At 31.1% G+C, this 57,671-nt stretch carries 51 protein-coding genes (2 of these 51 running past the window's edge); 26 read left to right on the forward strand and 25 right to left on the reverse strand.

Annotated features, from left to right (window positions below; genetic code table 11):
• Positions 1 to 848, forward strand: the final stretch of a protein-coding gene (locus tag G6N05_RS09545) for a tetratricopeptide repeat protein (protein ID WP_166127664.1). The gene continues 1,000 nt to the left of window position 1, outside the view; 848 of the gene's 1,848 nt are visible here — the last part of the coding sequence; its start codon lies beyond the left edge, outside the window; the stop codon is at positions 846 to 848.
• On the opposite strand, the gene G6N05_RS09550 is transcribed toward G6N05_RS09545, so the two are convergent.
• Positions 840 to 1,076 (reverse strand): hypothetical protein, encoded by a 237-nt coding sequence (locus tag G6N05_RS09550; RefSeq protein ID WP_166127667.1) that lies wholly within the window; start codon positions 1,074 to 1,076, stop codon positions 840 to 842. The two genes, G6N05_RS09545 and G6N05_RS09550, sit on opposite strands and share 9 nt — an antisense overlap.
• Before the next feature lie 85 nt (positions 1,077 to 1,161).
• Here G6N05_RS09550 and G6N05_RS09555 point away from each other — a divergent pair, with 85 nt between their 5' ends.
• From G6N05_RS09555 to G6N05_RS09575, 5 genes are all read left to right on the forward strand, one after another.
• Positions 1,162 to 2,724 (forward strand): NAD(P)/FAD-dependent oxidoreductase, encoded by a 1,563-nt coding sequence (locus G6N05_RS09555; protein ID WP_166127670.1) that lies wholly within the window; start codon positions 1,162 to 1,164, stop codon positions 2,722 to 2,724.
• A gap of 55 nt (positions 2,725 to 2,779) precedes the next feature.
• Positions 2,780 to 3,304 (forward strand): GNAT family N-acetyltransferase, encoded by a 525-nt coding sequence (locus tag G6N05_RS09560; protein ID WP_166127673.1) that lies wholly within the window; start codon positions 2,780 to 2,782, stop codon positions 3,302 to 3,304.
• Positions 3,305 to 3,309: 5 nt separating this feature from the next.
• Complete coding sequence (gene mltG, locus G6N05_RS09565) at positions 3,310 to 4,350, forward strand: endolytic transglycosylase MltG (RefSeq protein WP_225875151.1); 1,041 nt, start codon at positions 3,310 to 3,312, stop codon at positions 4,348 to 4,350.
• A 95-nt stretch (positions 4,351 to 4,445) separates the two neighbouring features.
• Positions 4,446 to 5,510 (forward strand): C40 family peptidase, encoded by a 1,065-nt coding sequence (locus G6N05_RS09570; protein WP_166127678.1) that lies wholly within the window; start codon positions 4,446 to 4,448, stop codon positions 5,508 to 5,510.
• Positions 5,511 to 5,580: 70 nt separating this feature from the next.
• Positions 5,581 to 7,023: an APC family permease gene (locus G6N05_RS09575; protein WP_166127681.1), complete on the forward strand. Its 1,443-nt coding sequence runs from the start codon at positions 5,581 to 5,583 to the stop codon at positions 7,021 to 7,023.
• Between the two features lie 65 nt (positions 7,024 to 7,088).
• On the opposite strand, the gene G6N05_RS09580 is transcribed toward G6N05_RS09575, so the two are convergent.
• The 4 genes from G6N05_RS09580 to G6N05_RS09595 form a co-directional block, all read right to left on the reverse strand.
• Positions 7,089 to 7,616, reverse strand: a complete 528-nt coding sequence (locus G6N05_RS09580; RefSeq protein WP_166127686.1) for an SRPBCC family protein — start codon at positions 7,614 to 7,616, stop codon at positions 7,089 to 7,091.
• A gap of 105 nt (positions 7,617 to 7,721) precedes the next feature.
• Positions 7,722 to 9,170 (reverse strand): glyceraldehyde-3-phosphate dehydrogenase, encoded by a 1,449-nt coding sequence (locus tag G6N05_RS09585; RefSeq protein ID WP_166127690.1) that lies wholly within the window; start codon positions 9,168 to 9,170, stop codon positions 7,722 to 7,724.
• A 183-nt stretch (positions 9,171 to 9,353) separates the two neighbouring features.
• Positions 9,354 to 14,993 carry a choice-of-anchor D domain-containing protein gene (locus G6N05_RS09590; RefSeq protein ID WP_166127694.1) on the reverse strand — a complete coding sequence of 1,880 codons (5,640 nt, stop codon included), beginning with the start codon at positions 14,991 to 14,993 and terminating at the stop codon, positions 9,354 to 9,356.
• A 77-nt stretch (positions 14,994 to 15,070) separates the two neighbouring features.
• Positions 15,071 to 20,032 carry a reprolysin-like metallopeptidase gene (locus G6N05_RS09595; protein WP_166127698.1) on the reverse strand — a complete coding sequence of 1,654 codons (4,962 nt, stop codon included), beginning with the start codon at positions 20,030 to 20,032 and terminating at the stop codon, positions 15,071 to 15,073.
• A 573-nt stretch (positions 20,033 to 20,605) separates the two neighbouring features.
• Here G6N05_RS09595 and G6N05_RS09600 point away from each other — a divergent pair.
• A complete protein-coding gene (locus G6N05_RS09600; RefSeq protein ID WP_166127701.1) occupies positions 20,606 to 20,980 on the forward strand; it encodes an acyloxyacyl hydrolase in 375 nt (124 codons plus the stop codon).
• A gap of 61 nt (positions 20,981 to 21,041) precedes the next feature.
• On the opposite strand, the gene G6N05_RS09605 is transcribed toward G6N05_RS09600, so the two are convergent.
• Entirely contained in the window at positions 21,042 to 22,430 is a 1,389-nt protein-coding gene (locus tag G6N05_RS09605) for a S1C family serine protease (RefSeq protein WP_166127705.1), read from the reverse strand.
• Between the two features lie 244 nt (positions 22,431 to 22,674).
• Between G6N05_RS09605 and dapF the strand changes: the two genes are divergently transcribed.
• Together dapF and G6N05_RS09615 are read left to right on the forward strand one after the other, a co-directional pair.
• Complete coding sequence (gene dapF, locus G6N05_RS09610; RefSeq protein WP_166127717.1) at positions 22,675 to 23,454, forward strand: diaminopimelate epimerase; 780 nt, start codon at positions 22,675 to 22,677, stop codon at positions 23,452 to 23,454.
• A gap of 12 nt (positions 23,455 to 23,466) precedes the next feature.
• A complete protein-coding gene (locus tag G6N05_RS09615) occupies positions 23,467 to 23,775 on the forward strand; it encodes a hypothetical protein (protein ID WP_166127720.1) in 309 nt (102 codons plus the stop codon).
• 31 nt (positions 23,776 to 23,806) lie between these two features.
• Here G6N05_RS09615 and G6N05_RS09620 read toward each other — a convergent pair whose 3' ends face one another.
• The 7 genes from G6N05_RS09620 to G6N05_RS09650 all read right to left on the reverse strand — a co-directional run bounded on the left by G6N05_RS09620 (position 23,807) and on the right by G6N05_RS09650 (position 33,581).
• Positions 23,807 to 24,577: an alpha/beta fold hydrolase gene (locus tag G6N05_RS09620; RefSeq protein WP_166127723.1), complete on the reverse strand. Its 771-nt coding sequence runs from the start codon at positions 24,575 to 24,577 to the stop codon at positions 23,807 to 23,809.
• A gap of 136 nt (positions 24,578 to 24,713) precedes the next feature.
• Entirely contained in the window at positions 24,714 to 25,616 is a 903-nt protein-coding gene (locus G6N05_RS09625) for a leucine-rich repeat domain-containing protein (RefSeq protein WP_166127726.1), read from the reverse strand.
• A 58-nt stretch (positions 25,617 to 25,674) separates the two neighbouring features.
• On the reverse strand, positions 25,675 to 27,870 hold the full coding sequence (locus G6N05_RS09630) for an alkaline phosphatase PhoX (RefSeq protein WP_166127729.1): 2,196 nt from the start codon (positions 27,868 to 27,870) through the stop codon (positions 25,675 to 25,677).
• Between the two features lie 108 nt (positions 27,871 to 27,978).
• Positions 27,979 to 29,793, reverse strand: coding sequence for a cytochrome-c peroxidase (locus tag G6N05_RS09635; protein ID WP_166127734.1), 1,815 nt, complete (start codon positions 29,791 to 29,793; stop codon positions 27,979 to 27,981).
• Between the two features lie 88 nt (positions 29,794 to 29,881).
• On the reverse strand, positions 29,882 to 30,586 hold the full coding sequence (locus G6N05_RS09640; RefSeq protein ID WP_317167480.1) for an ABC transporter ATP-binding protein: 705 nt from the start codon (positions 30,584 to 30,586) through the stop codon (positions 29,882 to 29,884).
• Between the two features lie 254 nt (positions 30,587 to 30,840).
• Positions 30,841 to 31,632, reverse strand: coding sequence for an O-methyltransferase (locus tag G6N05_RS09645; protein WP_166127738.1), 792 nt, complete (start codon positions 31,630 to 31,632; stop codon positions 30,841 to 30,843).
• An 89-nt stretch (positions 31,633 to 31,721) separates the two neighbouring features.
• Positions 31,722 to 33,581 carry an ABC-F family ATP-binding cassette domain-containing protein gene (locus G6N05_RS09650; RefSeq protein WP_166127742.1) on the reverse strand — a complete coding sequence of 620 codons (1,860 nt, stop codon included), beginning with the start codon at positions 33,579 to 33,581 and terminating at the stop codon, positions 31,722 to 31,724.
• 101 nt (positions 33,582 to 33,682) lie between these two features.
• On the opposite strand from G6N05_RS09650, the gene G6N05_RS09655 reads away from it, so the two are divergent.
• The 7 genes from G6N05_RS09655 to G6N05_RS09685 all read left to right on the forward strand — a co-directional run bounded on the left by G6N05_RS09655 (position 33,683) and on the right by G6N05_RS09685 (position 39,754).
• Positions 33,683 to 33,886 carry a hypothetical protein gene (locus G6N05_RS09655; RefSeq protein WP_166127747.1) on the forward strand — a complete coding sequence of 68 codons (204 nt, stop codon included), beginning with the start codon at positions 33,683 to 33,685 and terminating at the stop codon, positions 33,884 to 33,886.
• Complete coding sequence (locus tag G6N05_RS09660) at positions 33,883 to 34,185, forward strand: type II toxin-antitoxin system RelE/ParE family toxin (RefSeq protein ID WP_166127750.1); 303 nt, start codon at positions 33,883 to 33,885, stop codon at positions 34,183 to 34,185. The genes G6N05_RS09655 and G6N05_RS09660 overlap by 4 nt, the downstream gene beginning before the upstream one ends.
• The gene (locus tag G6N05_RS09665; protein ID WP_166127753.1) at positions 34,185 to 35,315 is read left to right on the forward strand and encodes a glycosyltransferase family 2 protein; all 1,131 of its coding nucleotides are present in this window, start codon (positions 34,185 to 34,187) and stop codon (positions 35,313 to 35,315) included. Before G6N05_RS09660 ends, G6N05_RS09665 begins: the two co-directional genes overlap by 1 nt.
• Before the next feature lie 84 nt (positions 35,316 to 35,399).
• Positions 35,400 to 36,698, forward strand: a complete 1,299-nt coding sequence (locus G6N05_RS09670; protein WP_166127757.1) for a dihydrolipoamide acetyltransferase family protein — start codon at positions 35,400 to 35,402, stop codon at positions 36,696 to 36,698.
• A gap of 148 nt (positions 36,699 to 36,846) precedes the next feature.
• The gene (locus G6N05_RS09675) at positions 36,847 to 38,043 is read left to right on the forward strand and encodes a hypothetical protein (RefSeq protein WP_166127760.1); all 1,197 of its coding nucleotides are present in this window, start codon (positions 36,847 to 36,849) and stop codon (positions 38,041 to 38,043) included.
• A gap of 122 nt (positions 38,044 to 38,165) precedes the next feature.
• Entirely contained in the window at positions 38,166 to 39,104 is a 939-nt protein-coding gene (locus G6N05_RS09680; RefSeq protein WP_166127765.1) for a YARHG domain-containing protein, read from the forward strand.
• Positions 39,104 to 39,754 carry a DUF2306 domain-containing protein gene (locus tag G6N05_RS09685; protein WP_166127768.1) on the forward strand — a complete coding sequence of 217 codons (651 nt, stop codon included), beginning with the start codon at positions 39,104 to 39,106 and terminating at the stop codon, positions 39,752 to 39,754. Before G6N05_RS09680 ends, G6N05_RS09685 begins: the two co-directional genes overlap by 1 nt.
• Before the next feature lie 4 nt (positions 39,755 to 39,758).
• Here G6N05_RS09685 and G6N05_RS09690 read toward each other — a convergent pair whose 3' ends face one another.
• On the reverse strand, positions 39,759 to 41,861 hold the full coding sequence (locus tag G6N05_RS09690; protein WP_166127772.1) for an ATP-binding protein: 2,103 nt from the start codon (positions 41,859 to 41,861) through the stop codon (positions 39,759 to 39,761).
• 151 nt (positions 41,862 to 42,012) lie between these two features.
• Here G6N05_RS09690 and G6N05_RS09695 point away from each other — a divergent pair, with 151 nt between their 5' ends.
• From G6N05_RS09695 to G6N05_RS09735, 9 genes are all read left to right on the forward strand, one after another.
• Positions 42,013 to 42,783: a 3'-5' exonuclease gene (locus G6N05_RS09695; RefSeq protein WP_166127775.1), complete on the forward strand. Its 771-nt coding sequence runs from the start codon at positions 42,013 to 42,015 to the stop codon at positions 42,781 to 42,783.
• A 122-nt stretch (positions 42,784 to 42,905) separates the two neighbouring features.
• On the forward strand, positions 42,906 to 43,517 hold the full coding sequence (locus G6N05_RS09700) for a fumarylacetoacetate hydrolase family protein (RefSeq protein ID WP_166127778.1): 612 nt from the start codon (positions 42,906 to 42,908) through the stop codon (positions 43,515 to 43,517).
• Entirely contained in the window at positions 43,518 to 43,862 is a 345-nt protein-coding gene (locus tag G6N05_RS09705) for an Hpt domain-containing protein (protein WP_166127783.1), read from the forward strand. It abuts the gene before it with no gap.
• A 70-nt stretch (positions 43,863 to 43,932) separates the two neighbouring features.
• Positions 43,933 to 45,180, forward strand: coding sequence for a CinA family nicotinamide mononucleotide deamidase-related protein (locus G6N05_RS09710; RefSeq protein ID WP_166127786.1), 1,248 nt, complete (start codon positions 43,933 to 43,935; stop codon positions 45,178 to 45,180).
• A 79-nt stretch (positions 45,181 to 45,259) separates the two neighbouring features.
• Entirely contained in the window at positions 45,260 to 45,502 is a 243-nt protein-coding gene (gene rpmB / locus G6N05_RS09715; RefSeq protein WP_166127789.1) for a 50S ribosomal protein L28, read from the forward strand.
• A gap of 21 nt (positions 45,503 to 45,523) precedes the next feature.
• A complete protein-coding gene (gene rpmG, locus G6N05_RS09720) occupies positions 45,524 to 45,706 on the forward strand; it encodes a 50S ribosomal protein L33 (protein WP_091308983.1) in 183 nt (60 codons plus the stop codon).
• A 63-nt stretch (positions 45,707 to 45,769) separates the two neighbouring features.
• Positions 45,770 to 45,922: a DUF4295 domain-containing protein gene (locus tag G6N05_RS09725; RefSeq protein WP_091308981.1), complete on the forward strand. Its 153-nt coding sequence runs from the start codon at positions 45,770 to 45,772 to the stop codon at positions 45,920 to 45,922.
• A gap of 107 nt (positions 45,923 to 46,029) precedes the next feature.
• A complete protein-coding gene (gene ftsY / locus G6N05_RS09730; RefSeq protein ID WP_166127792.1) occupies positions 46,030 to 47,010 on the forward strand; it encodes a signal recognition particle-docking protein FtsY in 981 nt (326 codons plus the stop codon).
• A 31-nt stretch (positions 47,011 to 47,041) separates the two neighbouring features.
• Positions 47,042 to 47,236 carry a hypothetical protein gene (locus G6N05_RS09735; protein ID WP_166127795.1) on the forward strand — a complete coding sequence of 65 codons (195 nt, stop codon included), beginning with the start codon at positions 47,042 to 47,044 and terminating at the stop codon, positions 47,234 to 47,236.
• Positions 47,237 to 47,479: 243 nt separating this feature from the next.
• On the opposite strand, the gene rny is transcribed toward G6N05_RS09735, so the two are convergent.
• The 4 genes from rny to G6N05_RS09755 all read right to left on the reverse strand — a co-directional run bounded on the left by rny (position 47,480) and on the right by G6N05_RS09755 (position 50,981).
• Positions 47,480 to 49,042 carry a ribonuclease Y gene (gene rny / locus G6N05_RS09740; protein ID WP_166127799.1) on the reverse strand — a complete coding sequence of 521 codons (1,563 nt, stop codon included), beginning with the start codon at positions 49,040 to 49,042 and terminating at the stop codon, positions 47,480 to 47,482.
• Between the two features lie 207 nt (positions 49,043 to 49,249).
• Positions 49,250 to 49,543, reverse strand: a complete 294-nt coding sequence (locus tag G6N05_RS09745; RefSeq protein ID WP_166127803.1) for a cell division protein ZapA — start codon at positions 49,541 to 49,543, stop codon at positions 49,250 to 49,252.
• Positions 49,544 to 49,545: 2 nt separating this feature from the next.
• Positions 49,546 to 49,836 carry a hypothetical protein gene (locus tag G6N05_RS09750; RefSeq protein WP_166127807.1) on the reverse strand — a complete coding sequence of 97 codons (291 nt, stop codon included), beginning with the start codon at positions 49,834 to 49,836 and terminating at the stop codon, positions 49,546 to 49,548.
• Positions 49,837 to 49,940: 104 nt separating this feature from the next.
• Positions 49,941 to 50,981, reverse strand: a complete 1,041-nt coding sequence (locus G6N05_RS09755; protein ID WP_166127810.1) for a formimidoylglutamase — start codon at positions 50,979 to 50,981, stop codon at positions 49,941 to 49,943.
• Between the two features lie 116 nt (positions 50,982 to 51,097).
• Here G6N05_RS09755 and G6N05_RS09760 point away from each other — a divergent pair, with 116 nt between their 5' ends.
• Positions 51,098 to 51,994, forward strand: coding sequence for a hypothetical protein (locus G6N05_RS09760; protein ID WP_166127814.1), 897 nt, complete (start codon positions 51,098 to 51,100; stop codon positions 51,992 to 51,994).
• Between the two features lie 65 nt (positions 51,995 to 52,059).
• Here the strand turns inward: G6N05_RS09760 and G6N05_RS09765 are convergent, their stop codons facing one another.
• The 7 genes from G6N05_RS09765 to rsfS form a co-directional block, all read right to left on the reverse strand.
• Complete coding sequence (locus G6N05_RS09765) at positions 52,060 to 52,833, reverse strand: superoxide dismutase (RefSeq protein WP_166127817.1); 774 nt, start codon at positions 52,831 to 52,833, stop codon at positions 52,060 to 52,062.
• A 44-nt stretch (positions 52,834 to 52,877) separates the two neighbouring features.
• Positions 52,878 to 53,162: an acyl-CoA-binding protein gene (locus G6N05_RS09770; RefSeq protein WP_166127821.1), complete on the reverse strand. Its 285-nt coding sequence runs from the start codon at positions 53,160 to 53,162 to the stop codon at positions 52,878 to 52,880.
• Complete coding sequence (locus tag G6N05_RS09775; protein WP_166127824.1) at positions 53,163 to 53,822, reverse strand: phosphatidylserine decarboxylase family protein; 660 nt, start codon at positions 53,820 to 53,822, stop codon at positions 53,163 to 53,165.
• Positions 53,815 to 54,621 carry a phosphatidate cytidylyltransferase gene (locus G6N05_RS09780; RefSeq protein WP_166127828.1) on the reverse strand — a complete coding sequence of 269 codons (807 nt, stop codon included), beginning with the start codon at positions 54,619 to 54,621 and terminating at the stop codon, positions 53,815 to 53,817. Before G6N05_RS09780 ends, G6N05_RS09775 begins: the two co-directional genes overlap by 8 nt.
• A gap of 2 nt (positions 54,622 to 54,623) precedes the next feature.
• Positions 54,624 to 55,226: a lactate utilization protein B/C gene (locus G6N05_RS09785; protein ID WP_166127832.1), complete on the reverse strand. Its 603-nt coding sequence runs from the start codon at positions 55,224 to 55,226 to the stop codon at positions 54,624 to 54,626.
• Between the two features lie 98 nt (positions 55,227 to 55,324).
• Positions 55,325 to 57,310 carry an ATP-dependent zinc metalloprotease FtsH gene (gene ftsH, locus G6N05_RS09790; protein ID WP_166127836.1) on the reverse strand — a complete coding sequence of 662 codons (1,986 nt, stop codon included), beginning with the start codon at positions 57,308 to 57,310 and terminating at the stop codon, positions 55,325 to 55,327.
• Positions 57,311 to 57,317: 7 nt separating this feature from the next.
• Positions 57,318 to 57,671, reverse strand: the 3' portion of a protein-coding gene (rsfS, locus tag G6N05_RS09795) for a ribosome silencing factor (protein WP_166127840.1). It continues 15 nt past the right edge of the window; the window shows 354 of its 369 coding nt (coding positions 16-369); its start codon lies beyond the right edge, outside the window — the gene reads right to left on this strand; its stop codon occupies positions 57,318 to 57,320.

The raw sequence follows: 57,671 nt of genomic DNA on the forward strand, positions 1-57,671 counted from the left end.
CAAATAAAAACATACCGTCTTCGTCCATAATTGATTTTTATGGAATTTTAGAATTAGGGTACAAAAAAGAAAATAATTTTCAAAAAGCGTATGAATTTCAATTAAAAAGAATTCAATTTAAAGATGAGTTTAATAATGCTAATTTGCAGGAAAACATTAATTCTCAGAGAGTTGAATTTAAATATGATAATCTTAAAAATGAATTAGCAATACAAACTAAGGATTATGAAATTCTGAGAGGAAAGGAGAAAAATCAAAAAACAATTATAATTGCCGTTTTTCTAATTTCTGCATTAATCATTCTTCTTATGATATTGTATTTTAATAAAAAAAAGAAAGTCTTTCATTTGAAAGAATCGGTGGTTCTTTCCGAGAAAAAAATATTGGAAGTTATTAATCTAAAAAAGGAAAGAGAAATTGAGTTTAAGAATAAAGAGATTACGGATTTTGCTATTCATATTTCTGAAAAAAACGAAATTTTAGAGGATATAAAAAATAAGATTAAAGAGTTACAATTAAAAGATTCTAAAACTCAAAATAAGATTACTGAATTGGTTCTGTTCATTAATGATAACATTAATCAAAATGCCGAAAAGGTAAAGCTATATTCTGAAATTCAACAAACAACTGATTCGTTCTATCAAAAATTAACCTCTGTTTTCCCGAGTTTAACTGAAAAGGAAACGCGCTTGGCAAGTTTGGTTATGCTTCAATTGTCTTCCAAGCAAATTGCGCAACAGTTAAATATTGCACCTGCAAGCATTGATAATTATCGTTCTATTTTGAGAAAAAAAATGGACATCCCAAAAGAACAATCGCTGCAGGATTTTTTGAAAAATCTAAGTTGAGTAAACTTCTCCTCTATGTGGGCGCAATGCATCTCTAAAAGTAATCATATCGGCTTCTTCAACAACTAAATAAGCAATCGCATACATGTCGTTTAAAATTTCAAAACCCGTAATTTTTAAAGGATAATTCTCTTTTTCTAAAAATTCTTTCAAATGAATTTCATGATGTTCCGCCGTTTTTGCTGAAGCTTGTCCACGAAAATCCCAAATTAGTTTTATTTGTCTCATCGGGCAAAGTTACAAATGATTTAAGCTCTTTTCAAATCCATTATAAAATTTGTACTTTTGCATTACATTTTAAGATAAAAAATTAATGCCACGCGAACTACTCATTCAAGTTTCTCCAGAAATGGCGAATAACGAAGAAATGTTATACCAACACGTTTCTAAATTAGTACATACTTCTATATCTGATTTACAAAAAATTGTGGTGGTAAAACGCTCTATTGATGCCCGACAAAAAGCCATAAAATTCAATTTAAAACTAAATATTTACTTTAAAGATGAGGTGTTTACCGAATCTAAAATTGAATTACCCAATTATCCAAACGTTACTAATAAACAAGAAGTTATAGTTGTTGGTGCTGGTCCGGCCGGATTATTTGCTGCTTTGCAATTAATAGAATTAGGTTTAAAACCAATAGTTTTAGAGCGCGGAAAAGATGTTCGTGGTCGTCGTAGAGATTTAAAAGCGATAAATGTAGACGGAATTGTAAACGTCGATTCCAATTATTGTTTTGGAGAAGGCGGAGCAGGAACGTATTCTGATGGGAAATTATATACTCGTTCCAAAAAACGTGGCGATGTAGATAGAATTTTACAATTATTAGTGGCTTTCGGAGCAACTGAAGAAATTTTAGTAGAAGCACATCCACACATCGGAACCAATAAATTACCACAAATTATTCAAGATATTCGCGATAAAATTATCGAATGTGGCGGTCAAGTTTTGTTCGAAACACGTGTTACTGATATCTTAGTTAAAAATAATGAAGTGGACGGAATTGTAACTCAAAACGGAGAAACAATCCATTCTAAAAAAATCATTTTAGCAACCGGACATTCCGCTCGTGATATTTTCGAATTATTACATAAAAAAGAAATTTTCATCGAAGCGAAACCATTTGCATTAGGCGTTCGTGCAGAACATCCACAAGAATTGATTGATAAAATTCAGTATTCTTGCGATTTCCGTGGCGAATTTTTACCACCATCTCCATATTCAATCGTAAAACAAGTCAATGGACGTGGGATGTATTCGTTTTGTATGTGTCCAGGTGGCGTAATTGCACCTTGTGCCACAGCTGATGGAGAAGTAGTTACGAATGGTTGGAGTCCAAGTAAACGAGATCAAGCTACTGCCAATTCTGGAATTGTAGTCGAATTGCGTTTAGAAGATTTCAAACCTTTTGAAAAATTCGGACCTTTAGCTGGAATGGAATTTCAAAAACAAATTGAACAAAAAGCATGGCAATTGGCAGGAAAATCACAAAAAGTTCCAGCACAAAGAATGATAGATTTTACACAGACTAAAGTTTCAAAAGATATTCCAAAAACATCATATGTGCCAGGAACAACTTCGGTAGAATTAGGGGAAGTTTTCCCATCATTTTTAACACAAACGATGCGAGAAGGTTTTTCAGCTTTCGGAAAATCGATGCATGGTTATTTAACTAACGATGCCATTTTACATGCACCAGAAAGTAGAACGTCATCGCCAGTTCGTATTCCAAGAGATAATTTCACTTTGGAACATGTTCAAATTAAAGGTTTATATCCTTGCGGAGAAGGAGCTGGTTATGCAGGTGGAATTATTTCTGCAGCAATCGATGGTGAAAAATGCGCGTTGAAAATTAAAGAAGCATTAGGTAATTAAAAAATCTTTGCGATCCTTGCGAAAACCTTAGCGTCTTTGCGGTAAAAAAAACAGTATGACATTAAAAGGACAAAATATCCATTTGCGAGCACTCGAACCTGAAGATTTAGATTTTCTATACGAAATAGAAAACAACGAATCGATTTGGGAAGTAAGCAACACGCAAACGCCATATAGTAAATGGGTTTTGAAGCAATATTTAGAAAATGCGCATCAAGATATTTTTGAAGCCAAACAATTGCGATTGGTTATTGTTTTGTCTGCAACTAATGAAAAAGTAGGATTAATTGATTTGTTCGATTTTGATGCCAAAAATAGTCGTGCCGGAATTGGAATTATAATTTCGGAAAACTTTAGAAATCAAGGGATTGGGAAAGAAACATTAGAATTGCTTTCTAATTACGCTTTTACACATTTGAATTTACATCAATTATTTGCAAATATTACTTCAAATAATGAAGCTAGTTTACAGCTTTTTAGTAATTTTGGGTTTCAAAAAATCGGCATAAAAAAAGACTGGAATAAAATAAATGGTACTTTTGTAGATGAAGTACTTTTTCAACTAATACATAAAAAATAAAAATTTTGGGAGCAAAAAAAATATTCGGAAGAATTATCGTTATTGGTACAATATTAATCATGATTTGTGGTGGATATGTAATTAATAAAGCTTTTACAGGAAATACAAAATTTGAAGAAGAGGAAATGTTTGTATACATTCCAACTGATTCTAAATACGAAGATGTAAAGAAAATTTTAGCGCCATATGTAGAAAATCAAGATAAAATTGATTGGGTTGCTTCAAAAAGAGAATATGATACGAATGTAAAAGCAGGTAAATTTCTATTGAAAAAAGGAATGAGCAGTTTCAGCATTGTTCGTGCGTTACGATTAAATGTTCCTGTGAAATTAGCGTTTAACAATCAGGAAAAAGTACAAGATTTATTCGTGAGATTGGCTTCACAAATTGAACCTGATACGACAAAATTGAAAGACATCTTCACAAACGATACTTTTTTACAAGAAAATGGTTTGAATAAAGACAATGTAATGTCGTTTTTTATACCAAATAGCTACGAATTTTATTGGAACATTACTCCAGAAGAATTGTCTGAAAAATTAACAAAAGAATACAAAAGATTTTGGAATGACGGTAGATTGGCAAAAGCTAAAGCGTTGAATTTAACTCCAGCTCAAGTCTATACTTTAGCTTCAATCGTACATAAAGAAACCGCTAAAGCAGACGAAAGACCAAAAGTTGCTGGTGTCTATTTAAACCGATTAAATAAGAACATGCCATTACAAGCGGATCCAACGGTGATTTATGCATTAAAACAAAAGTCAAACAATTGGGATTTAGTGGTAAAACGTGTGATGCACAATGATTTAATGACAAGTTCTCCATATAATACTTATAGAAATACAGGTTTACCTCCAGGACCAATCTTTATGCCAGATGTATCAGCAATTGATGCGGTTTTAAGTCCAGAAAAACATGACTATTTATATTTCTGTGCCAGTGTAGAAAAATTTGGTTACCATGAATTTGCAACCGACTATAACGAACACTTAAAAGTGGCTGCAAAATACGCTGATTGGGTTGCCAAACAGAATTACAAAAGATAACTTCATAAAATATTTTAAATCAGGTGTAAGTGTTAAAAAGACTACTTACACCTGATTTTTTTATACTATTCTTCTATTTTTTACGTTACTATACAATGAAATTTTTTATAACTGCCATTTTTTCTCTTTTTATAAGTTTGGGTTTTTCGCAAGAAAATCTAACACATACTGTACGTAAAGGTGAATCGCTTTATAGTATTTCTAAAAAATATAAGGTTTCTGTTTCTCAATTGGAAGAACTAAATCCAACTGCAAAAAAAGGTTTAGATGTCAATGCTGTTTTGAAAATTTCTGAGAAGAAAGATGTAGAAGTACTAGAACACGAAGTGGTTGCGAAAGAAACTTTATTCGGATTATCGAAAAAATACAATATTAGTATCGAAAAATTGAAACAATTAAATCCAAGTATTGAATCGGAAGGTTTGAAAATTGGACAGGTTGTGCGACTTTCTAAATCAATAAATTATTCCATTCCAGAAAAAATTGTTGTTGAACAACCAAAACAAAAAAAGGACAAAATTGAAAAAGTTGAGAAAATAGATGCGCTTCAAGAAGTTTTTCATACCGTTTTACCTAAAGAAACCAAATACGGACTTTCTAAAAAATATAAAATCAGCATTGCTGAATTAGAACAATTAAATCCGCAAATTAAAAACGAATTAGCTGTTGGTACACGTTTGGTGATTCTTACATCTGAAAAAATAGATAAAGAAGTTGTTGTAGATCAAGTTGTTTTTCCAAAGGAGATTAATCTAGTATCTGAAAAAGGTTTGTTAAATGCGGAATCCGTAATTGCAACTGCTTCAAGTAATATTGGTGTAAAATATAGAAGTGGCGGAACAGATTCTGCTGGTTTTGATTGCTCTGGATTGATGTTTTCTTCTTTTAAAACTATTGATATTACGTTGCCAAGATCTTCAAGTGAACAAGCTTCAGTTGGTATTAAAATTGATAAAATTTCTGCTCAAAAAGGTGATTTAATCTTTTTTGCAACAGGTGGTTCGTCAAGAATAAATCACGTAGGTTTAATCACCGAAGTTTCTGAAAATGATATTAAATTTGTACATTCATCTACCAGTTCAGGTGTGATAATTTCTTCGGTTACAGAAGATTATTATGACAAACACTTCGTGCAAATTAACCGAGTAATCTCTCAATAATAGTTCAAATTCATATTCTTTATTGAAAATCGTTTTCTTTTTTTATCTTTAGCAAAACTATAATTTTACTATGGAGAACAAAACTGAGTTTAAAAAAGAATTAGGATTGTTAAATGCAACTAGTTTAGTTGCTGGTTCGATGATCGGTTCCGGAATATTTATTGTAACTGCCGCAATGGCCCGAGATGTTGGTTCTGCCGCTTGGATTTTAGTCATTTGGTTGGTTACAGGTTTGTTAACGATGTCGGCCGCTTTAAGTTATGGAGAATTAGCCGGAATGATGCCAAACGCTGGTGGACAATACGTTTACATTCAAAGAGCTTACGGAAAATTAATGTCTTTTTTATACGGTTGGACCGTTTTCTCTGTAATACAAACAGGAGTAATTGCCGCCGTTGCAGTAGCTTTTGCCAATTATACCGCCGTTTTTATTCCAGAATTAGATAAAACACTTCTCGAAATTGGTTCGTATACCATCAATTTAAAACAAGTTTTAGCTATTGTTAGTATTGTATTACTAACTTTCATCAATACAAAAGGGGTGAATAGTGGTAAAAAAATCCAATTATTATTTACCGTTGCAAAGTTATTCGCGTTGTTCGCTTTAATCATTTTAGGATTATATGTGGGTTTACAAACTGATATTTTAAGTCATAATTTTGAAAATATGTGGGAAGCTTCTAAAACGGTTTTAGAAGAAGATGGAAGTTTAACAGTAACTAAATTAAGCGGAATTGCGTTATTAGGTGCGATGGGAGCAACGATTATTAATTCGTTATTTTCTAGTGATGCATGGAATAATGTGACGTTTATTGCTACCGAAATTAAAGATCCAAAAAAGAACATACCAAGAAGTTTGTTTTTAGGAACTTTGATTGTAACTGTAATTTATATTCTGGCGAATTTGGCTTATTTGGCTTTGTTGCCAATTGGCGGAAGTCCAGAAGATGCTGGCGTTTTAGGTAAAGGAATTATGTTTGCTACAGATGATAGAGTAGGTGCAGCTGCAGCGAATATCATTTTAGGAAATGTGGGGGTTTTTGTAATGGCAGGTTTAATTATGGTTTCGACATTTGGTTGCAATAGCGGAATTATTTTAGCTGGAGGTCGATTGTTTTATGCGATGAGTCAAGATGGTTTGTTTTTTAAACAAGCTGGCGAATTAAACAAAAATAACGTTCCTGAAAAAGCTTTGTGGTTTCAATGTTTATGGGCTTCGGTATTGTGTTTGTCTGGTAAGTATGGCGATTTATTAACGTATGCCACTTTCGCTTCATTATTATTTTATATTTTAACAATTTACGGAATTTTCATCCTTCGTAAAAAAGAACCAAATGCAGAACGACCATACAAAGCTTTTGGTTACCCGTTTGTGCCAATTTTGTATATAGTAATAACTTCTTTAATTTGTATTACTTTATTGATTTATGATACAAGAAATACAGGTTTAGGTTTAGGGATTGTGTTATTAGGAATTCCGATTTATTATATCACACAAAGAAAATCAGAATAGATTTATAAAAATAAAAAAGCCAAACAAGTAGTAATTTGTTTGGCTTTTTTTATTTGAAAGAAGATTTATTTCTCTATAGCTTTTTTAAGGTTTTCACCATTTTTTTCGAATGCATCTCCAATGAACTTTTTGGCTAATATCGACATTAAGTTTTTTGGATAGGATTCCGTTCCGTAAAACTCTTCAGTATGTGTACATGAATTAGCATTTACTGCTTTAATAATTGATGCACCTTTACTATATCCTTCAAATGGTTTAATAAAATGTAAATCGATATCAATGCGTTCGCCGTCTAATTTTGTTATGGTTTGACTACCTTCTCCAACATCTTCATTACCTTTCCAAGTTTGTTTTGCGCCAACAGTTCCATCCACTCCAGTATAAGTTAATTTAATATTGGGATCAGATAAAACCCAAGAACTCCATTCTTCTTGATTTTTTAGTGTTTTTACAAAATCGTAAACTTCTTTTTGAGGTTTATTGATTGTAACAGTGTGAGTAACCGTGTAATTATTAGGAATAAATAAAGCTACAACTAATAGTAATCCTATTAATGCTAAAATAAAAATCAGTATTTTTTTTAAAATTCTCATAATTTATAGTTTTTAGTTAGTAAAGTAAAGTTACAATATTTTTGATAAAAAAAAACCGTCCCAATTTTCACTGAGACGGATTCTTAAATTTTATGTTGCTTTCTACTAGTAATACATATAACGTCTTACTTTAGCAATGTATTTCGCTAAACGAATTACTTGGTGACTGTAACCATATTCGTTATCATACCAAATGTATAAAACGATATTTTTACCATCTCCAGAAACGATTGTAGCATTACTATCATAAATTGAAGGTTGAGATGTTCCAACGATATCAGAAGAAACTAATTCGTTGTTCATTGAATATTTAATTTGCTCTACTAAGTTTCCTTCTAAAGCATATTTTTTCATGATTTCGTTTAATTCTTTAACAGATGTTTCTCTACCAACTTCTAAATTTAAAACCACTAATGAACCATTTGGAACAGGAACACGAATAGCGTTTGAAGTTAATTTACCTGCTAAACTTGGTAAAGCTTTTGCAACAGCGCTACCAGCACCCGTTTCAGTAATTACCATGTTTAAACCAGCCGCTCTACCACGACGGTATTTTTTATGCATATTATCCACCAAGTTTTGGTCGTTGGTATACGCGTGGATCGTTTCTAAATGCCCTTTTACAACTCCTAAAGTTTCTTCAACTACAGCTAAAATTGGCGTAATAGCGTTAGTTGTACAAGAAGCTGCTGAGAAAATATTTACTTCGTCTGGATTGTATTCATCATGATTTACACCATAAACAATATTTGGAACACCTTTTCCTGGAGCAGTTAATAAAACTTTATCTGCACCTTTAGAAGTTAAATGTCTTGCTAAAGCTTCTTCAGTTGTAAAAGCACCAGTGTTATCAATAACTAAAGCATCGTTAATTCCGTATGCTGTATAGTCAATTTCTTCAGGAGAATTTGCTGTAATAATATGAACCGTTGTTCCATTGATAATTAAAGCATTGTTTTCTGGATCTGCAGTAACTGAACCTTCAAAATCACCGTGAACTGAATCGTAACGTAATAAAGAAGCACGTTTTTCTAATAAAACTGCATCGTTTTTATCACGAGTTACAATCGCACGTAAACGTAATTGTTGTCCTTTTCCAATTTTGCTCATCATTTCACGAGCTAATAAACGACCAATACGTCCAAAACCGTAAAGTACTACATCTTTAGGAACAATTTCAGAAGTATCTTTTGCATTTTTTAATTTATCAATAACAAAAGCAGTGGCATCGTTATATTTATCGTCTTCTAAGTGAAATTCGTACGTTAATTTTCCAATATCTATACGAGAAGGTGGTAAATCTAAATTTTCAATCGCTCTAGCAATTTCAACCGAATCAAAAATATTAATTGGTTTTTCTACAAAAGCACCAGCATATTCGTGTAAGTTGATAATGTCAGAAACATTTCTATCTATCAATTGATTTCTAAATAATACTAATTCAATAGATTTGTCGAACCATAAATCGCTTATAATTCTAACGAATTCTACACATGCTTTTCTTCTGTCTGCTTGAAAAGCTAATTCTTTTTCGTAAATAGTGTTGTTGTTCATGAAAATATAGATTGTGTTACTAATTTCATGCAAAAGTATATATTTCAATCGTTTTCGTAAAGCTTTTTCACACTTTTTTATGATACTTTCGAATCGTCATATTTTTATTCAATAAAACTAAATGAGCCCGATACAATATCGAGCTCATTAGTGAAAAAAATGTTTATTTTTCCAATTAATTCATTATTCTACAATAATTTTTTTAGAATATTTACCTTTTTTAGTTGTTACATTAACGATGTAAACTCCTTTTGCAAAAGATTTTGTTGGTAAAGTTACTCTGCTTGAACTTGAATCAAAATCGTTAGAAGTCCAAGTTTTGATATTTTGACCTAAAACATTATAAACTCTTATTTCATTAATATCTTCATCAAGAAGTTGTTGTAAAATTACCAATTCGTTATTGAAATGATAAAAAGTATTAGTGTTTAAGTCGAATGAATCATTATCTAGGGTGTTGTTTTTGAATCGAATAGTAAATCGATTGGTAATTTCACCTGTAGAGATTGGTAATATTATCTCACCATTTTTTAAGCTATGATAAATTTCAGTTTGATTATCATGTAAATAAATTTCTTGATTTTGATCAAAATTAACTAATTCATCAATTACAAATTTACCATTTCCATTGCTAGAAGATTTAATGTTAATAGGAAATATGCCATTATCATTAAAAGTACCTTCAGCCTGAATAACTAAATTTTTATTCAATAATGGGAAATAAGCATCATTAGTTTGCAAATCTATAGCTGCACCATCGTATCCATTATCTAATCCAGAAGTTGCTTCATTGTTTGGTGTAAAACCTAATAATAGTTGTCTTTGCATATTACCCTCAATAGCAGTGAAGCTTAATCTAATTAATTTATATGGACTAATTTCAAAATTATCTTCTTGATTCGTTTCCTGAGTTGAGTTTTGAGAATTAGAACTAGTTGCATTTCTAAACATAATATTAGAATCTGCATTTTCTTCTTTAACAAACAACCTTTGATTATTATTAAAAGTAATTGTACCACCTGTTGCATTTCCTTTCACAAAGAATGCTTGTCCAACTGGAATAAATCTACCTGGTATTCTAGTACTTGAACCCGCTCCACTTATTAAAGCTGGTGCAACCGGAGAAACCCCTCCTAAAGCGGTTCTTGTAGCATAACCACCTTGGTAAGCTGCTAAATAGTGAGTGTTATTCGTAGCATAATGTTCCCAAAAATATAAAGTACCATCAATTCTTGATAAATTATCATTAATAAACGCTGTAGCATCTAAAGCAGAAGCATAAGGATTACCAATTAAATTTATAGCTCCTGCACCAATATTTAATCCAGTTGATGAAATTAACCCATTATTAGGCTTTCCTACAAAAACATAATTTTGTGTACTGATTGCAGGAGGTGCTACTACACCGCTTCCTTTCATTGAATACCCTTGACCTGTTTCTAATATTGAGTTTTCCGTAATTTGTTGCCAGTTAGCATAAGCAGGAGAAAGATTAGTGAATTTGTGCAACCATCTTCTTGCAATACTAAAAGGAGAAGTGCTTCCATTAAATCCGCCTACCCAATTAATGTTTGCTGGCGTTGTAGCAGTTGTACCATTTTTCATGGCATTATTTAGAGTATATCCTGTGTTATTTGAAACAACGCTCGCTTCTGTACTAACTGGAGATGACCAATAATTATAATTGAATAAATTTCCAGTTCCTTGTTGGTCTCTTTCTAAAGTTCCAGTACTTACAACATCTAAATCACAATTTAATGTTTGGATTAATTGAGAACGACCCACCAAATCAATTTTACCATTTAATAACAAATAATGAGAAATTTGCATTTTAGTATCGTTTTGAACAAATAAATTACGTGTAGTATCCACAAGTAATCCTAACATAGTTTTATTTCCAGTTGAAGTCACATCATTGTTTATTCTAACAATATTCCAATCAATTGGAGTTGACCCATCAATAACAGAGTTTGAGTTTGGAATGTAGTTTGATGTGTTATTTGTCCAAGTTGTAGCTGTAGTCCAGTTTCCGGTTGTTCTTGAATCATATGGTAACGGTGCTGTTTGTCTGTCAATTGTTGTTACATTTTTCAAAGCACCAGTTATATTATTGTTCGACTTATCTTTAACATTCGTGTAAGTGTAAGTTGACATTGGATAATACAACATTAAATTACTCCAAGGTAAACTAACAACCTCATTTAGTGTTATGTTTTGTGGAATAATTGCACCTTTAGTAGAACCATCTGTATGTTTATCCATTTCTTGATTCATTAAAAATCGCAATTGATTTACAGATAATGTTGAATTCCATATTCTAACTTCATCAATTGATCCATTAAAATGTTTAGTAATTGATGCAGAATTTGATGCCGCAACTAAAAATTCAAAAGCATTGTTTTGTGGCGCTAATACATTTGCTGAATTATTTAAAACTCCATCAATATACATTCTTGCAATAGTTCCATCATAAGTAACTGCTAAATTATGCCACCTTGAAGCAGGAATTACAATTGTAGATGTTATAGATTGAGTTGCCGCTCCATTCGTCCATGTCATTTGTGCATTTCCACTCGCATTTATAAAAAATTCATAACCTGTAGTTGCGTTTTTCTTACTTAAAATTGTTCCGTTTGTTGCATCTCTTTTTATCCAAGCTGATGCTGAAAAACTTCCATTTAAATTTACATTATTTCCTGAATTTACATAATCACTAGTTCCGTTAAAATCGATTGCACGAACAAAAGTTCTTTCTGGAGCAAATCCAAAAGTGATGTATTTTGTTCCGTTGAAATCAAAAGAAGTCTCTAAGTTAGAACCATTAGCAGTCATTACTCGGTATTCTGCAGTTGGTGTAAATACAGGAGTATCAGAAATAAACATATAAAAATCTCCTGGAGGCGATAAGGTTGCTGTTAACATTGTTGCAGGTAGTGATACTTTTACAGTTCCAACATCACCACCTGTTTCAATTACTCGCCATGTTCTTTGAACAGATGTAAAATCAACATTTGAGGTTAAAGCAGGAGTAATTCCAGAACTTATATTAACTATTAATGGAGCAGCAGCAGCTAAGCTTGCATTGTTATTTCCCCACATCAAGAATCTTTTGTCACTTCCAAACGAATTTGAGTTTTGATTATTTGTGGCAAAAATAGTATTCAATCCTAATGTAATATCTTCTTCTTTATTTACTGTTTTTGATTGTTTTTGATTTAGTTGAGCCACATCGTCTCTTCCAATTCCAGCGACATCAAAATTAAATCCAGCTGAAGCGTTATAAATTGTAGTTCCATTTGAGTCTACATAATCTAAACTTGTTCCGTTATTTCCTAATGTAATTCCGTATTTAATAGCTAAATAAGATTCAATTTTTCTTCTATTTCCATCTGTATTTCTTGCGTCATAAGTAATAACTTCTAAAATGTCTCCACCATAACTTGAATCAAAAAACTCACTTCTTCCTAACCAATATCTCGAATTTAGTATGTTTTTGTAAGTTCCAGTAGCAACATTTGACGCAGTAAGTTGTGTACCATTATTATAGATATGCATTAAACTGTTTGCTGTATTATCTCTTTTTCTTGGATTAAAAATTTGAGGACCAACATAGGATTTAGTACCATTAATTTCTGCTTCACCATATTCTGTATTTGCGGCTTGGTTGTATGCAACAATTTCGTTTAAATATCTAGCAGATGAATTTCCCATTGAAAATCCAGTAACATCCTGGCTACCTTGATTTGTATTCACATCATCACCACAAAAAATATCTTGTGCACTTGTTGATCTATTAATAGCAACCTTTGGTTTAACAACGATAAACATATCGTGATTGTTGAAACCTTGTCCTCCATACATTGCGCTTCCACCATTGAAATTTATTACAGGGTTAAAATTCACATTATTTGTTGCATTATTATAAAAAACAGGGCTTTTAGACGTTTTTGTATTAGCATTTCTTGTATTACCAAATACGTTATCTTGCCAAGTTGTTAAAGATGCTCCATCTGTATAGCTACCAATATTTTTGTCTGCTTTTAGCCAAAGTCTTAAATTAGTTGTAACTCCTCCTGGAGCATTAGATATGGTAGGCATTACAGCTACTTGAGCTCGTACTGTAAAAGTATAAACATTTTTGCCTGCTGTAACATTGCTATCATTATTTACAGTAACTGTTGCACTAAATGTTCCTGTAGCAGTTGGTGTAAAAGTTGCAACAAACGAGGCAACTGACCCTGAATTTATATTTTCATTTAAATTTGTTGTTGTAAAGCCTGTTCCTCCAGTTATCGCTACAGAAGTTACGCTTAAAGTATTGCTTCCTAAAGAATATACTTGAAAAGGAATTGAGATTGGTAATCCAACATAAGTTGTACCAAAATCCGTCAAATCAATAATTGAAGGTGTTGTATCTGCATCTGAAATTGATGTGTCATTTCCTTGAATATCAATTTCTCTTCCTGATATAATACAGTTTCCTTGAATTGCAAAATCATAAATGCTTTCGTCTGTGTCGTTATTATTGATAGTTACAATTGCTAAATAACTTCCAACTGTTGAAGGACTAAATGTTATTGTAAATGTAACTGATCCACCTGCTGGTATTGGAGAAGTTGGGAAACCAGTAACGGTAAAAGTTCCACTACCAGACAACTGAACAAAAGGAGCACCAGTTAAATTTAATGGTGTTGTTCCAGTATTTTGAATAGTAAAAGTACTTGTGGAATTTCCTCCTAGTATTGCGTCAGGAAACAAAGTTCCGTTTGTGCCAGTAGCAGAGGAAGCATCATCAAAGATGTTATTTCCAAAACCTGTAATGTTAATTTCTGGTTCACCGCCTGTTCCGCTAATAGCAAAATCAAATGGGTTTTCATTAGTATCGTTATTTACAAAAGAGATAGTTGCATTTCCTACACCTAGTGCTCCTGGTGAAAAACTTACTGTAAAAGTAGTTGATCCTCCACTTGCTATTGATGCGGCTGGAGGGGTTATTAAAGTAAATTCTGCAGCATCAGCTCCAGTAATAGAAAAAGTTCCAATAGTTAGTGGCGATAATCCATTATTTTGTATTGTAAACGTTCTAGTTATTGGAGTCCCGATAGAAGTCACTCCAAAATCTGTAAAATCTGCTAATGTAGGAGTTGTGTTCCCATCAATAATATTTGTTCCATTTCCTGAAACCGAAATTTCTGGAGTTGCAAAACCAATTAGTTTAAAGTTGTCAAAAGCTCCACCAATACCACGAGCATTACCATTAGAAGCAAATACAACTCTAAATTGAACATTGTTGTTACCGTTAAAATTAATATCTTGAGTTGAAATATTAATGTTTCTGGTTTGCCACAGGGAGTTGTTATCTCCGCCAGACCATCCATTAGATCCTAAACTACTAATGTTTTCAGTATACCAACCCGATCCATTACCTAGGTTTTTCCAACCTCCGCTGTTCAATTGATATTGAACCTTCATACCGTCGTTCGTGTTGTCTGAAATATAAGTTCTTGTATCAATGGATAACGTAATATTTTCATAACCTGAAAAATCTATTATCGGTGAAGTGGCCAGAATATTTGTTGAATTTTTATATTGAGATCCACCTCCATGTCTTTGAGTATACATACAACTTGTTATATTACCAGTTCCAGGATCAAGCAAAAATGGAGCTCTATTATGCTGAGCATTATCAGTACCTCTCAACCAATTACTGTCATTAACTCCAGTAGATGTGGGTGTCCATGCATTAACACCTGTTCCATTTTCAAAATTTGCATTGAAAAAAGTAGTTTGTGCATTTGTGAAATTTAAAAAGAGTACTAACATAAAAGTAAGTAATGCTTTTGTTTTTTTTGTTTTCAGTAGGGGGAATGCTACCATAAGGATAAGAATAAGGGATAAGATTAATTAGTAATAATTTTTGTTGTTATAATGCCTTTGTTTTTTGTTGTAATTTTTACAGCTAAAACTTGATTATTGATGTTATGTAATGAAAAACTATTTTCAGTTTCATTTATGTTTGTTTTGTAAAATACTCGTCTTCCTAATAAATCATAAACTTCAATTTGTTGAATTTCATCATTAATTGATTTTATATGTACAAGATTTTCCGATTGATAGATGGTAAAATTTGAAATTTCTTCTAAACTATTTGATAGCGTTACATCTTTGAAGACAATTTCAAATCGATTATCAATTATTTCAATGTTAGAGTCAAAAGAATATGCTCCGTTTTTTAAATTGTGAATAACATTTAATACTTTATCTTTTAAATAGATGTTTTGATTTCCAGCAAATAATCCGTCAATGTTATCTATTTCAATTTTATAAGTACTTGGTTCAACAATTGATAATCCTAATGGAATAACATCTTCATCTGTAAAAGGAAGCATTTTACCTTGAACTGCATATTTATTTGAATCAATTACAGAATACAAAGTACTTCCTTGGTTTCCAAACGAAAGTCCGTCAATTCCGAAGTCGTAATTATTAGTTGCTTCGTTCATATAGCCTATTAAAGCTTGACTAAATTGACCAGTTTCGTTTTTAAGATTTAACCAAATTCTGTGTTTTTCTTCTGAATTAAATGAAACTTCAGAAGGACTAAATGCTTTGAAAAATTGATTTCCATTGTTTATCAATCGCATTTCGTTAGAAAATGAAATATAACTAGGAACAACTGCATTTACAATAAATCCTTGACCTACTTGAATTGTTCCGTTTGGTGATGCTCCACCAGCTGCAGAAGCTGTTCCTCCTAATAAAGTGTAAGTTGCGTAATTGTTTAATGGATATGTTCCAGCTACCGCTTGTTGTGTATGTGTCCAAAAGTATAAGGTTCCATCAATGGTTTGATTTTCGGTTCCTCTATTAAATGTGTTTTTTAAGATAAAATCATTAGCACTAATAGTAGAAGGATAAGGATTTCCAATGGCATTGTAACCAGAAATTCCTTTTTTGATAACAGGTTTGAAATACGAGTTATTAAAAGTTCCTGTAAAGTTCCCAGCATATGGAGAATATACGGTACTCGACCAGTTATTTGGTGCTCTTACTAAATATCCTTTTGTAGGTATGAAATTATTTGAACTTGGAATTATCGGATCATATACACCATTCGTTGCCGTGAATGGATTGTAAACATAAAATCTATTTGCAACCGTCTGTGGTGAAAAAGCTAATAAATTTTGATTTGAAACTGGCGATGACCAAAGGGTATAATCTAATCGAATTATTGGACTACTATTTCTATTTACTGTTGCATTTCCTGTATTGTTTAAATGTTCAACTTGAATTAAATTCGCATTATTTTGAACAATAATATTCGCGGTTGTGTTAATTGAAACGGTTTTGTTTACTGTTACATTAGTTCCTGAAGCAATAGTTAAAACTGCAGTTCCGTTTACTTGAATCGAACACGCTTCTAAATTTACTGAAGTAGTAAAGTTGCCATTAAAAATAACATTCTTGTTTTTATCTGGACTTCCATTACTCCATGCTGTTCCATTCCAAGTTGTTGAAGTCGCACAAGTTTGTGGTGTTACATTTATTGTAAAAGTTTGTCCACCAAGTAAGGCTAAATTGTTTCCTTTAATTGTTGCAACAAAACTATCCGAAATTGTACTTAACGCATTGTGTTTGTAAGAAAGTTGCGCACTATTAATATTTGCTTGTGTAAACGAATCTCCAACATACAAGCGTTGACCGTTCAATAATAAATAACCGTTTGTTGGTAATTTAGTTACTATGTATTGTAATTGTGCTGTTGTTGCACCAGATTGTGTAGCGCTTAATAATGCAGCAGTTATGTTTTGAGTTGCTCCTTGATTAATTGTTAATGCATTATTAACCAAAGCAATATTATTTACTACTTGTAATTTTCCACAAATGGTGATACTAAATTCATGGAAAATACCACCTGAAGTGTTTGAAACTCGGTCTGTTGCTAATAAAACCCAAGTTCCTTGAGCATTTGAACCAATAAATCTTGAAAACGCCTGACCCGGTTGTTGAATTCCTTCTAAACCAGCAACAACACTTCCGTCAACATTTCCACATGTTAAAGGTATGCCTGCATCATCAAAAGTTACATTAAAATTGGCGCCAGAACAATCTCTATTATATATTTCTGCAAATACGCCAGTTGGAGCTCTAAATTGCATTTTTATATCCGTAAGTAGCGGATGCGTAGCTCTCATGTAAAAGCTAACTTTATTGATAATTAAATTATCGGTAACATCAATTCTAGCGCTTACCGCATTATTTGAGTTGATATCCCAAGTATCGTCACCTCCTTGAAAATATTCATTAGTGTAAGTATTACAAAAATCTTTTGAAATTTGAAACGAATAAATTTCCGAGTAAGAACCATATAAACAAGTATTTTTTGGTCTAACTCTCCAGAAGTAAATTTTCCCTTCTACCAAAGAAGTAGTTTGGTATTCTAATTTTGAAGTTGTTACAGTTTCAGCTATTGAAGAAAAAAGTGGAGATTCTGAAATTTCTACGATATACTCTTCTGCACTAGTTAAAGTGTTCCATTTCAATAAAACAGATGTAGCAAGATTAGTTGCTCCATTTGCTGGAGAATTTAAAGTAAGTTGTCCAATAAAGTCTTCATAAACATTTAATGAAACAGGACTTGTTCCTGAAGCATTTGTAGAATTTCCTTTTAAAGTAACAGGATAATTTCCTGCAGGAACAGATGCGGCTCCAGAAAGAGTAACGGTAACTTGTCCGTTTACAGAAAGTGAAGTTGGTGAAAAACTTGCTGTTAATCCAACTGGTAAATTATCCATAGAAAAGGTTACAGCTTCCCCAAAATTGGGTGCTTTTGCATAATCAAAAGTAAAAGAACCAACATTTGGTTTACAAAGAGGAATATTTGTACCAGCTGTTATAAATTCAAATGTTCCAGGTTTTATTTCAAAATTCTGATTTGAAATATCAAAAAAGATGTTGGTTGCCGCTTCAATTTTTACTCTGGCTTTTTTAGTTATGTTATTTGGAACCGTTATAGTTTGAGTTCCATCATTTGCTGTATTTGAAAGTAATGTAATTGGATACGTATAACCTCCGTCAAGAGATAATTTGATATTTACATTAGCAGATAAGGTATTGGTTGAATTTACAGCCCAAGTAACCGTTTTAGTTTCTCCAGCATACCAAACTTCTGAACCTAAATTTGGAGAATTAACTACAAATGGTCCTGTAGTATTAACTGTAATTATAACGTTATCGCTATTGGTTTGACCAACTTGAGTATTATTATCTCGAACTGTTAGTCTAAAATTTAAAGTTCTTCCAACCGAAGGTAAAACTTCCCATGTTGGAGTTTGATTAGCAATAATTGCATCTAAATTTGGAAATACTCTCGCTGAATTTGTAGTTGGGAAAAAAGAACGGAAAACTGGTCCAGCTGTATTTGTTGATACTGGTGGCTGAACTCCGCCGTCTGTAATGTCATATTGTTCCCAGCAATAAGTCAAAATATCTCCGACGGTTGGGTCAGAAGATAATTTCCCATTTAATATAAAAGGTGTGCTTTTTGGAATTGTATAATCTGCACCTGCATTTGCAGTTGGTTCTACATTTGTATAACTTGTTTCCGTTTCGCAAGTATGCGAATTTACAGCGGTTGTCATTTGTGCAATACTTCTGGCGTGAAAATATCCATCACTATTCGCCTGAACATTTGGCGCACATATACCAGCATAACCTAAAATGGTAGAAGCACTTCCTGGTTCATAATCGTCAGTTACTTTAGAACCAAAACAAGGATTATAATACGTATGACCCGCACTAAACTGATGGCCAATTTCGTGCGCTACATAATCTATATCAAAAGGATCAAACTCTGGTGTTACAATTCCTGTTACTCCAGAACCTTTGTTAGTCCCACAAGGTCCAGTTCCTGCAATTCCACCACCACCAGTACTAAAAACATGCCCAATATCATAAGCTGCAGCAGTAATTAGTCCAGAAATATTTCCTGTATTTGTGGATAACATTTGTGTACCACTATAATTGTCATACGGATCAGGGTCTGGTGAAGCATCCGTATTGAATCCGTTAATATATATTAATCGATTATTACTTGGTACGATTTGAAATCTTAATCCCATATCTCTTTCAAACACACTGTTTACCCTTGTAATTGTAGTGTTCATTGCAGCTAAAACACCGGCTACCGTATTACCATGATAAACCGAATAATCTGACGTGCAAGCGATGGCAATTTCATAGGTTCTATATTTACCATCAATAGTGTTTTTTTGAAGTTGCTGTGTTCCAAATTGTACTACATTTTCATCTTTTTCCTCATTCACATAGCTACAATTAAAGTCATCATCAGTAGCTTTATTAAAGTTTTTTCTGTTGTAAACAAGTACATAATTAGATTCGCCTCTTTTATATGGATCTAAATAAATCGTTTTTTCACCATTAATTACACCATAAAAATTATCTTTTGATAAACTGATGTATATTTTGTGCAATGGATTTTGTTTGCTAATACCAACGTAAGATTGAATTTCAGGATAAAGTGCACTCAAATCTTTGTGCATATAAAAAACCCTTCTAATATTAAAATCTTCAAAATGCCCATCTTCTAAAGGGAAAGAAATAGAAACATTTGTATTGTTTGCATTAACAAAATTTTCCTCAGGAGCAATTTTTAAGCGGTTTTTTAAATCAGAGAAGTTAAAATTGAATAAGTTGTAAGAAGTGGGAAGTTGTTCTTTTGTTCCATTACCAATTTTTGTTTTTACATCGTGGTAATTTACTTTTTTCCAATTTGTTTGTGCATTTGATAAATTTAATATTAGCAAAAGCAGAGATAGCTTGAGCAAGTAATTGTTTTTCATTGTTTTAGGTTTAGGGGGCTGTTTTTTTTTTGTATTTTTGGGAAATACGAGGCAAAAGTATAATATTTTATTTAGATAACTTGTGTGTTTTTTCTTAAAATAACATGATTTTACATTAAAATAATATATTTTATTTTTTTTGGTTTTTTTTTAAAATTTTATGATAATAATAACTTTATTTTGTTTAGTAATTAGTCGAGATATTCAATCTAAATTGGTTTTCAATTATTTAAAAATTCTATTATTGATTTTTTTAATATATTTTTGTCTGAAATCTCACTAAAAGCAAAAAATATCTTTAAAAGTTAGGATTAATGAGAATATTAAATTTCGTCATTTTTATTTTATTATAATGCTGAGGCTTATTCTCAAGATTCCATTCCGAAATTTCGTTGGTTACGTTCTGGGGTTGTTGTGGGTTTTGCATCACAAAATACTTTTATAAAACAAGAGTCAGATTATCTTTATGAAAATAAAATAGTTAAGTTTTCCAATCATTTTAATTGGTCGAGAAAAAGAAAACACAGTTGGGAAATTTTAGTGGAACCCAGTTATTATCGTTCGAAACATCAAATGATAAATTATTGGTTTATTAGTCATACTGTTGTGAATGGAGACGAACTTAGAGCTAGATTCATGAAGCCAAAATCAATTAATGAATATGTATTAAATGTTGGACTGGTTTACCGAAGATATTTAAATTTGAATTCTTCAATATATACCACTTTAAATTCCGGACCAATGTATATCGATACAGATACAGAGCGACTTAAAAAAGGATTTTCTTTTAGCGATGTTATTTCAGTTGGATACAATTACAAAGTAAAAAATGTTTCTTTTGATGCGAAATTTATGTTCAGACACGCCTCAAATGCGAATTTACAAATGCCAAATTTTGGATTAAATTCTTCAGGATTTAAAATTGGTTCGTATTACGAATTCAATTAATAAAAAAATTCGCAAAACATAAGCTGCTTTGCGAATTTCTTAGTTTTTCTTTTAGTGAAATCTATAAAAAGATACGATACATTTGTCCGTTTTTGGCGATAATTTGATAACGTGTTTTTTCAGTGGCTTCTTTTTTAGCTAAATACGCCGAAACACTTTCCATATCAGTTGCTCGCATATTATCTACTTGAGTTACAATAGAACCCTTTAAATCTTCTGCATATTCTGCATAATCAGCATTAGTAACTTCTTTGATTTTTATTCCATTTTTTAAATTGAATCGTTTCTTGTCGTTGGCATCTAAATCTTCAAATTCAATACCGTTAAATTCGTACGCAATTAATTCTTTTTTAGTTAATGGAACATTTAATGCTATGTTTTTCCCATCTCTAATAAGTGAAACTTTTACAATATCATTTGGTCTTTTCGTATTGATAACCGTAGCCATTTCTGCTGATGAAGCAATTTTCGTGTCATCTAATTTTACAATAACGTCTCCTTTTTCAATTCCAACTTTTTCAGCACCAGAATTCTTGTTGACTTTATTCACATAAAATCCTTCTGTTTGCTTGATGCCATATTTCTTAGCGGCTTCGGCATTTAATTCGCCACCTTCAACACCTAAAATTCCACGTTGTACGTTTCCGAATTTCATTAAATCTTCAATGATTTTTTTAGTGATATTTGAAGGAACTGCGAAAGAATAACCTGCATAACTTCCTGTTGGTGAAGAAATCATCGTGTTAATTCCAATCAATTCTCCATTGGTATTTACTAATGCACCACCACTATTTCCAGGGTTTACTGCAGCATCTGTTTGTATAAACGATTGAATACTAGCTTTGTCTAAATTTCTAGCTTTCGCCGAAATAATTCCCGCTGTAACGGTAGAATTTAATTGGTACGGATTACCAACGGCTAAAACCCATTCACCAACTTTAATTTCATCCGAATTTCCAAAAACAATAAACGGCAATTTTTCATCGGCATCAATTTTTAGTAATGCAATATCCATTTTGCTATCCGTTCCAATTAATTTGGCTTTGTAGGCTTTATTATTATTTAAGGTAACTTCTAATTCTGTCGCATCCTGAATTACGTGATTGTTCGTAACGATATAACCATCTTCTGAAACAATTACTCCAGAACCAGTTCCAATTTGCTCTTGTTGTTGCGAACCACTTTGGCCATAGAAAAAACTCGCAAACGGATCATAAACGGTTCGGACAGAAACATTTTTAACGTGCACTACGCTGTGAATGGCTTTGTCGGCACCAGTTGTAAAATCAACACTTTCTGCACCTTTGTAATTTACCGCTTTGTTATAATTTGGCGAAGTGGTAATAAATGAATCCGAATCACTTTTTCTGTTTTCAATGAATTTATAGGCACCCAAAGTAACGGCACCACTCATTAATGATACAATAAATAGACTTCCTAAATTTTTCATTTTGTTCATTTTTTAATTTGTTTATAATGTAAATATAACTAGGTTTTTTAAATATAAAATTTCGTTTAACGCACGCTTAACAATGTTTAACACCTTTTTAGCATTTGGGCATTTCCTTACAGGTCGGGCTTTCCGCTATATCTTTTTTAAATGTTGCCTTCGAGAACCTCAGGCAACATTTAAAAAAGGATGCCGCTGTAATCCCTAATGCAATTTTGTGCAAAAAAATAAATATCTTTGTACTATGCAAATAAATTTTTTCAAATACCAAGGAACCGGAAACGATTTTGTTATGATTGATAATCGTAATAATACCTTTCCCAAAAATAATACCAAACTGATTGAATTTCTATGCGACCGACGTTTTGGCATTGGTGGCGATGGTTTAATCTTATTAGAAAATCACGAAAAGTACGATTTTACTATGGTGTATTATAATTCTGATGGTAGCACAAGTACGATGTGTGGCAATGGAGGTCGTTGTTTGGTTGCTTTTGCGAAACAACTTGACGTGATTGAAAACGAAGCACATTTTGAAGCGTCAGATGGCTATCATTATGCGAAATTTGAAAACAATTTAATTGCACTACAAATGATTGATGTTACTGATGTGAAACATTTTGAAACACATGAATTTGTATACACAGGTTCACCACATCATGTGCAATTGGTAGAAGATTTACAGCATTTTGATGTCAAAAATAATGGCTCGAAATTAAGATATTCTGATTTGTACGATGCGAGCGGATGTAATATTAACTTCGTAGAGCAAATTGATGCTGACACTTTTTCAGTTCGAACCTATGAACGTGGAGTAGAAGATGAAACCTTGTCTTGTGGAACAGGCGCAACAGGAGTTGCAATTGCGATGTATTCGACATGTAAAACAAATGCAAAACGAATCAATATTAATGTGTTAGGCGGAAAACTTACCATTAGTTTTGATGTGGAAAATAATACCTATAAAAATGTGTTTTTAACGGGTCCAGCTGAATTGGTTTTTGGTGGAAGTTTAGCCGTTTAATGTTTCAGTGCTATGGATGATATAGAGATTATTGAAGATTTAAAAAAGCAACTTGAAGAAAAGAAAGTAGGACTTATAAAACATAAAAACACTTTTCTTAAATTATTTATTGTTGTTTCACTATCTAATTTTATCGTTCCATTTATTCCTGCAGCAAGAATTGTTAGATTAGTTGAAGAAAGAGGATATTGGGGAACAGTAATTTTTGGTGCACCAATATTATTTATTGTTTTTATTATTGTTTTTTATTTACAAAAAATTAAAATTCAAGATGAAATTGAAAATATACAAAAAATAATAAATCGTAAAATAAATCAATAGATTATAAACACTTTCAAAATTTATAACTCAGTTAATCCTCCAAACTCAACAAACTCTTTTTAATAATTTCATAATGCGACCAAGGAATAAAGTGATCCGCTTTTTCAATTGGAAGGACTTCTATTTTCTTAGCATTTATAAATTCTTTTTCCATAAAAGCTACATTCGAATAAGGTACTAAAGAATCTACTGTACCATGAATAATAATTACGTTGGAAGTGATTTTATGTAATTCAGATTTCATGGTTTTTAAATCTTCTTTTAACCACCAAAGTTCTTCATTAGAAATTCGGAAAGCACCCGGAATTAAATATTTGATAGGTTTCGACATTAAAACAGGTCGCCAATTTTCAGGATTTTCTGCTTTTGGATCGATAGCACCTGCTAAAATGACAAGATTTTTGAATAACTCAGGTTTTTTTGTTGCGAGTTTTACAGCTACTGGTCCGCCCATAGAATGCCCAATTAATGTAATCGGTTGGTTGTTATTTTTTGATTGAATAAAAGGTAAAATTAAGTTGGCTTGTGTATTTAAATCTTCTGCTTCGCCAAAATTACTGTAGCCAAAACCTGGTCGGTCAATGGCAATTAAGCGGTATTTTTTTTGTAAATCGCTATCCGATAAATAGGTTTTATACGCATCCCAACTTCCTGGTGAACCGTGTAAAAAGAAAAGTGTAGGTTTGGTGGAATCGCCCGTTTCTATATAGTGGATTTGGTGGATTTCAGAAATTTTATAATTGATATCTTTAAATGCTGAATTTGATTTCGAGAAATATTCAATCGTTTTTTTAGACGACATTCGCATTTTCATGCACGACTGGCAAAAAACTAAGTAGCCACAAAACAGTATGAAGACAATCATTTTTTTAGAAATTTTTATTTTCATGTTGAAGCCTTCTGATTATTAGTTTAGTAATCAAATTTAGCCAAAAAAATTAAAAATAAATCGCACAATTCGGTAATTCTTTTTTTATGCGTTCTTCTTCTTCTTTTGAAATGGGATTTCCAGATAAAATTAAGGTTTTCAAATTTTTTAGCTTGCCGATGTCTTTCGGTAAAAACGAAATCTGATTTTGCGCAATGGTAAGCGTATTTAGGTTTTCTAAACTCACAATCGATTCTGGTAATTCAATCAAATTATTAAAATTGATTTGAAGAATTTCAAGTTTTTTTAAATGATATATTTCTGAAGGAATATTAGTCAGATTATTATAATCTAAATTCAGATGTTTTAGTTTAGGAAAATGAAGCCATTCGCCATCCAATTCATGAAATTGATTATAAGAAATATCTAAAAAAGAAAGTTTTTTTAATTTCGAAATCGTTGCAGGTAAAAAACTCAATTGATTATTATCCATTTCAATCACCTCAATGTTTTTGCAATTGCCAAATTCTTCGGGTAAAATAGATATGTTATTTACAGAAATTGTGACGTGTTTTAATTTTTTAAGTTTGGTGAAATTATCTGGTAATTCATTTAGTTTATTAACAGATAAATCGATTTTCAAAAGATTTTGACATAAATCAATTGAATTTGGGATTTGTTTCAATTCATTTTCATTGAATAATAGTACTTCCAATTTTTGAAAATTAGTATTTGTTTCCGACCAAAATTCAATGTTGTTTTTCATCAAATTTAAATGCTTCAGATTTTTAAGTTTCTGAATTTCAATTGGAACTTCAAATAAATTATTACCTCTTAAATTTAAATTTTTGACTTCATTTGGTGTTTGTGAACAAGTCACTAAATCCTGAAAAATTTTATCTTTCTTCGGATTAATATTTTGAGAAAATACTAAAATTGGAAATAGTAAAATGAAAAGTAAATATTTTGTCATTGGATAAAATATAAAAAGGCCGGAGTTTTTCATCCGACCTTTAGTATTGAAATTTTGATTAATTTGATTTTACAACTTTGATCGTTTGTTTTTGATTTTCTGAAATGATTTCAAAAAGGTAAACGTTTGAATTGTTGAAATTTGTTAAATCAATTTCTAAAGTTTTTGATAAAGAAGTGCTTACTTTTTTGTCAATTAATTTTCTTCCCACAAAATCATACACATTAATTTGAACTTCAGAACTAGTAATTTCGTTGAAATCTAAAGTCACAATTCCATTTGTAGGATTTGGATAAATTTTCACACCGTTATTATTTGTAAATGATTCGTTTGATAAAGCTTGTGGACCTAAATAATCTTCATGTGAAAATACTAATGCAGCTGAAGCGTTAAATTGTACACTTGCGCCAGAAGCATCTGTTTGTGCTACATTTGAACCACTTGGATGTTGAACAGAAAAGAAACCATATTTGAAATCCGGTGTAAATGTTAATCCAGTTGGTTCAGATCCAGCTGGAGCAGAACTATGAAGCAATACTTGCGGTGCACTTTGTCTGTGATTTGGTCTAACTACCCAAATATAATTTCTACCACCATCTTGAACTACCCAAAGATTTCCTTTGTCATCAAAAGCTAAATTATCATTTCCATCAGACCATGGCTCGTTTACGGTTCCAGTTGAAGTTTGAATTGGATACGTCATCGCACCTACAAAAGTTTCAAAATTTGAAATAGTAGTCCCATTATCTTTAAATCTGTAAACTCTATCTTTACCTTTTGAAGCAAAATACACCATTCCGTCAGGACCAATTTCACAATCTTCTACACCATTAAAGTTTGTTCCTCCCAAAGCACCTGCGTTTGATGCCAAGTTATTTCTATCTGCTTGTGTTGTATTTGGAACTTGAACCCAAGTTGCCGTAGCTGTAGTTGGCTCGTCGTCAGATAAAGCAGTGTCTAATTTTAAAACATATACGTTTCCAGCTGATAAGTTGTTAGCAACCGTTGGTACAAATTTATATACACAGTGTGTTCCACCATCTTCTCCGTAATAAGCTACTGTTCCGTTATCACTAACAACAATGTTTTCATGATTCATTCTTCCTAAAGCAAATAATTTATCTTTCACTCCATTACTGTCATAATCAACTACGCTTGCCGTGTTTGGATTAATTTCTACTAACCAACCCACATCTTGATAACCATCTCCATTTGCATCACCAGCTGTTGTGTTTTCTTCAGCAGTTACAATTGTTCTCCAAGGTGTAATACCACCTGAACAGTTTCTGATTGTTGTTACTAAATTAGTATTATAAAAATCTACTTTTTTAGAGTTACTAGCAATCCATAATGGATTAGTTGGATTAGTATTTAAATTTAAATCAAGAATTGAAACACCGCCTGGATTATTTTCATGGTTTACAGATAAATGTCCTGTTTTACTAGCGTTTAAACCAGCTGAAGGAATATATCCAGTAAAATCATGTGTTCCTGGAACTGCTCCAGAACCATCTCCATATGCACTTCCTTCTTTGAATAACATTTGGAAACGTTGTTCTGTTGGCATAATTAAAACATTCGTTTGTGTTGTTGGATTAATTGATGTAAAACACGCAATATGTCCATCTTCACAAACATAACTTGGATCTTTTTCTTTTAAAAATAAATCGAAACCTAAATCTGAACTTGATAAATCTCTTTGGTGCATTTCAACCGAGATTCTGTTTACACCATTTGTAAATAGCGATTTTGGAACGAAGAAAGTTTGGTATCTTTTTTCATCAGCACCATTAATAGTTGCACTTGCGAAAGTAGTATAATCAATAGTTCCTGTAGGCATATTGTTTCTGATAGCTTCTACTCCATTAATATAAAGTACAAAACCATCATCTCTTCTAATTCCAAACTCTAAATCTGTTGTTAAAACTGTAACATCTGCTATTGTGATATCTTTTGTGAAATAAGTAGTTGTGAACTTACTTGCAGCATTTCCTCCAAAAGAAACAGTAGTTTTACATGGATCTCCATAACCAAATGGTGCTACATTTGATACCCAAGAAGTGTTGTTAAAAGCATTGTCTTTCCAAGTTGTTCCTTGGTTAGAACCATTGTCTAAAAATTTCCATGACGCACCTTTTTCGATAAATACAGTTGGTGGAACTGTAGTAGGGTTTTTAGAATTTAATTTGCTCTCATTTTTCGAAAAACTAAATAGAGAAATTAAAAGCGTACTTAAAAGTAAACCTTTTTTCATTTTGTGTTGTTTTAAATTGTTTGTGCAAAACTAACACCGTTATGTAAGGAAATACATCGTTTAAAGTTATAATATGTTTATGAAAAAGTTACCTATTTTAAGGAAAGGTTATCTAGGATGTTTGTTGTCTGATAAGGATTTGATAAAGGCAATGATATCGTTTTTTTCTTCAGTAGTTAAGTTTAATTTATCACTTCCTAAAGTCTGATTTCTTGTTGAAATGCCCATTCCTTCGCCGCCGCCTTGATTGTAAAATTCTAAAACATCATCTAAAGTTGCATAAGTTCCATTGTGAAAATAAGGAGCAGTTTCATTCGCATTTCGTACCGTAACTGTTTTAAATGATTTCTCATAAATCCACGATTTTTCATATAAAACGCCATTATTGTATCGACCTTCATCTTCATCTAATTCTTTTGAAGTTGGATTAGAAAAAACACCTAAAATTTCACTTTCATTTTCTATGTATAAAGGCGGAACTAAGCCACTAAATGTTGGCGAAAAATGACAAGTCGCACAATTTGCTTTTCCTGTAAATAAGTTGAAACCATTAGCAACTGAAGTCTCAATTTTAGAACTTTCTCCTCTAACATATTTATCGAATGAACTATTAAATGATTTTAAGGATAATACATAAGAAGCTAAAGCTTTTGTGAAATCTTCGCGAGTTATGGTTTTTTTCTTAAAGATGTTTTTGAATTTTGAACAATATGTTTTATTTGAATTCAATTTGTTAAGAATTTCAGCATACGAAGTATTGAATTCTAGATTGTTAAAAATTACGTGTTCTACTTGTTGTTCTAAAGTATATGCTCTTAAATCATAAAAATATCTATCTGCATAAGCACTGTTAAGAAGAGTAGGTGAGTTTCTGAAAACTGTAATTCCGTTTTTATTGCTAATTGATTTTGGTGTTCCGTCTGCAAAACCTTTTTCAGGCTGATGACAAGTGGCGCAATTCATTTTATTATCATGACTTAACATCGAATCGAAAAATAATGATTTTCCTAAACTTCTCAATTCATCTGAATCTTCTTCTTTTTTTAAGTTTGTGAATTGGTACGGATTTAAAAATTCACTATCAAATAAAGAAGTGCTATTTGGATTCCAAGACGTAATAACTTTTAGCGTTTGATTTTTTTGAAAAGGTAATAATTCGGCATAAATTGGATCTAAATGATTTTTTACTAGAGCTAATCGGTCTAAGTTTTCAAAGTTGGATTGCTTTAAAAAAACAATTGTATTTTCAATTTTATTTAGAATGGAATTCCTGTTTTTTTCTGGTATTATATTAGAATTATTCTCAAGATAATTTTTAATTCCGATTAAAGAATTACACGAATCGTCAATCGCATTAACAGAACCCGGTGTGTCAAAACCAGTAATCCCAAGAGTAAAAATTCTAATAAGTTGAATTCGTATTGCCAAAATCGCATCAGCAGAATTTAAAGGTGCAACGCTAACTTTATTATAAATAGTTTTGTAATTATTGTTTAATCTAATCGCTAAATTGGCGATTTCATTTTTATTTTCGGCACTTTCTTCTGAAAAAATAAGTTCGTCTAAAACTTGTAAACCTTCTGGATTTGCCAAAATTGGTCGTGAGTTCTCTTTTTCGATATGTAATAAAGGCGCGCCATTAATTTTGGAAGAAACGTATTCAGGAAATTGGAAAGCCAATTGAAATTCTACTTTTTTATACGCTTTTCTACAATCTAAATAGACTTTTTGAAGTGAATCAATAGAGATTTTATTTTCTCGAAAAGCTTTCGAATTTAATTCTAAACCATCAATTTCATTTTTTAATTCTAACGCTAAATTAGATTCAAATTCTGATGATGTTCCTTGTAGTTTCGATTTAAAACTAAGAAATATCAGGATACTAAATACGCAGCTAATTAATTTGATGCTTTTCGATTTCATTTGGATGTAATATTTAACGCAATATTACATCTGAATAAAGATTTGAGTGTTATTTAACCATTAAGAAATAGTTACAATTGTCAAGTAATTAATACGAAACAATCTCTTTGTTTTGAAAATCGTTTTCAATAATTCCGTCACGTAAACGTATAATTCTGTGCGCGTGAGCGGCAATATCTTCTTCGTGAGTAACTAAAATTACAGTGTTTCCATTGGCATGAATTTCACCAAATAACTTCATGATTTCTACGGAAGTTTTACTGTCTAAGTTTCCAGTTGGCTCATCGGCTAAAATGATTGAAGGCTTGTTAACCAAAGCTCTACCAACCGCTACACGTTGACGTTGTCCTCCAGAAAGTTGATTGGGTTTGTGATCCATTCTATCTGCTAATCCTACTTGTGTTAATACTTCTGTAGCACGTTTGTTTCTTTCGTCTTTAGAAAAACCTGCGTAAACCATTGGTAAGGCTACATTGTCTAATGCTGTAGTTCGCGGCATTAAGTTAAACGTTTGAAAAACGAAACCGATTTCTTTGTTTCTGATTTCCGCTAATTCGTCATCATGCATTTCGCTAACTTGCTTTCCATTTAAGATATAACTTCCAGAAGTTGGCGTATCCAAACAACCTAAAATGTTCATTAAAGTCGACTTCCCAGAACCAGATGGCCCCATTAGCGCCACGTATTCACCTTTGTTAATTAGTAAATCGATTCCTTTTAATACGTTTACCGTTTCACTTCCTAATTGGAAATCACGTGTAATGGCTTTAATGTCAATCATTGGTGTACTCATTATAGTAAACAGTTTTCAGTTAAATGTTTCTAATAAGTAGTAAAAAAGTAGATTTTGTTACAGTTATATTTTTATTCTTTCAAACAAATGTGAACTCCAATTTTTAAAGATAATTTTACCGCAAAGTGTCGCAAAGTATATCGCAAAGTATCGCAAAGATTTTAAAAAGTATATTAAGACTCTTTTAGTTTGACAAACTTAATGTTGCAATCTGTGAAAATCCGTTTAATCTGTCAAATCTGTGTTCCTATCCACTAAACTCTTATCACAAAATGTTCTTTTTCTTGTTCGGCTCTAAAAAACACGATTCCCCATTGGAAAGTATCAATTGTCACTTTTACTTTTGGATGCTTTTTTATAATTTCCCAAGCGTTTTCCATTTCTGCCGACCAATGAATGTCGTCAAAAATCCAAACCGAATCATTTGTAATGGTTGGTAATAATAGTTCGAAATAGTCTAAAGTCGCTTTTTGAGAATGGTTCCCATCGAAGTAGATAAGCTCGAAGTTGGAAGACTGAAGCTGGAAGTTTTTTAAATACGATGAAAATTCAGTTGTAATAAAGTTAACCTTGTTAGAAGGCAACTTGAAACTTGAAACTTGAAACATTTTTTCGGCAACAGTCATGGTATTCGGACAACCTTCTAAAGTAATTAATTTCGAAGAAGCATTTCTTAATGATAAAGCAGAAGTCGCTAATCCTAATGAAGTACCAATTTCTAAAATACTTTCTGGTTGAAAATAATTGACAATTCTGAATAATAATTCGGCTCTTTTTGGAGTAATCCCAGCTGTTTGAGCAATTTTAGATATTTGTCTAATATTCGATTTAAAAACCCTTGAACCAGCTCCAAAATCGGTAACTTCAATCGTGTTTTTGTTGGCTAAAAGCGAATTTCGATAATCATTTAAAATTTGATATTCTGGATATTTCGTTTTATCGTAAAAGCATTTCGTAACCAAATCAAACACAAATGGCGAATGCACGCCATGTTCGTTTTTGGAGTGGAATAGGAATTTTAAGTATGATTTTATTTGATGTAACACAGAGATTCACAGAGTTTTTCACAGAGGTTCACAAAGAAAATAAAGCTTAGCGAAACTTTGTGTTTTCTTTGCGAATCTATGCGTAATAATTATTCTATTTTACTTGAAAGCTCAAACCAACGTTCTTCTTTTTCTTCCAAAGTTTGAATGATTTTTTGTAATTCATTCGCTTTAGCTTCAATTTTATCGTCTGCGACTTTTCCGTCAGCGAATTCTTGTTCAATTTGTTTTTTATTGTATTCTAAATCTTTAATTTCTCTTTCGATTTTAGTAAACTCCTTTTGCTCGTTGAAATTTAAACCTGCTTTAACTGTTTTTTCTTTCCAACTTCCTTTATCGGTACTTACGCTATTTAAAACTTTTGGTTCTACAGAATCTTCATAACTTCTAAAATCAGAATAATTTCCTGGGAAATCTTCAATTTCACCCTGACCTCTAAATACAAATAAGTGATCTACAATTTTATCCATGAAATATCTGTCGTGACTCACAACAAGTAAACATCCAGGGAAATCTAATAAGAAACTTTCTAATACATTTAACGTAACAATATCTAAATCGTTCGTTGGCTCATCCAAAATTAAGAAATTCGGATTCTGAATTAAAACCGTACATAAATACAAACGTTTTAATTCTCCACCACTTAATTTTTCTACAAAATCGTATTGTTTTTTTGCATCAAACAAGAAACGTTCTAACAATTGCGAAGCGGAAATAATTTTCCCTTTCGTCAATGGAATATATTCGCCGTATTCTTTAATAATATCAATAACTTTCTGACCAGGTTTTGGATTGATTCCACTTTGTGTGTAATACCCAATTTTAATCGTATCACCAATAATTACTTTCCCAGAATCGGGTTCCATAGTTTTGGTTAATATGTTTAAGAAAGTTGATTTTCCAGTTCCGTTTTTACCAATAATTCCGATACGTTCGCCACGTTGAAAAGCATAGGTAAAATCTTTTAAAATGGTTCTGTCAGGGAAATTTTTGTTCAATTTTACCATTTCGATAATCTTGCTTCCCATTCTTTCCATGTTAATCTCAAGCTCTACCACATTTTCCTTACGTCGACTTTCCGCTTTTTCTTTAATCACGTAAAAATCATCTTGACGCGATTTCGATTTGGTAGTTCTCGCTTTTGGTTGACGACGCATCCAAGCCAATTCCTTAATGAAAAGGTTTTGTGCCTTATCAATACTAGAGTTTTCAGAAATTTGACGTTCTTCTTTTTTCTCTAAATAATACGAATAATTTCCTTTGTATTGGTATAGTTTTCCGTTATCTAATTCGATAATTTCGTTACATACACGCTCCAAAAAGAAACGGTCGTGCGTCACCATAAATAACGTGATATTTTCTTTTGCGAAATAATCTTCTAACCATTCAATCATCTCTAAATCTAAGTGATTGGTTGGCTCATCTAAGATTAATAAATCGGGTCTGTTAATTAAAATGATGGCTAAAGACAAACGCTTTTTTTGTCCACCCGAAAGCTTATTTACTTTCAGTTTTAAATCTTCTAATTTTAATTTCGATAAAATTTGTTTGTATTGTGTTTCGAAATCCCAAGCGTTAAAACGATCCATATCATCAAAAGCTTTCTGATATTTGTCTTCGTCTTCTGGATTTTCTAAAGCTTTTTCGTAGTTTCGAATCACTTGTAAAACTTCATTGTCCGATGCGAAAATGCTTTCTTCAATCGTTAATTCGTCTTGTAAATTAAAATTCTGACTCAAAAAAGCCATTTTAATTCCTTTTCGAATCACAACTTGACCTGTATCAGGTTCATCAAAACCATTAATCATGTTCATAATGGTAGTTTTACCTGAACCATTTTTCGCTATAAAAGCAATTTTTTGATCTTTATTAATTCCGAAAGAAATGTCTTTAAAAAGGACACGTTCTCCGTATGATTTTGATATGTTTTCTACTGAAAGGTAATTCATTTTTTTACTGCTAAACTCGAAGTTCATTTTTCGAATTGCAAAAATAGGTTATTGAAATTAAAGTTTTAATATTATTTCATAACTTTGTAAAAATGCCTGCTATGAATTCCAAAAAGAAAAATATTGTTGAAGAACCAGCTGAGGTTTATGAAGTAACTCAAAATAGTGAAGCTGCTTCCGAAGAATTACATCCCGTTTTGATTCAATTGATAGAGAAATCAATAAAACAACATGATGAAGGAAAAGGTATACCTCACGAAGAAGTTATGAAACGATTTCGAGAAAAATTTTATTCAGAAAAATGAATTACCTAATAATTTGGGAAGATCTTGCAGAGCAATCATTTATTGAAGAAGCAAATTTTATCTTAACGAAATGGAATTTAAAAGAAGTTGAGAAATTTGAAATATTGGTTGAAAATGAATTAAAAAGACTTTCAAATAATGCTATTATTGGCAATTTTAAATACAAAAATGTTTATTCATTGGTAATTTCTAAACAAACAACCATATATTACAGAGTTAATAAGGAGAAGTGTGTAATTGAGATTATTGTGTTTTGGAATAATTTAAAAAATCCAGACGATTTAATTAAATTATTATAATGCAACTATCCGTAATTATTCTTAACTATAACGTTCGCTATTTTTTAGAGCAATGTGTTTTAAGTGTTCAAAAAGCACTGATTCATCTTGATGCTGAAATTATTGTGGTGGATAATAATTCTTCGGATGATAGTTGTGCCATGATGAAACGACTATTTCCACACATTAAACTTATTGAAAACAAAGAAAACGTTGGTTTTCCAAAAGGTAATAATATTGCTGTGGCAGAAGCCAAAGGCGAATATGTTTGTATTTTAAATCCAGACACTGTTGTTGCGGAAGATACTTTTGAGAAAATTCTGAGTTTTTGTCATTCTGAACTTGTTTCAGAATCTAACTTGGGAATCATCGGTTGTAAATTGATAGATGGAACAGGAAATTTTCTTCCAGAAAGTAAGCGTGGTGTTCCAACTCCTTGGGTAGCTTTTACCAAAATTTTCGGATTGTATAAAGTTTCTAATTATTTCGGAAAATATTATGCGCAACATCTTACCGAAAATCAATCTGGGAAAGTGGATATTTTAGTAGGTGCTTTTATGGTTTTGAAACGCGATTTGTATTTACAAGTCGGTGGTTTTGATGAAAATTGCTTTATGTATTCTGATGATATCGATTTGAGTTATATGATTCAAAAATTAGGAAAAGAGAATTTCTATTTTCACGAGACATCTGTGATTCATTATAAAGGAGAAAGTACGGTTCGAGATGAGAAATATTTGAAACGATTCCGTGAAGCGATGCAGTTCTTCTATAAAAAACATTTTAAAAAGTCAGTGATTTTTGATGTGATGATGCAAATTGGAAGTTTCGTTTTTACGATATTCAAACAAAAACAACAAAAAAATACAGTTAGAATTATTGATAAATATATCGTTTTTTCAAAAGAAAATTTGCAATTGAATTTAAATAAATCTCAAGAATATTTGACTGATTTTAAGCAATTTGTAATAGAAGAAAATTTAAATATTGAAGTGGTTTTTGATAGGAATTCGTTTTCATTTGCTGAAATTATTTCATTCATGGAAAAAAATAAATCGAAGAAAATAACTTTTAAGAACTATATTTCGCAATCAAATTATCTAATTGGTAGCAATAATGCAAATGATAGAGGTGAAGTTATAAATTTTTGATTTTTTGATTTTTTCGTGATAAAACATCAAAATATTTATTAATTTTGTATTCCAAAGAATAAAACACAACATTACAATAATAATATGGCAAGATTTGAATTGAAACTTCCTAAAATGGGAGAAAGTGTTGCGGAAGCAACCATTACAAATTGGTTAAAAAAAGTAGGCGAAACCATTGAAATGGACGAAGCAGTTTTAGAAATTGCTACGGACAAAGTAGATAGTGAAGTGCCTTCTGAAGTTTCTGGAACTTTAGTTGAGATTTTGTTTAATGTGGATGATGTGGTTCAAGTTGGACAAACAATTGCCATTATTGAAACAGAAGGTGGTGCTGTTGCAGCAACTCCAGAAGTAAAATCGGAAGCTCCAGTTGCGGTTGCAGAAGTGGCTAAAACAGTTGAAGCAGCTATTGAAACGAGTGCTCCAGCAGATTTTTCTGGTTCAGATAAATTCTTTTCGCCATTAGTAAAAAATATGGCTAAAGCTGAAGGAATTTCTTTAGCAGAATTAGAGTCTATTGCGGGTTCTGGAAAAGATGGTCGTGTAAATAAAGAAGATATTTTAAAATATATTGCGAATAGAGGTAATCAACCTGTTGCAGCAAAAGCAGAAGTTGCAACTCCAGTTGCTTCAGCTCCAGTTTCAGCTCCAAAAGTAGCTCCATCAGTAAACGGTGGTGACGAAATTGTAGAGATGGACAGAATGCGTAAATTAATTGCGGGTTACATGGTAGCTTCGGTACAAACTTCAGCACATGTACAGTCGTTTATTGAAGTAGATGTAACCAACATCGTAAAATGGAGAGATAAAGTGAAAACTGCTTTCGAAAAACGCGAAGGTGAGAAATTAACGTTCACTCCAATTATGATGGAAGCAGTGGCAAAAGCGTTGAAAGATTTCCCAGGAATGAATATTTCTGTTGATGGTGATTACATTATTAAACGTAAAAACATCAATTTAGGAATGGCAGCAGCTTTACCAAACGGAAACTTAATTGTTCCTGTAATTAAAAATGCAGATCAATTAAATTTAGTTGGAATGGCTAAAGCGGTTAACGATTTAGGAAGCCGTGCTAAAGCAGGAAAATTAAAACCAGACGATACACAAGGTGGAACTTATACTGTAACTAATGTTGGTACATTTGGTTCTGTTTTCGGAACTCCGATTATCAATCAACCACAAGTTGGTATTTTAGCTTTAGGAGCGATTAGAAAAGTACCAGCAGTTATCGAAACTCCAGAAGGTGACTTCATTGGAATCCGTCAGAAAATGTTCTTGTCTCACTCTTATGATCATAGAGTTGTAGATGGTGCTTTAGGTGGAAGTTTCGTAAAACGTGTAGCAGATTATTTAGAAGCATTTGATATCAATAGAGATTTCTAAGTTTCAAAAAAACATATTTAAAAGATACCTGATAAGAAATTATCAGGTATTTTTTTTAGCAATATTGCAATTGTCTTGTAAAAAAATAATTACAACTATTTTAAAATAATGAAAATTTAATATATTTGTAATCAACTAAAAAAAAAATATGAATTTAAAAAAATTACTGTATTTGTTAATAATACTTTTTTCTATTTCTTGTAGTAAAGATGATGAAACTCCACTACCTACACCAAAAACTTTCAGTGATTTAGTAATCACTACTATTCAACCTACTCTTGAAAGTAATAATTTATCGTTTAATACGGGGGGTAATTTATCATTTATTGATTATTATATTGAGTCAGGGGTTTGTTATAATAAGACAGGAAACCCTACTATAAATGACAACCTTGCTTATGCAAATTCGAGTCCATCACAAAATTATTTCATTAATGTTAGTAATATTGAATTTGGCGCAACTTATTACGTAAAAGCATATGCAAAAAATACTTCAACAGGTGAAGTAAAGTACGGTAGTCAACTTTCTGTTGTTATTCCGTCTTCAATTACTACTAGTATTGTGAAAAATATTTCAGTTTCTGGTTTTTCTGTTGATGTTAATGTTGCGAGTAATTTAAGTAGTAATGAGGAAAGAGGTATTTGTTATAGCACAAGTCAGAATCCAACAGTTTTTAATTCTAGCTATTCGGATAGTACAAATGGAGCAGGTAATTTTACCATTTCATTAGATGGCGGTATTTTATCTCCAAATTATTATGTGTCTTCTAATACGACTTATTATTTAAAGAGTTATGTTAAAATAAATTCTACTTATTATTATGGAAATCAAGTTTCATTTAAAACGCCAGGTTTTATTGGTGGATCAGGTGGTTATGTGTTTTTTGATAAAGGAGAAACGACTAATGGATGGAGGTATTTAGAAGCCTCAACTGTTAAATTAAACGATCCAAGTTCTAATAATTTCAAATGGGCAGTTTCTGACGGATTTATGTCAAATATAAGCCAAGAAATTGGTACAGGTTTAGAGAATTCAGTACAAATTAAGAGTACTAATAATTTTACTAATGTTGCGGCCGCAATGTCAGTTTATTTAGCAAACAATAATGTAAATGATTGGTTTTTACCTTCAATAAAAGAATTGAAAGAGTTGTATAAATTAAAATCGATAGGTCTAATTGGTAGTCCAGCTTCTGGAACTAATTCATACTACAATAAAAATGTATTAAGTTCTTCTCAATTGAATAGTACTACATGTTATGGTATAAATTTTGACGATGGTTCTCAAGTTTTATTAGCTAAAACAAGCCAATTGTATTCAGGTTGGCAAGTTAGAAGATTTTAAAGATTTTATTTTACGTGATATTTTAATACCTGATAAGAAATTATCGGGTATTTTTTTTTACTATTACGAAATAAGTATATATTTGATAGGTCATAAATGCTAATTCAAAAAGAAATTCAATAATGAAAAAAATAGTTTTATTAGCTTTAATAATAGCGTCTTTCTTTTCTTGTCAAAGAAATATAAAAAATGAAAAAGACAATGTTATTGCAGAACATATCGATTTTGATATTCCTAAAATAAATGCAAATAAAGTTGTTAATGATAAAGCCGATTTGTTAGGCTATTGGGTTGGTGAATTTGATGTTAATGAAAAAGCAGCAGATACATCTTATAAATATGATGATGATTATAGTAAAAAAATAACCTTTTCAATAGATAAAATTGAAGGAACAAAAATAATAGGACATTCAGTTGTAGGTGGAAATATTGAAAAATTTGAAGGAAAATTAATAAATTACACCGATGATTTTGAAATTCATGTAAAAGAACCTAATTCAAAAACATCGAATGGAAAATTTGTTTTAAATATTGCTAAAAACGATTCAATACTAAAAGGAGATTGGGTTCCATATACTAAATCAAATAAAGTATTGCAAAGAAAATTAAGTTTAAAGAAAAAATTCTTTGTTTATAATCCTAAAAATAAAATAATGTTTAATTATTTTGATTCTGAAAAATTTAATGTAATAAAAGATACATTTTATGAAGAAGATTCTTTAGGTAATACAATTTCTAGCGAAGCATATGAAGATCAAGCTTATTTTACGACAACAGATACAATATTTCATTTGAATCCATCAACAGAGCTTTTCAATAAAGAATTAGTAGAAAATTTATCTAAAGGAGATATTTTTATTTTAAGAAATTTGATTTTTGCACGTCACGGATTCTCATTTAGAGATAAAATGCTTCGTAGATATTTTGATAATATCGAATGGTATATGCCTGTTTTCTCAGATGTTACTAAAGAATTAACGGATATTGAAAAGAAAAATATCGACTTATTATTGCGTTATGAAGAAAATGCGAAAGAATATTATGATGTTTTCGGGAGATAATGTTTGCAAGAATTTCTAAATATATAATTTGGGGAAGTTATTTTTACTTCTCCTTTTTGTTGTTGCTAATTACGTTGCAATACATTCCTTATAATACAGATGTGGCTTTTTTACGAATCAAGCAAGATGAAATTGCCTTAAATTATTATAAGATTGCTTTTTTTACACACGTTTACACCAGCATTTTTTTAATGCTTTTAGGATTTTTACAATTTTCTAAAACCATAAAAAGAAAATATATAAATGTACATCGTTGGTCGGGTAGAGTGTATGTTGTAATTATCTTATTTCTTTCAGGACCAAGTGGTTTGGTAATGTCGTATCACGCCAACGGAGGAATTTTTTCTAAAACAGCCTTTGTTATTTTGTCTGTTTTATGGATGAGTTTTACGTTTCTTTCGGTGTATTATGTACTAAAAAAAGATATTCTAAATCACCAAAAATTTGCCATCAGAAGTTTTGCTTTAACGCTTTCTGCTATATCCTTACGATTGTTTAAATACATCATCGTATTTCTGTTTCATCCACAACAAATGGAAGCTTACCGGATTGTAGCTTGGTTAGGTTGGACTTTCAATTTACTAGTTGCAGAAATTATTATCATCTATTTATTTTCGAAAAAGATGAAAATGCGTCAAGTAAATCAATAGCTTATTATTTATTCAGATACTGATTCATTAGATCGAAAAGCTTTTCTCGATCTATGGGTTTTAAAATATAATCGGTAAATCCGGTTTTGGTAATTATTTTTATATCATCACTTGATGAAAATGCCGTTTGCGCAATTATTGGAATGATAGTTTTAGTGTTTGAGATATGTTCAAAAGCTTCAAATCCATTCAAAATAGGCATTTTAATATCTAAAAGTATTAAGTCAAAAGCATTGTCATTTGTAAATATATCTACGGCTTCTTTGCCATTTCTTGCTCTAATAAGTTCTAAATTTTTATATGGAGAAAGCATTTTGGTTAACAGCAGGTAATTAATCTCATCATCTTCAGCAACTAATATTCGCTTATTTGATGTAATTTGAGTTGAGATAACAGAAAGTGAATCTATATATTTGTTTTTAGGTTTTTTTGTAGCATATTCTAGTGGAATTGAAAAGTAAAAAGTTGAGCCATTTTCAATAGATGATGTTAAATGAATATTTCCATGCATCATGTCTAAATACGCTTTTGAGATTGATAAACCCAATCCTAAGCCGGAAGATTTTGTAGTGTAATCGTTATCAATTCTTTTAAATCTGTCGAAAATTAAAGCTTGATCTTCCATACTAATTCCGTAACCAGTATCTTTTACAAAAAAATGAATTTCTTGTTGTTCGGAATTTATTTCAAATCCAAACGAAATTTCTCCACTATCTGTATATTTGATGGAATTGGTTATTAAATTTACCAAAATTTGTTTCACTTTTGTTTCGTCAATATTTACATATATTTTGTTGTATTCTTTGTCTTTTTTAAACGAAAAAATAATGTTTTTTTCTTCTGGAATAGTGATTTTTATGGTTTCGTAAATTTCATTCAAACATTTATTTAAATCTACTGAAGAGTAATTTGGGGTAATTTGTTTGGCATCAATTTTAGACATTTCAATTAAATCGTTAATAATTAAAACTAAATTATTCCCGCTTTTTTCAATGGTTTCTAAATACTCTTTTGTGTCTTCTGAATTTAATTTATCATTTTTTAATAAGTTCGTAAAGCCTAAAATGGCATTCATCGGTGTTCTAATTTCGTGCGATAAATTCGCTAAAAAAACCGATTTTAATTTGTCATTTTGCTCTGCTTTTAATTTTGCTTTTTTTAATAATTTTTCTTGCTCTTTATTGTTTCTAAAGAGTTTTCCATTATATCCAAATTCACCTTTATATTGAATTAAACTGTTAATGGCTTTAGTATTGTTGTTTTCAAGTATTTTTCTAACCAAATTTAAAGGATTGTTTACCCATTTTTTAATAAATAAGAAGTAAATCAATAAGTTTAAAAACGAAAGTAAGGTGATGAAATAAATAATTTTGTTTAAAATAACAAAGTTGTTATTATATTTTCTAACAAATAAGAAGTTATCCAATTTGTTTTTATGTTCGTCTCGCATTTCTATTTGAACACTAACTTCTGAATCATTTTCTGGATAAGGAACGTATGTAACTTGACATTTAGAATTAGTTAATACGTTTAATTTATTAAAAAAAGCGTCGTTTAAAATTCTAACTACAAAGAAATAAGCATAGGGTGTCCCAAATTTTTTATTGGCATTTGTTGATTTGTAAATTCCAGAACCAATAACTTCAACGTATCCAGCTTTAGTTTTTTTATAAAATCGTATAGCGTTGTGCAGTTTAATGTTATTTATAGATTGAGAAACATCTAAATCGGATAAAATAGATGGGTTTTTACTTTTTTCAATTATCACGTTTCCTTTTTTATCTAGGACAATTACTTTATCAAAATTTAGTGTATTTAAAGAAGTAGCCACAGATGTATTAAACCAATTTTCATTTCTTGAACTAATATATTTCGCAAATTCATCCCTATAAACAATATCATTTACATACGACTCGTTTTGTAAAACTTCCATTTTATAGATGGCTAAAACGTCTGTTTTAAATTGATTTTTAGTTTCAATGTAATCAATTTGTTGTTGTTTTTTGACATAAAACAATAAACCGCCAAACAAAAGAAGACTAATACTACTTAATATAAATATTAAAATAATAATTTTAGAATACGTATTTGTGGTTTTTAATTTCATTGTAAAATACTGATATACTTTTTGTTACAATACAATATTAAGCATTTTTAATTGGTGTTTTTCTTGTTTTTAATAAAATTTATGAATATTTTTAAAACATATATTATTGAAAAAGTTAATATCTTATATCTTTGTTGCCTAAAATGTAAAAATGGAACTAAAACTTACACGACCAATTTGTTTCTTTGATTTAGAAACTACAGGAATTGATGTTGGAAAAGACAGAATTGTTGAAATAGCTATATTTAAAGTGTTTCCAAACGGAAATAAAGAAAGTAAAACTTGGTTGGTAAATCCTACTATTCCAATTCCATCTCAAAGTACTGCCATACATGGTATTTCTAATGAGAAAGTTGCTAATGAACCTACTTTTGTAGAATTGTCTTCTCAAATTTACAATATGATTAAAGATTCAGATTTGGCAGGATATAATTCAGATAGATTTGACATTCCACTTTTAGCAGAAGAATTACTTCGTGCTGGTGTAGATTTTGATATGAAAAACCGCGTTTCGGTTGATGTACAAACTATTTTTCATAAAAAAGAAGAAAGAACACTTTCTGCAGCTTTAAAATTTTATTGTGGTAAAAATTTAGAAAACGCCCATTCTGCGGAAGCGGATACTATGGCGACTTATGAAATTTTATTAGGACAATTAGAAAGATATCCAGATTTGCAAAATGATATGAAAGCCTTGTCGGAATTTACAACTCGTAAAAAATCTGTTGATTTTGCAGGTATGATTGTTTTAAATGACAAAGATCAAGAAATGTTTAGCTTCGGAAAATACAAGAATGTTTTAGTAGATGATGTTTTTGATAAAGATCCAGGTTATTTTGGTTGGATTCAAAACGCAGATTTTCCACTTTATACTAAAAAAGTATTAACAGGTTTGAAATTAAGACGATTAAATACGAAGTAAAAGAATCAAGTAAAAAGTAAAAAGTAAAAAGTAAAAAGTAAAAAGAGCCAAGTTAAGAAGGTTAAATATAAATGTTTCTTTTCAAAGGTTTTCTAGCCAACTAATTAAGAAGATAGAGTAAAATGAAAATTATTTGCATTGGACGAAATTATGCCGAACATATTTCAGAATTAAATAACGAGCGTCCAGACGAGCCAGTTATTTTCATGAAACCTGATACGGCAATTTTACCGAAGAAAACACCTTTTGTGATTCCAGAATTTAGCAATGATGTGCATCATGAAGTGGAGGTTTTAGTAAAAATTTGTAAAGTTGGTAAATATGTTAGTCCAAAATTCGCACATAAATATTATGATGAAATTGGTTTAGGAATAGATTTTACAGCTCGGGATTTGCAAACTACGTTAAAAGAAAAAGGGTTGCCGTGGGAAAAAGCAAAGGCTTTTGACCATTCAGCGATTATTGGCGACTTCTTGCCGAAAAAAAATTATACTTCTTTAGAAAACATTAACTTTGAATTAAGAAAAAACTCAGAAATCGTTCAAAAAGGCTCAACTTCTATGATGCTGTGGAACATAGACGAAATTGTGTCGTATGTATCCCAATTTTTCACTTTAAAAAAAGGAGATATTATTTTTACAGGTACGCCAAAAGGTGTAGCAGCTGTTAAAGAAAATGATGTTTTAGAAGGGTTTTTAGAAGGTAAACAAATGTTTAAAATACAAGTAAAATAAATGGCTTTACAATATAATTTATCTAAAGTTTATGAAATTTCTGAAAATGATAATGATTTTGCCTTGCAAATTGTAACGTTATTCTTAGATGAAGTTCCTTTCGAAATTCAATCGATGAAAAATGCAATTGAATTAAAAGATTACACTCAAGCATATGCATCTGCTCATAAAATTAAGCCAACCTTGGATTTATTAGGTATGGATATTGCTTATGAAGACAATATGCTAATTATGAATTGGACTAAAGCAGAAGGAAAGCGTAAGGAAATTAAAGACGTTTTCAAATCTCTAAAAACAAGAATTGGTGATGCCACTGATGAAATAAAAAAAGATTTTAAATTGTAAATTCTTACTTTTAATATAATTTTAACCACGCTTTAAGCGTGGTTTTCTTATTTTTGCACAAATTTATAAAATGAAGGCAGCAGTCATAACTATTGGAGATGAAATATTAATTGGTCAAATTATCGACACAAATTCATCTTACATTTCAAAAGCATTAGATAAAATAGGAATTGCAACTTATGAGATGCTTTCTATATCAGATGATAAAACCCATATTTTAGAAACGTTTCGTAAAGTTCAGAATAATTTTGATGTTGTTGTTATAACTGGTGGTTTAGGGCCAACAAAAGATGATATTACTAAAAAAACATTTTGCGATTATTTCGATGATGTTTTGGTACAAGATGAATCGGTTCTAGCTCATGTAAAAGAAATTATTGAGGGGTTTTATAAAAGACCAATTACGCAATTAAACATTGAGCAGGCGTTGGTACCATCAAAAGCAAAAGTGCTTTTCAATAAAATGGGAACAGCTCCTGGAATGCTAATGGAACATGGAAATACCGTTTTTGTTTCTTTGCCAGGTGTGCCTTATGAAATGAAGTATTTGGTTGATAATGAATTGATTCCTTATTTGGTTGAGAAATTTGAGCGACCATATATTGTGCATAAAACACTGATGACTTACGGTCGAGGTGAGAGTTTAATTGCCGAACAAATTGAAGATTGGGAAACGAATTTGCCGAGTTTTATAAAATTAGCGTATTTGCCAAGTCCAGGAAAAGTTAGGTTAAGATTGACAGCTCGAGGAGAAAATGAAGCGATTTTAAGTGAGTCTATTTTAAAAGAAGTAGAAAAATTAGAGCCTTTAATTGGAGATATTATTGTGGGTTATGATGAAGAGGAGACTATTGAAGTTATTGTCGGAAGAGCGTTAGCAAAAAAAGAATTAACTTTGTCAGCCGTAGAAAGTTGTACTGGAGGAAAAATCGCAGAATTAATTACGTCAGTATCAGGAGCTTCAGTTTATTTTCAAGGTGGAATTGTAGCATATTCGAATCAGGTTAAAATAGATTTGTTAAAAGTGAATTCAGAAACAATAAAAAAGTTTTCTGTAGTGAGTGCTGAGGTTGCGAAGGAAATGGCTTTAAATTGTAAAACTATTTTTAATACAGATTTCGCAATTGCCACAACTGGAAACGCTGGACCAACTAAAGGAAACAGTGAAGCCGAAATTGGTACTGTTTTTATTGCAATTGCCACTCCAGGTGAAGTTTTTGTAGAAGAATTTAATTTTGGTCAACCGCGTGAAAAGGTTATAGATAGGGCGGTTAACAAAGCATTTGAAATGTTATACAAAGAAATTTCAAAAAACTAATAAAAAATAGTTGCATAGTAATTGAAAAATCCTTTTCTTTGCACCCTTATTTAGAATAACGATATAAAAGTTTAGAATAATGTCAAGAGTTTGTGAACTAACAGGAAAAAGAGCAATGGTTGGAAACAACGTTTCTCACGCGATGAATAAAACTAAGAGAAAATTCTCTGTGAACTTAGTAAAAAAACGTTTTTACATTGCTGAAGAAGATAGATGGGTGAGCCTAAAAATATCTACAGCAGTATTAAAAACAATTAACAAAAATGGTATTGCCGCAGTTTTGAAAAAAGCTAAAGCAGAAGGATTTGTAAAATCTGTTTAATCATTTATAAAATATATTAAAATGGCAAAGAAAGGTAATAGAATCCAAGTAATTTTAGAGTGTACTGAGCACAAAGAATCTGGTCAACCAGGAACTTCTCGTTACATTACGACTAAAAACAAGAAAAACACACCAGATAGAATGGAGATCAAAAAATTCAATCCTATCTTGAAAAGAGTAACTGTTCACAAAGAAATTAAATAATTAGAATTTTTTAATTTTCAAATATCGTATTTGAGATTTTTAAATTCAATAAAACATTAAGTCATGGCAAAGAAAACCGTAGCAACTTTACAAACAGCTTCTAAAAGATTGACTAAAGCAATCAAAATGGTAAAGTCTCCTAAAACAGGTGCTTACACATTTGTGGAATCAGTAATGAGTCCAGAAGAAGTAGATGAGTTCTTAAAAAAGAAATAATCTATACAATATAGATACTAAAAAAGCTATTTTCATTTGAAAGTAGCTTTTTTTATTTTATTTTTGTTCCATAATAATGAAAATCATATCATTACTTACTTAATACAATGAGTTTTTTTAAAAAAATATTTTCTTCTAATAAAAGTGAACCTGTAATTACAGAACAGGAAAAGCAAATTTTAGATAAAGGTTTAGAGAAAACAAAAACTTCGTTCTTTTCCAAACTAACTAAAGCAGTTGCTGGAAAATCTAAAGTGGACGATGAAGTTTTAGATAATTTAGAAGAAGTACTTATTTCTTCAGATGTTGGTGTAAATACCACATTAAAAATTATACAAAGAATTGAAAAAAGAGTTTCTCAAGACAAATATCTAGGAACTGACGAACTTAATTTAATCTTAAGAGAAGAAATTGGTTCGCTTTTATCTGAAACTAATACCGGAAATGATTCAGAATTTACTATTCCAAAAGATACTAAACCGTATGTAATTATGGTTGTGGGTGTAAATGGTGTTGGGAAAACTACAACTATTGGAAAATTAGCCTATCAATTAAAAAAAGCAGGTTATAATGTAGTTTTAGGTGCTGCCGATACTTTTAGAGCTGCTGCTATTGACCAATTACAAATTTGGGCGGATAGAGTAGGAGTGCCAATGGTGAGACAACAAATGGGTTCAGATCCAGCTTCTGTTGCTTTTGATACGTTGCAATCTGCTGTAGCACAAAATGCCGATGTTGTTATTATTGATACAGCGGGTCGTTTACATAATAAGGTTGGTTTAATGAATGAATTAACCAAAGTCAAAAATGTAATGCAAAAAGTGGTTCCTAATACGCCTAACGACGTAATGTTGGTGCTTGATGGTTCTACAGGGCAAAACGCTTTTGAACAAGCTAAACAATTTACTGCTGCTACAGAAGTTTCTTGTTTAGCAGTAACTAAATTAGACGGAACCGCAAAAGGTGGTGTCGTTATAGGTATTTCAGATCAATTTCAAATTCCAGTGAAATATATTGGAGTAGGTGAAGGAATTGAAGATTTACAGGTATTTAATAAAACAGAATTTGTAGATTCTTTCTTTAATTAATTGATAAAGTATGATGAATTTTTTTAAAAATATGACCAATTCAAAATTGTTATTAATTGCAATTATTGCGGCTTTTTTGGCCTTACCTTTTGATTTGAAATTTTTAAGTTTTATGCAAAGCGAAAGTGCCTTTATGTTTTTAAGATTACTTTCTTTTATTTTGTTTATGTATGTTGCAATTAAAGTAATTAACGGAAAAACAAAAAAAACGGCAAAGAAAAAATAAGCCAACTTAAAAATAAATAATACGAAATCCTCAATAACTCTATTGGGGATTTTTTATGTTAAAGAAAGAATTGTTAATGTAAGTTTTTATTAATTTAATATTCTTATAATTTTGTTTGGAAGGAATGTTGTTGATAGATATAGTGTTGAATTTTTTAGCTTTAGTAAATATCCTTTACTGTAAAATAAAAAGTCCGTCCCAATTATATCAGGACGGACTTTTTTAATTATGTTATTTTAGAGTTTACTTTGCAATATTTACCGCTCTAGTTTCTCTAATTACAGTTACTTTAACTTGACCAGGATAAGTCATTTCTGTTTGAATTTTGTGTGAAATTTCAAATGATAATGTTGCTGCTAAATCGTCAGAAACTTTTTCACTTTCTACTAATACACGTAATTCTCTACCTGCTTGAATTGCATAAGCATTCTTCACACCTGGAAAACTATAAGCTACTTCTTCTAAGTCTTTTAAACGTTGAATATAAGAATCTAATACTTGTCGTCTTGCGCCTGGTCTTGCGCCAGAAATCGCATCACACACTTGAATAATTGGAGAAATTAAATATTTCATTTCAATTTCATCGTGGTGTGCTCCAATAGCATTACAAACTTCTTCTTTTTCACCGTATTTTTCCGCCCATTGCATACCTAAAATAGCGTGAGGCAATTCACTTTCTGTATCTGGAACTTTTCCAATATCGTGTAATAAACCAGCTCTTTTCGCTAATTTCACGTTTAGTCCTAATTCTGCAGCCATTAAACCACATAATTTAGAAACTTCTCTTGAGTGTTGTAATAAGTTTTGTCCGTAAGAAGAACGGTATTTCATTCGACCTACAATCTTAATCAATTCTGGGTGTAAACCGTGAATTCCTAAATCGATAACCGTACGTTTACCTACTTCAATGATTTCTTCTTCAATTTGTTTTTTCGTTTTCTCAACTACTTCTTCAATACGAGCTGGGTGAATACGACCGTCAGTTACTAATTTATGTAGTGCTAAACGTGCAATTTCTCTTCTAACTGGATCAAAACAAGATAAGATAATTGCTTCAGGTGTGTCATCTACAATGATTTCAACTCCAGTTGCCGCTTCAATAGCTCTAATGTTTCTTCCTTCTCTACCAATAATTCTACCTTTAACATCATCAGATTCAATATTGAATACAGAAACGCAATTTTCAACAGCTTCTTCCGTACCTACACGTTGAATCGTGCTAATGATAATTTTCTTAGCTTCTTGTTGTGCTTGCATTTTTGCTTCTTCAATTGTTTCTTGAATATGCGCCATTGCATTCGTTTTAGCTTCTGCTTTTAAACTTTCAACCAATTGGTTTTTTGCTTCTTCTGCAGATAAACCAGAAATTACTTCTAATTGCTCAATCTGACTTTTATGTAATTTGTCAACTTCTTGAGATTTTTTCTCTAAGTTTTCAATTTTTGTATTGTATTCAATAATCTTAGCTTCAGCTTCGTCATTTACTTTCTTTGCTTTGGCTAATTCATTTGAAATTTGAGATTCTTTATCTCTTGTTCTTTTTTCGGCTTCAGCCATTTTTTTGTCTTTTGACAAAATTTCTTTTTCGTGTTCCGATTTTAATTCTAAAAATTTCTCTTTGGCTTGTAATAGCTTATTTTTCTTTTCAGCTTCGGCTTCTGATTTAGCATCTCTTAAAATTGAACCCGCTTCTTTTTTAGCATTTTTGATTAGGTTTGATACATTGCTTTTTTCTAAAAATTTAGCAATTGCAAATCCTATAGCCAATCCGACAACGATTCCAATTATTATACTTGTTAATTCCATAGTTTTGTTTAGTTTAATAAAAAAGCCCACATCAGGTGTTTGAATAAACTCGATTCAGACAGGATTTGAGCTAAAACAATGATCAAGGATTCCCGTGAAGGACGTGCTTTACTATTGCAAATTCACTCATTTAATAGTTAGTGTTGAGTTTATCAAATATTTACTAATGTGGGCAGTACTTTAGTGTTTTTGTATGAACGTATTTTCTTATTTTGAAAGTAAACCTTCAATTTTATCGTCGAGTTTTTTTAATCTTTCGAATGCTTCTACCGTATCAGTAGAGGTATCTATTTGTGTTTGTTCTATTTGAGAAGCAAATTGTAAAGCGCACATAGCCAATACATCTTGCTTATCTCTTACGGCATAGCTGGCTTCAAATTTTTTTATAGTGGCATCTATTTTTTTAGACGCCGTTCTTAGACCTTCTTCCTGAGTGGTTTCCACTGTTAATGGATACACTCGGTCTGCAATTGAAATTTTTATTTTTAACTTTTCTGCCATAATTATTCAGAAAGTTGAGCTATACAATAGTCGATTTCTCTAATCAACGAATTTATTTTCAGTTTTGTTTCTTTCTTGTATTCTTCACTGCCTAGAAGAGAATTGGTAATTCGTAAGCTTTCCAACTCGTTTTTTAATGAGTTTACTTTCTCATTTTCGTGTTGGGCTGTCTGCTTTATTTCTCTCAATTCTTTAGATAAACTTTCGTTCAATTGCTCTAAATTTTCTATTTTTTTAGATAATTTAAAGAACTTTACTTCTAAAGAATCAATAACTTTTGACAATTCGCTCATTACAACTTAATTCTTTTCTTGATTTTACAAATTTAAAACTTCAATCTCGAAATCCAACACTTTTTTACAAAAATTATAAAGTTTTTTTCTCGAGTGTAATTTTTTTAATTTTCGTTTGGTTTTTTACTCTTAATGAAATCTAAAATTAAGGTAGCGATTAATTTTCCGGTTAAATGATTATTGTTAGATAAATCTAAATCTGGTGCGCCTTCACAGATGTGAAAATAACATGCATTTTCTTCTTTTCCAACTAAATGGATAAAATGACGTGCTTTTTCTACACTAAAACCACTTAATGTCATGGCACTACTTGGGATGTTTGGAATCGCATCTAAATCTAATTCTAAACCAAAAGGTGTGCTTGATATAAATTTTAATGCATTTGTGATTTCTGTTGAAAAACTTTTTGTTTTTCTAACAGCCATTTCTTCATAAGTAACATATTTTACCCGTTCTTCTATTGTTTTTAAGGTATTGAAAACACTTTTAGATACGAAATTTTCATGTAATCCGAAGATAAAATATTTTTTCAAAAAACCTTCTTCAAAAGCATAAGTAAAACCATTTCCGCTGTGACGACCTTCCATAATTCGGAAATCGGTATGGGCGTCAAAATTTATCGCATTTACTGGAATTCCTTTCGCTAAAGCCAATCCTTTTATATTTCCATAAGCGTTATTATGTCCGCCACCAATAATAATCGGAATTTTATTCGCTTTAATAATGGTGCTAATCACGAATGAAACATCTTTGTCTATATTTTCAACCAAACTAAAAAGTGTTTTTCGGTCTTCTTTGATTGTTGTATCTAAAGTTTTTGAAATTTCCATTTCTTTAGAGAAATCAATTTCTCCTAACGCAATTAATTCGCTTCCTTTACAAAATTTGTTGTGTTGGAAGTTAACTAAACTTTTCAATGTGCTTTCAAAAGCTGTTGCAGTTCCAGTTCGACCTAAGTTTGCTTTTACTCCAATATCTTCGGGTAAACCAATTAAAACGAATTTTGCTTCACAATTCGTAATAAATTCTATCCAATTTTCATCAATTGGAACAGTTATTATCTTTTCGCCAAACTTTATTTCACCACTTCTGTGCTGTGTTATTTTAGCTAAATCTTTAGAACTGAATACGTTTAATTTATCCATTTTGAAATTTAAATGTGTACCAAATATAATATTTTCAACATACATTACGTTATATAGTGATAGAAATAAATAAAATTTTATTTTTGTATAGAATAATAACCTAAATCAAACTAAATATGGAATTAAATCAATCAAATCCTCGAAATTCAGGATTAAAGGCTGCAATTGTAGTTTTAGCCTTGCTTCTAATGGGAAGTTTAGCGTATGTATATAAATTGAATCAAGACAAAAGCGCAGTTGATTCTAGTTTATCCAAAACGATGACAGAGAAAGAAAAATTCCAGTCAGAATTAGAGGCGAAAATTGCTGAATATGATACTGCAATAGCTGATAATACAGCTTTAAAAGGGGAATTGGAAGAAGAGCAAGCGAAAATTGTAGAATTATTAGAGAAAATTAAAAAATCTAATGGTAGTGTGGCTGAACTTTCTAAATACAAAAATGAGTACGTAAAGCTTAAACGCGAAATGGACAATTTGATTGCTGAAAATAATACACTAAAAGAAGCAAATGTTGGATTAACTAAAAATTTAGATAGTACTACTGTGTTGTTATCAAATGCAAAAACTGCAAATGATACATTGGCAGCAAAAAACGAAAACTTGTCTAAAACGGTTGAAAAAGCACAGAAATTATCAGTTTTAAACTTAACGACTTTAGCAGTTAAACAAAAAAGTTCAGGAAAACAAGTTGATACTGACAAAGCTACTAGAGCTGATGTTTTAAAAATTAGTTTTACAATTGCAGAAAATCAAGTGGCTAAAACTGGAGATAGATTATATTTTGTGCAAGTTATCGATAGTAAAAACAACGTTTTAGGAGAGAAAAAAACAGAAGCGTTTGGTTCTACTTATTTGCCATATAGTTTTCAAAAAACGGTTAAGTACGAAAATAAAACAGTACAAGTACAAGAAGATTTACCTGTAAAAAATATTACAGCTGGTTCTTACTTTGTAAATGTGTTTGATAAAAATGGAGAATTAGTTTCTAAAAACAGTTTTCAATTAAGGTAATAATTACAATTTGTAAAAAAACAAAAAAGGCTTCAGATTATTTGAAGCCTTTTTTGTTTTTTATATTATTCAGTAACGGTTGCCGTTTTAAATTTTTCATTAACTTTTTTCCAGTTAATTACATTAAAATAGGCATCGATATAATCTTTACGTTTGTTTTGGTATTTTAAATAATACGCGTGTTCCCAAACGTCTAAAGCTAAAATTGGTGTTCCTTTTATTTCTGCTTTTGACATTAAAGGATTGTCTTGGTTTGTAGTAGTTGAAATTATTAATTTTCCTGTTTTATCTTTCACTAACCAAACCCAACCTGAACCAAATAATTTTGTGGCACTGTCAGAAAATTGTTTTTTGAATTCATCATAAGAGCCGAAATCTTTGTTGATAGCTTCTAAAACTTCATCTGTTGCATCGCCACCATTTGCTGCCAATATTTCGAAAAAGAAATTATGATTGTAATAGCCACCAGCGTTATTTCTAATATCAGATTTATTCATATCTAATTTTTTTAGAATTTCTTCTATTGATTTAGATTCTAAATCTGTTCCTTTCACGGCTGTGTTTAATTTGTTGCAATATCCTACATGATGTTTCGAATAATGGGTTTCCATAGTTTTCGCATCAATAAATGGTTCTAAACCATTGTAAGCATAAGGTAGGCCTTTCATTTGAAAAGCACCTTCTTCATCATCTGCTTTTACATCAGCAGGATTCCCTATTGCAGCTTTTTCAACTTTTTCAGGTTCTGGAATTGTAACTTCAACTAATTCTTTATCTTTTCCGCAACTTGTAAAACCTACTATAGATGCAAAAGTTAACACTAGAATTCTGTTTTTCATTTTTTTATTATTTAGATTTTGTACAAAAATAAAAAAGATAAACATTACTGTCTATCTTTTAACATTTGATTTATAATTTCGATGTATTTTTCTTTAGCTTCACTAGCGCTAAGATGTCTTACTTGCATCCAAGCGTTTTGTTTAAAAGCAGTTACTACTTCATCTGATTCGTAACCGTGGTGACCATAACTTATGTTTTCTGAAAGTGCCTGTTTGTAATAGGCATAAAGAACTAGCTGAACATCTTGCGGTACAGAAGTTTTAGGAATTTTTTCGTTGGCATTACGAATCGCTTCCTGGAATCTTTCATCTAACGATAATTCGTTCATTTATTTTTTACTAATTATAGTTTTGTTTCCGATTGCTTTTTGTCCTAATTTCACATTGATTTCTGTTCCAATTGGGAAATATAAATCCACACGAGAACCAAATTTAATAAAACCAGCATCTTTTCCTTGAACAACTCTCATGCCTTCAACAGCATAATTTACGATTCTTTTAGCTAATGCACCAGCAATTTGGCGGTACATAATTTCACCGTACACTCTGTTTTCAATAACTACTGTAGTTCTTTCGTTTTCTTCGCTGGCTTTTGGATGCCATGCTACTAAAAACTTACCAGGGTGATATTTGCTATATTTCACAATTCCATTTACCGCATATCTTGTTACGTGAACGTTGATTGGCGACATGAAAATAGAAACCATTAATCTTTTATCTTTAAAATATTCTGGTTCGAAAACTTCTTCAATTACTACCACTTTTCCATCAACTGGAGCTAAAACGTGATTATCACTATTGTCAGCGACTCTTACTGGGTCTCTAAAAAATTGAAGAATCATTATTAAAAGAAAAAGTAATGTACATTGTACTATTATTCTTAAAACTGTGTTGTCATGCAACAAACTATCAACACCAAAAATACCTAAAACAGTAATTAAAGTTGAAATTAAAATGATTTTTGATCCTTCTGGATGAAACTTAAGCATAAGTAAAGTAAATTAAATATAAAACATATAAAAACGGAATCACAAAAATAACACTATCTAGTCGGTCTAAAATACCACCATGGCCAGGCATGATGTTACCGCTATCTTTTACGCCAGCTTCTCTTTTGAATTTAGATTCTACTAAATCACCAAGAGTACCAAATAATGCAATTATAATTGCTGTAATAATCCACAAAGTTACACTAAAAAAAGTATAAAATTGACTAATTATTATAGAAGCAATTATGGTAAAAATCATTCCGCCAATAAAGCCTTCAATGGTTTTTTTTGGTGAAACTCTTTCTAGTAATTTGTGCTTTCCAATAGATTTTCCTACCAAATAGGCAAATGTATCGTTACACCAAATCATTATAAAAATAGCTAAAACGATTTCGTATTTTGGTCCATCTTGTCCGAAATTTGGAATTGATAGCAATAAAATAAAAGGTAAAGTAACGTATAAAAACATATGACTATACGTTTTGTGGTATTTATGAAACGATTTGTCTTTAAATAAATTTATTAATAGTAAGATATTGAAAACCACACAACCAGAAGCGATGTAAATTAAATTTGCTGGCGGAAGTTGGCTTATGAAAAACAATACTGAAATTAAAATTCCTCCAATAGCAAATAAATAATAATATTTGTAATTGGTCATTTTAGAAAATTCATAAATACTTAAACACATAAAAACCGTGAATAAAATATGAAAGGTTATTGGCGAAAAAAGGGTGCAAAATATAAGTAATGCAATATACACTGCACCACTACTTGCTCTTGTTGCATTTTCACTCATTTTTATAAATCTTCTAATAGTATTAAGTATAAGTTTTTGTGGCAACTACCATAGTGAAGAAAATCTTCTTCTGTAGTCTTTTCAAAATACTTAATCGCAGTAATATTTGTTGGATATTCTTTGTCGTATTTGTTTTTAATGTTTCTTAAACTATCACCTTTTGTCATGGTTAACTGACTAGTGGAAGCAAAAACAATAATGTTTGTAGGTAATTCGTCTATTTTATGTTGTTTTAATTGTTTTGATGAGAATAGGATTGAACCTTCATCGGCAATTAAGTTTTCACATGGTGTAAAGAAGAAAGTTGGATTGGGAGCGTTTTTGTATTCTAATCTGTTTTCATCTAAAAAGTGAAATAATCTCGAATCAAAACATTTTACTTGATTTTCAAACCAATCATTTTCTTCTAAAATATTTTCAAAATTATCATGAACCTCACTCATACTAGAACAATAAATAAATTTTCCACCATTATTTTTAAAGTTAATGGTAAATAATTCGTCTACTGGTGTATTAATGTCTGGTGTATATTGGCTTTTAGAAACGTTTTTTTCTTGATGTTCTGCGTCGTCTTGATTGCCAAATATTTTTTTGAAAATATTCATTTTAGTTCTGTAAATATTCGTAAGCATCAAATATAAAAAAATCTTAACTTAAAATTACTTCTAGGTTAAGATTTTTTATACAATAGATTGTTAATAACTTATTCGGGTGTAATTTCTGAATTTGTTTCTGAAATAATCTCCGTCATTGTTTCTGGTTTTACTTCTTCAATATCAAAAGGTCTCTTTCCGAAAATAGTTTCTAAATCGTCTTTAAAAATAACTTCTTTTTCAATTAAAATATCAGCTAACGCTTCTAATTTAGTTCTGTTCTCCGTTAAAATATCAATGGCTCTTTGGTATTGTGCTTCAATTAATCCAGAAATTTCGGCATCAATTACTTTTGCAGTGTCATCTGAATAAGGTTTCGAGAAATTATAATCAGATTGTCCTGAAGAATCGTAATACGTAATGTTCCCGATTTTATCGTTTAAACCATATACAGTAACCATTGCACGAGCTTGTTTGGTAACTTTTTCTAAATCTGAAAGCGCACCTGTTGAAATTTTATCGAAAACTACTTTTTCAGCCGCTCTTCCGCCCATTGTAGCACACATTTCGTCTAACATTTGTTCAGTTCTGACGATTTGTCTTTCTTCTGGTAAATACCAAGCAGCACCTAAGCTTTGTCCACGAGGAACAATAGTAACTTTAACTAAAGGCGCAGCATGTTCTAACATCCAACTTACGGTGGCATGTCCAGCTTCATGAATAGCAATAGCGTGTTTTTCTGCTTTTGTAATGATTTTATTTTTCTTTTCTAAACCACCAACAATTCTGTCAACAGCATCTAAGAAATCTTGTTTATCTACAGCTTTTTTGTCTTTTCTTGCAGCTACTAAAGCGGCTTCATTACAAACATTTGCAATATCAGCACCAGAAAAACCAGGTGTTTGTTTTGCTAAAAACTCCACATCTAATGTTTCTGATTTTGTAATAGGTTTTAAGTGTACTTCAAAAATTGCAGCACGTTCTCTGATATCTGGTAAGTCAACATAAATTTGTCTGTCAAAACGTCCAGCACGCATTAATGCTTTGTCTAAAACATCTGCTCTGTTGGTTGCAGCTAAAACAATTACGTTTGAATTGGTACCAAATCCGTCCATTTCTGTTAGTAATTGGTTAAGAGTGTTTTCTCTTTCGTCATTACTTCCAGACATGTTGTTTTTTCCACGAGCTCTACCAACGGCATCAATTTCATCAATGAAAATAATAGCAGGTGCTTTGTCTTTGGCTTGTTTGAATAAATCTCTAACACGAGAAGCTCCAACACCTACGAACATTTCCACAAAATCAGAACCTGATAAAGAGAAGAAAGGTACGTTTGCTTCGCCAGCAACCGCTTTGGCTAATAAGGTTTTTCCAGTTCCTGGAGGCCCAACTAATAAGGCTCCTTTTGGAATTTTACCACCAATACTTGTGTATTTTTCAGGTGTTTTTAAGAATTCTACAATTTCTTGTATTTCTTCTTTCGCACCTTCTAATCCAGCAACATTTTCAAAAGTAACTTTTATGTCATTTTTTTCGTCGAATAATTTCGCTTTCGATTTTCCGATGCTAAATATTTGACCGCCACCACCAGCACCACCAGACATTCTTTTCGAAATGAAATAGAAAAATCCAATGAAAATTAAGGTTGGTAATAACAATCCAATCCATTCCCCCCAATTGCTTGTAGGTTTTAAATCGTATCCTGAAATTAATTTATTCTTTTTAGCTTCTTTTAGCTCATTTTGAAATAACTCTAAGCTACCCACATCTTTTACTAAATAATGTGGTCCTTTTTCTTGAGTTACTTTCTTTAATTCTTTGTCCGTAGAACTTTTATAAGCAGTTTTTTTCAAAGTAATTTCAGCTGTATTGCCGGAAGTACTTGTTAAAATGTCTACTTTTTCAATTTGATTCTTATTCAATAAATCATAAAAAGAAGAAATAGAAGTCGATTTCGGATAATTCATATCGAAACCACCATTAAAAAAGTTGATTAATAAAATTATTGAAACGGCTAATATTGGAAAAAACCAAGGCCCAAGTTTTACAACTTTAATAATTGGCTTGTTTTTGTTTTCGTTTTCTTTCTCTGACATAATTGTTTTAGAATTTGTTTTCTATTGAAGTGATTTTAGCATCACCCCAAAGACTTTCAATGTTATAATACTCTCTAATGTGTTTTTGAAATACGTGAACTACTACATTTACATAATCCATTAATACCCATTCTCCAACGTCAGTTCCTTCAACATGCCAAGGTTTGTCTTTTAATTCTTTAGACACACCTTTTTGTATTGAACCTACAATTGCATTTACTTGGGTATTTGAATTACCATTGCAAATTACAAAATAATCACAAACGCTATTGTCAATCCCTCTTAAATCAAGAATATCAATATCTAATCCTTTTACATCTTCTATCCCTTTGATGATACTTGCTAGTAAATCATCTGTGCT

Origin of the sequence: Flavobacterium bernardetii, from assembly GCF_011305415.1 — a bacterium.
GTDB lineage: Bacteria > Bacteroidota > Bacteroidia > Flavobacteriales > Flavobacteriaceae > Flavobacterium > Flavobacterium bernardetii.

Excerpts from the sequence above, each read along its gene's own strand:
- G6N05_RS09550 (WP_166127667.1), bottom strand. The coding sequence starts at position 1,076 with ATGAGACAAATAAAACTAATTTGGGATTTTCGTGGACAAGCTTCAGCA.
- G6N05_RS09555 (WP_166127670.1), top strand. The coding sequence starts at position 1,162 with ATGCCACGCGAACTACTCATTCAAGTTTCTCCAGAAATGGCGAATAAC.
- G6N05_RS09560 (WP_166127673.1), top strand. The coding sequence starts at position 2,780 with ATGACATTAAAAGGACAAAATATCCATTTGCGAGCACTCGAACCTGAA.
- G6N05_RS09570 (WP_166127678.1), top strand. The coding sequence starts at position 4,446 with ATGAAATTTTTTATAACTGCCATTTTTTCTCTTTTTATAAGTTTGGGT.
- G6N05_RS09575 (WP_166127681.1), top strand. The coding sequence starts at position 5,581 with ATGGAGAACAAAACTGAGTTTAAAAAAGAATTAGGATTGTTAAATGCA.
- G6N05_RS09580 (WP_166127686.1), bottom strand. The coding sequence starts at position 7,616 with ATGAGAATTTTAAAAAAAATACTGATTTTTATTTTAGCATTAATAGGA.
- G6N05_RS09585 (WP_166127690.1), bottom strand. The coding sequence starts at position 9,170 with ATGAACAACAACACTATTTACGAAAAAGAATTAGCTTTTCAAGCAGAC.
- G6N05_RS09590 (WP_166127694.1), bottom strand. The coding sequence starts at position 14,993 with ATGTTAGTACTCTTTTTAAATTTCACAAATGCACAAACTACTTTTTTC.
- G6N05_RS09595 (WP_166127698.1), bottom strand. The coding sequence starts at position 20,032 with ATGAAAAACAATTACTTGCTCAAGCTATCTCTGCTTTTGCTAATATTA.
- G6N05_RS09600 (WP_166127701.1), top strand. The coding sequence starts at position 20,606 with ATGATAAATTATTGGTTTATTAGTCATACTGTTGTGAATGGAGACGAA.
- G6N05_RS09605 (WP_166127705.1), bottom strand. The coding sequence starts at position 22,430 with ATGAAAAATTTAGGAAGTCTATTTATTGTATCATTAATGAGTGGTGCC.
- dapF (WP_166127717.1), top strand. The coding sequence starts at position 22,675 with ATGCAAATAAATTTTTTCAAATACCAAGGAACCGGAAACGATTTTGTT.
- G6N05_RS09615 (WP_166127720.1), top strand. The coding sequence starts at position 23,467 with ATGGATGATATAGAGATTATTGAAGATTTAAAAAAGCAACTTGAAGAA.
- G6N05_RS09620 (WP_166127723.1), bottom strand. The coding sequence starts at position 24,577 with ATGTCGTCTAAAAAAACGATTGAATATTTCTCGAAATCAAATTCAGCA.
- G6N05_RS09625 (WP_166127726.1), bottom strand. The coding sequence starts at position 25,616 with ATGACAAAATATTTACTTTTCATTTTACTATTTCCAATTTTAGTATTT.
- G6N05_RS09630 (WP_166127729.1), bottom strand. The coding sequence starts at position 27,870 with ATGAAAAAAGGTTTACTTTTAAGTACGCTTTTAATTTCTCTATTTAGT.
- G6N05_RS09635 (WP_166127734.1), bottom strand. The coding sequence starts at position 29,793 with ATGAAATCGAAAAGCATCAAATTAATTAGCTGCGTATTTAGTATCCTG.
- G6N05_RS09640 (WP_317167480.1), bottom strand. The coding sequence starts at position 30,586 with ATGAGTACACCAATGATTGACATTAAAGCCATTACACGTGATTTCCAA.
- G6N05_RS09650 (WP_166127742.1), bottom strand. The coding sequence starts at position 33,581 with ATGAATTACCTTTCAGTAGAAAACATATCAAAATCATACGGAGAACGT.
- G6N05_RS09655 (WP_166127747.1), top strand. The coding sequence starts at position 33,683 with ATGAATTCCAAAAAGAAAAATATTGTTGAAGAACCAGCTGAGGTTTAT.
- G6N05_RS09660 (WP_166127750.1), top strand. The coding sequence starts at position 33,883 with ATGAATTACCTAATAATTTGGGAAGATCTTGCAGAGCAATCATTTATT.
- G6N05_RS09665 (WP_166127753.1), top strand. The coding sequence starts at position 34,185 with ATGCAACTATCCGTAATTATTCTTAACTATAACGTTCGCTATTTTTTA.
- G6N05_RS09670 (WP_166127757.1), top strand. The coding sequence starts at position 35,400 with ATGGCAAGATTTGAATTGAAACTTCCTAAAATGGGAGAAAGTGTTGCG.
- G6N05_RS09675 (WP_166127760.1), top strand. The coding sequence starts at position 36,847 with ATGAATTTAAAAAAATTACTGTATTTGTTAATAATACTTTTTTCTATT.
- G6N05_RS09680 (WP_166127765.1), top strand. The coding sequence starts at position 38,166 with ATGAAAAAAATAGTTTTATTAGCTTTAATAATAGCGTCTTTCTTTTCT.
- G6N05_RS09685 (WP_166127768.1), top strand. The coding sequence starts at position 39,104 with ATGTTTGCAAGAATTTCTAAATATATAATTTGGGGAAGTTATTTTTAC.
- G6N05_RS09690 (WP_166127772.1), bottom strand. The coding sequence starts at position 41,861 with ATGAAATTAAAAACCACAAATACGTATTCTAAAATTATTATTTTAATA.
- G6N05_RS09695 (WP_166127775.1), top strand. The coding sequence starts at position 42,013 with ATGGAACTAAAACTTACACGACCAATTTGTTTCTTTGATTTAGAAACT.
- G6N05_RS09700 (WP_166127778.1), top strand. The coding sequence starts at position 42,906 with ATGAAAATTATTTGCATTGGACGAAATTATGCCGAACATATTTCAGAA.
- G6N05_RS09705 (WP_166127783.1), top strand. The coding sequence starts at position 43,518 with ATGGCTTTACAATATAATTTATCTAAAGTTTATGAAATTTCTGAAAAT.
- G6N05_RS09710 (WP_166127786.1), top strand. The coding sequence starts at position 43,933 with ATGAAGGCAGCAGTCATAACTATTGGAGATGAAATATTAATTGGTCAA.
- rpmB (WP_166127789.1), top strand. The coding sequence starts at position 45,260 with ATGTCAAGAGTTTGTGAACTAACAGGAAAAAGAGCAATGGTTGGAAAC.
- rpmG (WP_091308983.1), top strand. The coding sequence starts at position 45,524 with ATGGCAAAGAAAGGTAATAGAATCCAAGTAATTTTAGAGTGTACTGAG.
- G6N05_RS09725 (WP_091308981.1), top strand. The coding sequence starts at position 45,770 with ATGGCAAAGAAAACCGTAGCAACTTTACAAACAGCTTCTAAAAGATTG.
- ftsY (WP_166127792.1), top strand. The coding sequence starts at position 46,030 with ATGAGTTTTTTTAAAAAAATATTTTCTTCTAATAAAAGTGAACCTGTA.
- G6N05_RS09735 (WP_166127795.1), top strand. The coding sequence starts at position 47,042 with ATGACCAATTCAAAATTGTTATTAATTGCAATTATTGCGGCTTTTTTG.
- rny (WP_166127799.1), bottom strand. The coding sequence starts at position 49,042 with ATGGAATTAACAAGTATAATAATTGGAATCGTTGTCGGATTGGCTATA.
- G6N05_RS09745 (WP_166127803.1), bottom strand. The coding sequence starts at position 49,543 with ATGGCAGAAAAGTTAAAAATAAAAATTTCAATTGCAGACCGAGTGTAT.
- G6N05_RS09750 (WP_166127807.1), bottom strand. The coding sequence starts at position 49,836 with ATGAGCGAATTGTCAAAAGTTATTGATTCTTTAGAAGTAAAGTTCTTT.
- G6N05_RS09755 (WP_166127810.1), bottom strand. The coding sequence starts at position 50,981 with ATGGATAAATTAAACGTATTCAGTTCTAAAGATTTAGCTAAAATAACA.
- G6N05_RS09760 (WP_166127814.1), top strand. The coding sequence starts at position 51,098 with ATGGAATTAAATCAATCAAATCCTCGAAATTCAGGATTAAAGGCTGCA.
- G6N05_RS09765 (WP_166127817.1), bottom strand. The coding sequence starts at position 52,833 with ATGAAAAACAGAATTCTAGTGTTAACTTTTGCATCTATAGTAGGTTTT.
- G6N05_RS09770 (WP_166127821.1), bottom strand. The coding sequence starts at position 53,162 with ATGAACGAATTATCGTTAGATGAAAGATTCCAGGAAGCGATTCGTAAT.
- G6N05_RS09775 (WP_166127824.1), bottom strand. The coding sequence starts at position 53,822 with ATGCTTAAGTTTCATCCAGAAGGATCAAAAATCATTTTAATTTCAACT.
- G6N05_RS09780 (WP_166127828.1), bottom strand. The coding sequence starts at position 54,621 with ATGAGTGAAAATGCAACAAGAGCAAGTAGTGGTGCAGTGTATATTGCA.
- G6N05_RS09785 (WP_166127832.1), bottom strand. The coding sequence starts at position 55,226 with ATGAATATTTTCAAAAAAATATTTGGCAATCAAGACGACGCAGAACAT.
- ftsH (WP_166127836.1), bottom strand. The coding sequence starts at position 57,310 with ATGTCAGAGAAAGAAAACGAAAACAAAAACAAGCCAATTATTAAAGTT.